Below are 57,202 nucleotides of genomic sequence, written 5' to 3' on the forward strand. Positions count from 1 at the left end.
GCTCTATGTGACGACAGCGGTCTGTCAGTCAGCTTGGTTGTAGCTGACCCGCCGACATCGCAGGCAAGCCAGCTCCCCCATTTGGATTGGGTTTCAGCCCCGGTTCAGCAGTGATTCGATTTCATCGAACCCCGGCCGCGCCAATACATCGGGCTGACAGCAGCTTATTTGCAGCGCGACCAGTCCATCACTCACCTGATCCTCCACCCGCTCCAACAACTCCCCCAGCAACACGCCGAACGCCCGCACTTCAATACGCTGCAACGCTTTGGTCTCCAGGGTTTCCGCCGTGGCATGGAACGACGCCGCGCCAAAATCCCCCAGCAGGCAGTCCCCCGCTTCATTCCAGAGGATATTGTGGCCATACAGGTCGCCATGGGTGATGCCATGCCGATGCAGATGCGCGCCTACCGACGCGACCCCGCGTGCCATGCGCAACGCCACTTCAAGGCTGAAGCAAGCGCCCGCTTCGTAGATGTCGCGTGTGCACGAGGCCAGGCTCGGCAAGGCCGCGAGGTTGCGGTAGCTCGGGTCGATCAGCTCCATCACCAGTGCGGCCTGGTCGTCAGGGTGGCCGACAACGCGGCCCTCGACCTTGATCAGGTTGGGGTGCAAGCCGGCGGCAATGCAGGCCTGCATTTCGTGCAGTGGCGAGCCGTCGCTGGTGATGCTGCCTTTATACAGTTTGACGGCAACGGCTTTGCCCGACGGTTTCCACAGCGCTTTACGGATGACGCCGGAAGCGCCTTCGCCGAGGACTTCGGCCAGTGCCAGGTCGGACCAGGGAATATTCGCGGTAGTCTCATCGCCCGCCACCTCGACGGCCATTTCCACCGGGTTACCGGCATAGGCCAGCCAGGTCAGGCTGGGCAGCGTCAGCAGCCACTGCGGTAGCCGGGTGAAGCGGTTGGAGGCAATGCGGAGCAATTCGAGGTTGTGGCAGTTGGCCAAGCTTTCCGGCAGGTGCGTCAGCTCGTTGCCGGCCAGCATCAGCTTTTGCAGGAGTGGCCGTTCGCCCAATTCACTCGGCAACTGGCTGATGCGGTTATCGGTCAGGATCAGCCAGCGCAGCAGGGGCGGCAATGCGGCGGCGGGCACGTGGCTGATCCGGTTGGCCTTGAAGCCGATCATGCTCAGCTTGGCGCACTGGCCCAGGCTGGCCGGCAGCTCGGTGAACAGGTTGTCCGAGCAGAACAGCACGCGCAGGTGCGGCAGGCGGTGCAGGTCGTCGGGCAGGCGGCTCAGGGCGTTACCGCTGAGGTTGAGGATTTCCAGGGAGTCGGCCAGTTCGAAGATTTCCCGGGGGAATTCGGTCAGCCCGCAGGACAGGTCCAGGCGCGTGATGCCGGCCAATTGGCCGGCCTTGAGTTGGGCGAGGGTATTCATGAACGGCGCGGTCACTCGGCAAGAAGGCGTAAATGGCGCTCATGATACCGGGTCGGGCACCGGTTGCGGGCAGGTCTGTTGCAACTGCCCGAGACGGCTGGCAGAACGGGCGAGGTCGATGGCGTGGCCGCCCAAGGCGATGTCGAGGGGCTGCTCACCGATAAGCACCAGGTGCTTGTCCCGGTCGTAGAGCACGTCCACCAAGTTGATAAAACGCTGTTGCACGGCAATCGGACACTCCGCCAGTTGAGGCAGGCCGTCGATGACCCAGTGATCGTAGTCCTGGCACAGCAGCAGGTAGTCCATGACCGCCGTGAGTTGTTCGCACAGGTCGTTGAACGTGAAGGCAACGCTGCGTCCCGCGTGGCGCCGGCACATCAGGGTCCGGTGGCCGACGGCCAAGGGCTGGGGCGGGCAGTCCGCAGCGGGCAGATCGAGTGCTGCACGCTGGCTTACGGTTCCCGGCCATACGTACTGACCGCTGGTAAAACGTTGTGCGCTCTGCGCCTGGGGCAGGCTGCGAAAGTCCTGCGGCGAGCTGACCTCCAGCACCTCCATGCGCGCGTCGATCAGGTCGATCACCGGCTTGAATCGCTCGTGGTACAGGGGGTTGGGCAGCAAGCCTCGCGGCGCATAGTTGGACGTCACCAGCACCAGCACACCGCGCTCGAACAAGGCCTTGAACAGCCGCGTGATCAGCATGGCATCGCCGATATCGTGGACGTGGAATTCGTCGAAACACAGCACCTGGCAATCTGCCAGCCGTTCATCGAGGGCCACGGCCAGGGCATCGTCCTGTTCACGGTGGGTGAACATGTCGCGATGCAGTTGGGCGAAAAAGTCATGGAAGTGCACGCGCTGCTTCTGCGCAATCGGCAACGCCTGGAAAAACCCGTCCAGCAGCCAGCTTTTGCCGCGCCCCACTGGTCCATGCAGGTACAGGCTGCGGGCGGGTTGGCCGGCGAGCAAGTGCTGGGTTTCCCGGGCCAATGCTGCAATGGCTCGGGTTTGACCAGTGCTGAGGGTGTAACCCTGTTGCTCGGCCTTTTGCTGAAAGAACGCGGGGAGGGGCGAGGCGTCGAGGGGGGCGGTGTGTTTACCGAGCAGGCGACGGATCAGGGAAAGCGCGGCCAATGCAAGTCACTCTATAGTTCAGTGGTTGCTCACTTTAGGGCGCTCGCCGCGTTTTGACCAATAGAGAAGGGCGTTGCCCGCTATCTCGAAAAAGCCTGTCACGAAGGTAATCCTGTCCAGACTGGCAGTTTCTCGCTGAGTGTCTAACCTCCTACAAAGGAGTAATCCCTGTACAAGGATTTGGGGCAGTGAAGGGACGAGCAGTATTGGCAGTCATGGGCGCGACGCTCTGCAGCACGGCTTACGGCGCACAACTCCAGGTGGAGGTGCGTATCGACGTGCAGCGGGGCTGTCAGTTGGTGGGTACCACCCGCGAGGCTGGCATCGAGCAACTGGGTATCTTGGATTTCGGCAGCGGCGCGCGTCTCAACGACCCGGCCGGGCCCTTGAGTGCGGCGTTGATCAGCCAGCGCCAGCCGCGCCTGGAGTGCAACCCCGACACGCCGTATCAAGTGCGCGTGGACGGTGGCCTGCATGGCGGCACCGGTGAGGTGCGCTACCTGAGCGCCACCCCTTCGACCCAACCCATTCCCTATCGCCTATATGCCGACGCCGCGCGGCGCGTGCCGTTGCCGGTGGACGTGCCGCTGAGCGGCCGGGTGCCGGACGCAGGCTTTGTTGACCTGCCGCTTTACGGCCGCATTGAGCCGCTCAAAGACATCCCCGCCGTCGGCCGCTACACCGACCTGCTCAAGGTGACGGTGACATGGTAAGCCGCTGCATGGCCCTGGTGGTCATGGGCGGCCTGCTGGTGCTGGCGGATGACGCGCAGGCGGCTGCCGCCACCGGGCTGATCCAGGCGCGGCTGGTGATCACCGCCAGTTGCGAAGTGAGCAAAGGGGTTGAAAGCGCGCCGGTCAACCCCACCGGCGGCACGGCGATGCTCGACTTCGGCAGCCAAGGACCGACCTGGAGCAACCCGCTGGGCGCTGGCGTCACCGCGGGCGACAAGGCGCCATTGGCGGTGTCGTGCAACCCCTCGGTCTCGAGCTTCACCGTGACCATCGACGGCGGTACCAACGGCGATGGCACCACCCGGCGCCTGAGCAATGGGCGCCAGATGATTCCTTATCGCCTGTCCGCCGACCCGCAGGGTCACAGCACCTACAGCATCGGGCAGCAACACAATTTTGTCGTGGCCAAGGGCACCCAGATACCGATCCCGGTGTTTGGCTCCGTGGTCGCAAATACCAGTGCCTTACCGGCAGGGATCTACACCGACACGTTGACGGTGACACTGGACTGGTAACTCAAGAGGATGGAAACCATGCATGTACTTGTTTCTCGATTAGGCGTTTGCGCGCTGGGCCTGGCGATGGCCTCCAGCCTCAACGCGGCAACCACGGTGACCGGGCAGATCACGTCCAGCCTGATATTGATCTCCAGCTGCCAGGTCAACGGCTCTGGAGCGGCCACCGGCCTGAACTTCGGTAGCTTGAACTTCGGCACCACCAACAGCCTGTTCACCAACGCCGATGCGCAGTTGCTCGGCGGTACCGGCACGGGTGGCGGATTGTCGATCCTGTGTTCCAGTGGCACCACGCCAGCCGTCAAGGTGCGCGCCGGTGCGCATGACGGCGCTTCCCCAGGCGGCAGCCGTGCGCTGGCCGACGGTGCGGGCAACTTCGTGCCCTACGACTTCTACACCGACAGCGGCCACTCCGCGTTGTTGGCGATCGACGGCGTGATCACCCTCGCCGCCAGTACCGGCGTGGCGCAGACCGTCAGCCTCTACGGTCGGGCGGTGGGCAAGGCGGGGCTGCCGGCAGGCACCTACACCGACACCGTGGCCGTGGAACTGACGTTCTAGCGATGTGGTTCAGAGCGTTGCTGGCCTGTGCGCTGGCGGTGCCGCTGCCGTTATCGGCGGTGACCAGCCAGAGCTTCCAGGTGAGCGCAACCATCACCCCTGGCTGCCTGATTGTGGGCGGGAGCTCCAATTACGGCGCGCTGACCTACGGCAGTCATTCGGCCCTGGCGACCAGCACCGTCACGGCGGCGCTGGCAGCGGGCGTCACGTTGCAATGCACGCCGGGGGTGGCCCTGAGCATGAGCGTCGACGGTGGGTTGCACGGCAGCACCGGGCGTAATTTGCAGCACAGCAGCGGCAGTGCGCGGGTGGCGTATCAGTTATTTCGGGATGCGGCGTTCAGCCAGAGCCTGGGGATCGGCCAGAGCGTCAACGTGGCTTACAGCGATGCGAACACCATCAGCCTGCCGATCTACGGGCGGGTGCAGTTGCCGGGCAATCAGCCTGGGGGGACGTACAGCGACACGCTGCAAGTGCAGCTGACGTGGTAAGGCTATTGGTATAAGGAGTGGGGTTATGCGTTCACCTTCCCGGCGGCTGTGGGCCGCGGGTCTTGCCTTGAGTGCCGCGTGCACGGCAGGGCTAGTGCAAGCGGCCAGCTCGGTGCTGATCTGGCCCATCGATCCGGTGCTGGAGGCCGATCAACAGGCCAGCGCACTGTGGCTGGAAAACCGTGGGACCGAAACCGCGAGCTTGCAGATTCGCGTCTTTGCCTGGAGCCAGAGCGGCTTCGACGAGCAATACCAAAACCAGCGCGAGGTGATTGGCAGCCCGCCCGTGGCGCGGATCGAGCCGGGGCAGAAACAACTGGTACGCCTGACCCGCACCCGTGAAGTGCCGCCGGGGCAAGAGTTGGCCTACCGCATCATCATCGATGAAATCCCTTCACCCTTGCAGGTGCCCACGCCGCCGGAAGGCAAGAACACGGCGGCGGCGATCCGCTTTCAGATGCGTTATTCAGTGCCGCTGTTTGCCTACGGCGCGGGCCTGTGGAGCAAGGAAGACAGCACGCGCCAGCGCGACCCCAAGGGCGCCGGCAAACCGGAGCTGAGCTGGCACAAGGTCACGGTGGCAGGGCGCAACTACATCGAAGTGCGCAACCAGGGCGCCGTGCATGCGCGCCTCACCGATGCGTCATTCAAGCAGGGTGGGCAGACGCGGCCGTTGGTGGACGGCCTGTTGGGCTACGTACTGCCGGGCGCAACCATGCGCTGGCCGGTGCCGGATACGTTGTCGGCCGACCAGCCGCTGCAGGTCAGGATCAACGGTGCGCCGCAGTTGGAGAACCTGGCGCCGAAGCGGTAACCGCAGGGTAGCGGGGCTGGGAAGCCCCGGGTTTTAAACGGATGGAGATGTCCATTGAAGGACACAACGCCATGATGAGTCGTGGTCTGGCTCGTGGTATATGGCTGTCGGTGGTAAGCGGGCTGGGCGGCGCAATGATTGCGCTTCCAGGCGTGGCTGGCGACCTGCCACCGCCCCCTAGCAGTATGGAGGCTGTCGCCGATGCACAGTTGTTTCTGGAGTTGGTGGTCAACCAGATGGACACCGGCCTTGTTATTGCGGTCGATCAACGGGCCGGGCAACTCTACGTGCCGGCCAGTGCGCTGCAGGATGTGGGCATGAAGCTGCCCGGTGAACCGAGTGGGAGTGTGGCGCTGGACCAGATCCCCGGCCTGCACAGCGAGTACGACAGCCATGGCCAGCGCCTGTTGCTGGATGTGCCACCGTCGTGGCTGCAGGCGCAATTCATCGGCAACCGCAACACCTATCCGCGTACCCAGGCGATGAGCAGCTTCGGCGCCTTGCTCAACTATGACCTGTATTTCAACGACACCGACGAAGGCGGCAGCTACCTCGCCGCCTGGAACGAAGTGCGCCTGTTCGACAACTGGGGCACCTTGTCCAATACCGGTCAGTACCGCCAGACCCTGGCCGATGGGGTCGGCAGCAGTACGCTGAACAACGGCTACCGGCGCTACGACACCACCTGGCGTTTCTCCGATGATGAGCAGCTGCTGACCTACGAGGCCGGTGACGTGATCAGCGGCGCCTTGCCCTGGAGCAGTTCGGTGCGCCTGGGCGGCGTGCAACTGTCGCGGGACTTTGCGGTGCGCCCGGACCTGGTGACCTATCCTTTGCCGCAATTTGCCGGTGAGGCTGCGGTGCCATCGTCGGTGGACCTGTTTATCAACGGCTACAAGTCCGACAGCGCACTGTTGCAACCAGGGCCTTACACGCTGACCAATGTGCCGTTTATCAACGGAGCGGGCGAAGCCGTGGTGGTGACCACCGACGCCCTGGGTCGCCAGGTCTCGACCACCGTGCCGTTCTATGTGACCAGCACGTTGCTGCAACAGGGCCTGACGGATTTCTCGGTGGCCGCCGGTACCTTGCGCCGGGAGTACGCCCTGAAGGATTTTGCCTATGGGTCGGGTGTGGCCAGCGGCACCTTTCGTTATGGGTATTCCGACAACCTGACCTTGGAAACCCATGCCGAAGCGTCCAGCGACCTGACCCTGGGCGGCCTGGGCGGCAACCTGCGGCTGGGCAACTTCGGCGTGCTCAACACGGCCGTCAGTCAAAGCCAGTTCGAAGGCCACACCGGCCAGCAACTGAGCCTGGGTTATCAGTACAACAGCACGCGCTACAGCCTGTCCTATCAGCGGGTGGAGCGACACGAAGCGTACGCCGACCTGACCCTGGTCGACACGCCTTACGCCAGCCTCAGCAAGCGCAGCGAGCAGGTAACCCTGAGCCTCAACCTTGAGCGTTTCGGCAGCCTGGGTGTGGGGTATTTCGACGTGCAGGCGGCGGACGATTCGCGCACGCGCCTGCTCAACCTGAGCTGGAGTAAACCGCTGTGGCGCAACACCAGTTTCTACCTGTCGGCCAACCGTGAGATCGGCGACAGCAACTGGGCGATGCAGGCGCAACTGGTGATTCCGTTTGATCTCAACGGCAGCCTGGCCCTGAGCACCGAGCGCAGCAAGGAGGGCGCCAGCCGCCAGCGCCTCAACTACAGCCACGCGGTGCCCAGCGAAGGCGGGGTAGGCTACAACCTCGGTTATGCCCAGGGCGCTGGCCCGGCGTACCGGCAGGCCGACCTGACGTGGCGCTTGCAATCGGTGCAGTTGCGGGCTGGCGTATACGGCAGCAGCGATGCCGAGACGCGTTGGGCGGATGCCAGCGGCTCGCTGGTGTGGATGGGCGGCGACGCCTTTGCCGCCAACCGCATCAACGATGCCTTTGTGGTGGTGAGTACCCAGGGATTCGCCGGGATTCCGGTGCGCTACGAGAACCAGTTGGTGGGTGAAACCGACCGCAACGGCCATCTTCTGGTGCCGTGGAGCAGCGCGTATTACCGCGCCAAGTATGAAATCGATCCGCTGAACCTGCCGCTCAACGTGCAGAGCCCGAATGTGGAACAGCGTGTGTCGGTGCGGCGTGGCAGCGGCTACCTGCTGGAGTTTCCATTGCGCCGGGTACTCGCGGCCAGCGTCACCCTGGTGGACACCCAGCATCAGGAGTTGCCCCTGGGCAGCCTGGTGGTGCACGAGCAAAGCAACCAGCAGGCGGTGGTTGGCTGGGATGGCCTGGTGTACCTGGAAAATCTCTCGGGGCATAACACCCTGCACGTCACGCTGGGCGAAGGGCGTACCTGCCAGGCGCGGTTTGATATCGATGAGCAACAACAGGATGTGCCGCTGATCGGGCCGTTGGTGTGCCAATGAGAGGAATGGGGTGGCTGTGTGTCGTGGGCGTAGTGTTTTCGGGCCAGGCCATGGCGCTGTGTTCGGTGGTGACCACGACGCCGGCGAGTTTCGGTTCGATCAGCTCGATGACGGTGCGCACGGCGGCGCAGGCCAGTTCGACGGCCAACGCAGGGTTGAGCTGCACCTCGGCGTTGATTTCGCTGCTGGTGTCCACCGACCACTTCTACGCGACGATCACCTCATCCAAGACCGGGATGGTCGGGCCAACCGGCGATGTCATCGGCTATACGATTTACGGCAGCAACAGCACCAGTTTCCCGATAACCAGAGGCACCCAATTTGAATTCGGTGGTGCCGGGGGGATTGCCCAAGGCATCGGTTTGATCGCGGGGCCTGGGACAAAAACCGTCCCGCTGTACGTGAGCAGCATCACCGGCAGCAACGTTGCTGCGGGGTTGTACACCGAGACCTTGAACATTGCCTGGAACTGGAACTACTGCTCGGGGATCGGCATTGGAGGTATCTGCCTGGGCCGCGACATCGGCAGCGGCACGGCAGCGTTGACCGTGAGCATGACCGTCACCAATGACTGCCAGATCACCGCGCCCAATATCAGCTTTGGCAGCGCGCCGGTTGTCAGTGGGTTCTCCACCGTGACCGGGCAGACCAGCATTTCCTGCACCAAAGGCAGCGCCTACAGCGTCGGCCTGAGTGACGGCCAGAACCCGCTCAGCGTGGGCGGGCGACGGCGCATGGTGTCCGGCGGCAACTACCTGGCCTACGATATATTCAAAAGCGCCGGGACCACCCGCTGGGGCAGCGTGGGCGCAGCGCGTCGCGACAGCTCCACCGCCGAAATCAACCCCGGCAACGGCCTGGGCACCGGTAGCCAGGTGTTCAACTACAACGCCAGGGTCTACACCGACCAGAACACCCCACCCGCCGGTACCTATCTCGACAACGTGGTACTCGACGTGGGCTTTTAGAACGTCTGCATCGGTGGTGTGGGCTGACCCACCGGGCTGACCACCGCATAGTTGTAGCCGGCGCCGGACCAGTATTGGGTCTGCAAGCCATCGGCACTGCGGCTGCCACGGGGCAGGAAGCCGTTTTCGGGACCGGGTGGACGGATGTAGAAACTGATGCGCCGCCCTTGCCGGTCTTCGTACAGCACCATGGCCGCCGCGCCTTGCTCGGTGGTGAGCAAGCGCCCGCTGACCGGCGTGAAGCCCGATGCGCTCAAGTCAGGCAGGCGGTGCGCCTGGTTGAAGTAGCGGTCGAGCCAGGCCTGCATCGTGCCGTCGCCCTGGACCTTGTAGTCGGCGGGCATGATGCCGTCCTGGGCAAACAAGCGGAACGCCTGCATCGCGTCGGCCATTGGCAGCAGGGGCGGTTGGGTGGCTTCACGGGCTTGCCAGCCGCCGAGGCCGCCGAGGCCGACGGCGATCAGCAGCACGGCTGCGGTGGCGACGTGGCGACGCGATTGGCGCTTGATGCGTTGGCGGATGAGCGCCGGGTCCAAGTCCGGGTTGGCCGGCTGTTGCAGCGCACCGCCCAATGCCGCGCGCAGCAACTGTGCATCGTGCTGCCAGGCGTGGACCTGGGCCGCAACGTCCGGGTGGGCGGCCAAATAGGTTTCCAGCACACGGCGATCACTCTCCAGCAGTTGATGATCGACGTAGGCATGCAAATCGCGTTCGCTGGGGGGCAGGCTGATCATTTGAGTCTCCGCAGGGAAGGGCTGGCAATTTCGCCATCACTGAGTTGACGCAGGGCTTGGCGTGCCCGCGACAGGCGCGACATCACGGTACCGATGGGCACCTCGAGGATCTCGGCGACCTCCTTGTAGCTCAAGCCTTCGACGGAGACCCACAGCAGCAGCGCGCGCTGCTCGGTGCTGAGTTGATCGAAGGCTTGCAGGGTCGACTGGGCGATCACCGTGCGTTCCACCGACGGTTGCACATCGTCGCGTCCGGTGAAGAACTCCAGCATGCGTGCGTAGCGCCGGGTGCGGCGGTGGGCATCGAGGAATTGTCGGTAGAGGATCGAGAACAGCCAGGCGCGCAAGTCGCCTTCGATGCGTTTATCGGCCCAACTGATGATCCCCCGCTCCAGGGTCGACTGCACCAGGTCGTCGGCGCTGCTGGCGTTACGGGTCAGGGACACGGCAAAGCGCCGTAGCCTGGGGATGAGTTCACGTAACTGTTCGTCGAGTTCATGCATGGGCGTCTGGCAGGTCACTACGCTGGGATTAGAGAGACGTGCGGCGTTGAAGGTTATTCCCTGTGTTGGGAAATAAATCCACGGCCCGGGAATAGAGCGGATCGGCGTTCGTCTTAATGCTCCGACCTTATGTTCACCCCTAAGGCCTTTGGCCCTGGAGTTTCTTCATGGTAGATCACTCATCACCGCCCCGTCCCCCGTTGAGCACTGCGAGCCTGATCGCGCGCCTGGCGGGTATCGGTGCCGTGGTTGCGGTTGTGGCGGGGGCATTTGCCTACGTCAATGGCACCCTCGACCCACAGCGCCTGCGCCCGAAAACCTTGGTCAACGCCCTGGAAACCAACAATGGCGTGCACCCCGGCTTCCGACGTAACCATGCCAAGGGCGTGTGCGTGGCGGGGTATTTCGAGAGCAGTGCCGAAGCCCGGGCCTACTCCAGCGCCGAGGTGTTCAGCGCGGCCAAGACCCCGCTGATCGGTCGGTTTGCGTTGCCCAGCGGCAACCCCTATGCGCCGGACAGCAGTGTACCGATCCGCAGTTTTGCCGTGCAATTCAGCCAGGCCAACGGCCAGCAGTGGCGCACCGGCATGAACAGCATGCCGGTGTTCCCGGTGGGCACGCCCGAGGCGTTCTACCAAATGCTCAAGGCCGGCGCACCGGAGCCCGCCACCGGCAAACCGAACCCGGCGAGTATGCCAGCGTTCTTTGCCGCCCATCCCGAGACCGCGTCGTTTCTGGCATGGGTCAAGACCGCCAAGCCTTCGGCCAGTTATGCGACCGAAACCTACAACGGTATCAACGCGTTTTACCTGGTGGGTGCCGATGGCAAGCGCCAGGCCGTGCGTTGGGGCGTCGTACCCCTGAGTCAAGACGCACCGGGCGATACCGCGCCAGCGGGGAGTGATTTCCTCGAGAAAGACTTGGTGCAACGCCTGTCTACCGGGCCGCTGCGTTGGCAGTTAAACATGACCCTGGCCAACCCCGGCGACCCGTTGGACGATGCGAGCAAGGCCTGGACCGGCGAGCATAAGGTCATCAACGCCGGCACCCTGGTGTTGCAAAGCAGCCAGCCGCAAGCGGACGGTGCTTGCCGTGATATCAACTTTGATCCGCTGATTTTGCCCAGTGGCATTGAAGCCTCCAATGACCCCCTGCTGGCGGCACGTTCAGCAGCGTACGCGAGCTCGTACCTGCGCCGTGCCGGTGAAGTCAGCCCGTTGCATAGCGCCCCTCAGGAGTCGAAGCCATGAATGCCCAACCCCGGTTTTTCGCCCCCTTGGCGCGTCTGTTGCACTGGCTGATGGCGCTGATGGTCATCGCCATGCTGTTTATCGGCGCGGGCCTGGCGGCTTCGGTGTCGGAGCGGCATGAGTGGTTGATCCACCTGCACAAGCCGCTGGGTATTGCGATTCTGGCGTTGGTGATCGTGCGGTTGGTGGTGCGTTTTTCCACCCGCCAACCGCCGTTGCCAGCCGACTTGCCGTTGTGGCAAATGCTGGCGGCCAAGGCGTCCCATCTGGTGCTGTATGCCTTGATGCTGGTGCTGCCGCTGCTGGGCTGGGCAATGATTTCGGCGGCCGGCGACCCGGTGATGCTCAGCAGTTCGGTGCAGTTGCCGGCGCTGGTGGGGGCGAATGCGCCGCTGTTCGCGGTGCTGCGCAAGGCCCACGGGTTTCTCGCCTACCTGTTGTTCCTGACGGTGCTCTTGCACCTGGCGGCGGCGCTGTTCCATGGGCTGGTCCGACGCGATGGCGTGCTGCAAAGCATGACCGGCTCCAAACACTCCCTGTAGTGAGCGAGCTTGCTCGCGCTGGGCTGCGAAGCAGCCCCAAAATAGGCCCAGCCGATGCCTCTGAAGCATCGCCGTGCCAGGATTGGGGCCGCTAAGCAGCCCCACGCAAGCAATCCACAACCTCAGCGCAGGACGTCGACGATATCAGCAACCGTACTCAACACGTCCTTGCCCAACTGCATCGAGCGTTTGCCTGACCAGCCGGTGTGCAGGTCGGGCGCGTCGTCGTTATCCTTGAATGGCATTTCCAGGGTCAGCGACAGGCAGTCGTATTGTTGGCCTACCGCATTGCACGCCAGGGTCATGTTGGCTTCGCCCGGCAGGTCGCGGGTGTAGCCGTAGGTGGTCTGGAAGTCGCGGGTCAGCGCGCTCAGGTGGCCACGGAAGTGTTTTTCCAACGCCTCGATGCGCGGGGTATAACCGGGGTTACCCTCGCAGCCCGCGGTGAACACGTAGGGAATTTCCTCGTCACCGTGGATATCGAGGAACAGGTCGACGCCGTACGTTTCCATTTGCTGCTGTACGAACAGCACTTCCGGGCTGATCTCCTGGCTGGCGCTCTGCCAGGCACGGTTAAGGTCCTGGCCCATGGCGTTGGTGCGCAGGTGACCGTGGAAGGCGCCGTCTGGGTTCATGTTGGGCACCAGGTACAGGTCGGCGACTTTCAGCAGTTTTTTCAGCTCGGCGTCACCGTCCTGCTGCAGGCGTTCGATGATGCCCTCCATAAACCATTCGGCCATGTGCTCGCCAGGATGCTGTTGGGCGATGATCCAGATCTTGCGGCGGCCTTCGCCGCCTTTGCCGCGACGTAACAGTTGGATATCACGGCCTTCGACACTTTTACCGGTGGCCAGCAGCTTCGTGCCGGCACGGCTCAGGGCCTTGTCGATCAATGCGTCGTGGCGCTCGCGGCTGTAGGGCTCGAAGTAGGCAAACCACGCGTGTTTCTCGCGGGTTTCGAGGCTGATGTGCAGGATTTCCCCATCAAAGCGCGAAGGCACCCGGAACCAGTTGATATGGTCATAAGAGGCCACGGCGTTGTAGCCGCTCCACGCGTGCGGGTAGGAAGACTTGCTCGCGTTGCTCAGGCGGAACGTGTGGGTGTGGCCCACGTGCATGCCTTCGGCCTTGAAGTGGAACCACTGGAAGTGTGGGCTGCGCGTGTCGGGTTTGATTGCCAGCAACAACTGATAGGCATCGTGGGCATCCAGTACCTGGATATTGCCACTGTCGAAGTCGGTGCTGATTTTGATGGAGGTCAAGGCCACGGTCATAGTCTGGGTGCCTGAATATGAGTGTTGTGGCGCCATATTACACAGGAGTCTGGTAAAGGCTGGACGCAAAATTGTTGCTGGGGGAGGGGGGGCGTCATCCGTGACGCCGCCGCAGCTTAGAATCTATGAGATTGATTCTCAAGCGCTATTTCGCAAAGATGTGAGCCAGAGCGCTCGACCGACTTTCTTTCGGCGATGGTCTTTTGCTACCATGCGCGCCATCGAGCAACACACAGTCTTCATTAGCCTGAAGCCATGCCGGGGAAACCGGCAAAAAAAAGACCCGGCCAAAGAGCCGGGTCAAAAACCGTGATTAGCCTGATGAGGAGATATTCCAAGAGTCCGACCTAAGGTCCCTTGGTCTATCGACTGATCTCGCGATCAGCTGAGCCCAATAATAATCATTATCATTTGCAAGTCAAATGTTTTTATCCGTGAGATAGAAATATTTTTCTTCCGCGCCGGTTACCCGTTTGCCTGAGCCACTGGCACCTGCAACGACCGCTCCACCATCGCCTTCGCCATATCAATCAAATACACCACTGAAAACGCCAGGTCACGATGATTGCCCTGATGGCTGCTTGCTGATTCATAGGCGGTGGCCGCGGCGCTGCGCAGCAGGTCTGAAGCGTGTATCAGGGCTTCCTCCTGGCTGATGCCTGGCTTGAGGGTGAATAGGGCTCCATCCGGAAATGATTCCGAACTATCTTCTTTCAAGTAAAAGTCCAGCGCGCGCTTGGCGGCACCGCTATGGCGCAGGTCGTGCAGTTCAGTGTCTTCAGCGGTTTCAGGCAGGAAGTTGGGGCTGGTCGTCATGGGGGGCGGTACTCCGGATGGGTGTCGAAAACCTTATGTCCGATGATAGTACGTATCGTATTTATGTCGTTTTATGGATTACTACAAACTGTTTATTGCCCTGAAAACTCCATGACGTATTGTCAGCCCCATGGATAACTGGATTGCGTTGGTCAGGACCAACATGGAAGACCGCAAGGTCACACAAGGGGAGTTGGCCGAGCGCTTGGGCATGTCCCAGGGCGGCGTTGGCCATTGGCTCAACAAACGGCGGGCGCCAAGCCTGGTGGACATGAACCGGGTCCTGGCGGCGCTGGGGCTGGGGTACCTTGAAGTCGCACTGGATATCCGCGAGCGGGCCGAGAAAGCCCCACCGGAGAAAAACTACAACCCGTATTACCGCTACCCGGTCAGCGATTGGAGAGGGGTGTGCGAGGTGCGCGAAGAACGGGCGCCTTATGGCGTGTCCCGCTTTGAACTGACGGATTATCACGCCCAGGGCGACGCCTTTTGGCTGCCGGTCACAGGCGATGCCATGACCGCCCCCAGCGGTCTGAGTGTCAGTGCGGGCATGATGATCCTGGTAGACCCGGCCATCGCGGCCGAGCCCGGCAAGCTGGTGGTCGCCCAATGGGCCGAGAGCCCACACGCGACCTTCCGCCAGTTGCTGGAAGAGAGCGGCCAGCTTTACCTGGTGCCGCTCAATCCCACCTACCCGAAACGGCTGTTCACTGACGAATGCCGCATCCTCGGCGTGGTGGTTCAAGCCACGGCGAAGTTCTAGCCAGCCGTTTCGAGCTCCACCAGCGCGCAACCTTCTGCAACCATTTCACCTTCCTGGCAGAACAGCGCCTTGACCACTCCAGCCTGGGGCGCGCGGATACTGTGTTCCATCTTCATGGCCTCCAGGACCACCAGTGGCGTGCCGGCCTCCACGTTTTGTCCCACCTCCACCAGCACCCGCACGATGCTGCCGTTCATCGGCGCGGTAAGACCGCCTTGTTGGGACTGGTTGGCCTCGACCGCTGCAATCGGGTCGAACAGCGTTACCGCCTGCATCTCGCCGTCCCAGCGCAGATACACCGTGTGGCCATGGCGCACCGCCAAATGGCTGCGACGCACGCCCTGTTGCTCGATCAGCAGCTGTTCGCCGCGTAACTGGGCGCCGTCCGCGGCCAGAGTAACCAGTCGATCCTGGCCGTTACAGCTCAAATGCAGTGAAACCTCGGCCGGCAACCCAGCACGAAACCCACGCTTATCCGCCCAAGGCCCTTCACCCGGCGGCAAACTCTGGATGTAGGCCGCGCCTGCGGCTTGCCAGAATTCATCGCCCAGTTCCCCGGGCGCCGGCAGCAACTCGTCCTGATAACGCGGAATAAACCCGGTATCCAACTCGGCCGCCGCGAACGCCGGATGCCCGATAATGCGCCGCAAAAAGCCCAGGTTGGTCTTCAGTCCGCCCACGGCAAACTCATCCAGCATGCCCAGCAACCGCAGCCGCGCCTGTTCACGGTCCTCGCCCCAGGCAATCAGCTTGCCGAGCATGGGGTCGTAGAAGGGCGACACGCTGTCGCCTTGCTCGACGCCACTGTCCACCCGGCAGCCCGGCCTCGGCGTGGATTCGCGGTACAGCGCGAGATGCCCGGTGGCCGGCAGGAAATCATTCGCGGGGTCCTCGGCATACAGTCGCACTTCGATTGCATGGCCGATCAGCGGCACCTGCTCCTGGGTGATCGGCAAGGCCTCGCCCTGGGCGACACGAATCTGCCAGGCCACCAAATCCAGTCCGGTGATCGCCTCGGTCACGGGATGCTCCACCTGCAGCCGCGTGTTCATCTCCATGAAGAAGAACTCGCCGCGCGCGTCCAGCAAAAACTCCACCGTACCGGCGCCGACATACCCAATGGCCTGTGCTGCACGCACGGCAGCGTCGCCCATGGCCTTGCGTTGTTCAACGCTCAACCCCGGCGCGGGTGCTTCCTCGACCACCTTCTGGTGGCGACGCTGGATCGAGCAGTCGCGTTCATTGAGGTACAGGCAATGCCCATGCTGGTCGGCAAACACCTGGATCTCCACATGACGCGGCTTGAGCAGGTATTTTTCCACCAGCATCTGCCCATTGCCGAAGGACGACAGCGCCTCACGCTGGGCCGACGCGAGCGCCTCGGCCAATTGGCTGACGTCCTCGACCACCTTCATGCCTTTGCCGCCGCCACCGGCTGTAGCCTTGAGCAGCACGGGGTAGCCGATGCGTTCGCAGGCGGCGCGGAAGGTGTCCAGGTCCTGGGCTTCGCCGTGGTAACCCGGCACCAGCGGCACACCGGCGGTTTCCATCATGGCCTTGGCCGCCGACTTGCTGCCCATGGCATCGATCGCCGAGGCGGGGGGGCCGAGGAAGATCAAGCCAGCGGCTTCAATGGCGCGGGCAAACCCGGCGTTCTCCGACAAAAAACCGTAACCCGGATGAATCGCCTGGGCGCCGCTGGCCTGGGCGGCGGCGATCAGTTTGTCGATTTGCAGGTAACTGTCAGTGGCCTTGCTGCCCCCCAGATCGACACGAATATCCGCCTCGCGACTGTGACGCGCGTCGCGGTCGATGGCGCTGTGCACCGCCACGGTGGTCAGGCCCATCGCCTTGGCGGTGCGCATCACCCGGCAGGCAATCTCGCCTCGGTTGGCCACCAGCACGGTCGTCAATGTTGTCATGACCGCGGCTCCTGAGGCTGCCAGCTCGGTGGACGTTTTTGCAGGAAGGCGCGCAAGCCTTCCTGGCCCTCGGCGCTCACGCGAATGCGCGCAATGGCGTTTTCGCAGTAGCGGCGCAAGGCCGGGGTGAGGGCGCCGTTGCCCACTTCGCGCAGCAAGTCCTTGCTGGCGCGCATCGCCGCCGGGCTGTTGTGCAGCAGGTTGGCGATCCACTGTTCGACCTGACGGTCCAGCTCGCCAATCGGGTAACTCTCTGCCAGCAAACCGATGTCCCGCGCGCGTTGGCCGCCAAAGCGCTCGGCGGTCAGGGCATAGCGCCGCGCCGCGCGTTCGCCGATGGCTTGCACCACGAACGGGCTGATCACGGCCGGCGCCAGGCCGATGCGTACTTCCGACAGGCAGAACTGCGCGTCATCCGCGCCAATTGCCATGTCACAGCAACTGATCAAGCCCAGCGCGCCACCGTAGGCTGCGCCTTGCACTACTGCGAGGGTCGGGATTTTCAGCTTGGCCAGGTTGTACATCAGCTCCGCCAGTTCGCGGGCATCGTCCAGGTTGGTGTGGTAGTCCAACTCGGCCGATTGCTGCATCCAGGCCAGGTCGGCACCGGCGCTGAAGTGTTTGCCGCGCCCGCGCAGCACCAGAAAACGCAGGGACGGATCGCCTTGCACCTGGTCGAGGGCGATGATCAGTTCGCGGATCATCTCGGCATTGAACGCGTTGTTCTTGGCTTCACGACTAAGCCACAGCGTGGCAAAACCACGGCTGTCGGTGATCAGTTCGAGGGTATTGAAATCGCTCATGGGGTACGGCTCCATTTACATGCGGAACACGCCGAAGCGGCTCGGCTCGATGGGGGCATTCAGCGAGGCGGACAAGGCCAGTGCCAGCACGTCACGGGTCTGCAACGGGTCAATTACGCCGTCGTCCCACAGGCGCGCGCTGGAATAGTAGGGGTGGCCCTGGGTGTCGTACTGGTCGAGGATCGGCTGCTTGATTGCCGCCTCTTCTTCGGCGCTGAATTCCACGCCCGCGCGTTCGGCTTGCTCGCGCTTGACCTGCACCAGCACACCGGCCGCCTGCTCGGCGCCCATCACGCCAATGCGTGCATTCGGCCACATCCACAGGAAACGTGGGTCGTAGGCGCGGCCACACATGCCGTAGTTACCCGCGCCAAAGCTGCCGCCGATGATCACCGTAAACTTCGGCACCTTGGCGCAGGCCACTGCGGTGACCAGCTTGGCGCCGTGCTTGGCGATGCCACCGGCTTCGTACTTCTGGCCGACCATGAAGCCGGTGATGTTCTGCAGGAACAACAGGGGAATGCCGCGCTGGCAGGCCAGCTCGATAAAGTGCGCGCCTTTTTGCGCGGCTTCGGCGAACAGAATCCCGTTGTTGGCCAGGACCGCAATCGGGTAGCCGTTCAAGTGCGCAAAACCGCACACCAGGGTGGTCCCAAACAGCGCCTTGAACTCATCGAACACTGAACCGTCGACCAGGCGTGCGATCACTTCGCGCACATCAAAGGGCTGCTTGGCGTCGGCCGGGATAACCCCGTAGAGCTCTTCGCTGCTGTACAACGGCGCCACGGGCGGGCGTTGCAGCAACTCGCCCTGTTTGCGCCAATTGAGGTTGGCCACGCTGCGGCGGGCCAGCGCCAATGCGTGTTCATCGCTGTCGGCATAGTGGTCGGCCACGCCGGAGACCTTGCAGTGCACATCGGCACCGCCGAGGTCTTCGGCGCTGACCACTTCACCGGTCGCGGCTTTCACCAGCGGCGGGCCCGCGAGGAAGATGGTGGCCTGGTTGCGCACCATGATCGCTTCGTCGGCCATCGCCGGCACATACGCGCCACCGGCAGTGCACGAGCCCATCACCACGGCGATCTGCGGAATGCCTTGGGCGCTCATGTTGGCTTGGTTGAAGAAGATCCGGCCGAAATGCTCGCGATCGGGAAACACTTCGTCCTGGCGCGGCAGATTGGCGCCGCCGGAGTCCACCAGGTAGATGCACGGCAGGCGGTTCTGCTCGGCAATGGTCTGCGCGCGCAGGTGTTTTTTGACCGTGAGCGGGTAGTAGGAACCGCCTTTCACCGTGGCGTCGTTGGCGACGATCATGCATTCGACGCCTTCCACGCAGCCGATCCCGGCGATCACCCCCGCCGCCGGTACGTCTTCGCCGTACACCTGATGGGCGGCCAGTTGGCTGAGTTCAAGAAACGGCGAGCCGGGGTCGAGCAAACGATTGATGCGCTCGCGAGGCAGCAGTTTGCCGCGCGAGGTGTGCCGCTCCTGGGCCTTGGCGCCGCCGCCTTGTTGCACGTGGGCGAGCAGGGTGTGCAGGGCGTCGACCTGTTGGCGCATCGCCGCGCTGTTGGCGGCAAACTCCGCCGAGCGTGGGTTGAGCTGGCTGTGCAAGGTGGCCATGGTGCGCTCCTTCAGCGGGTTTCGTTGAAGAGTTCGCGACCGATCAGCATCCGGCGGATCTCACTGGTGCCGGCGCCGATCTCATACAATTTGGCGTCACGCAGCAGGCGCCCGGCCGGGAATTCATTGATATAGCCATTGCCGCCCAGGATCTGGATGGCATCAAGGGCCATTTGCGTGGCGCGTTCGGCGCTGTAGAGGATCACCCCGGCCGCGTCCTTGCGCGTGGTCTCGCCACGCTCGCACGCCTGGGCCACCGCGTAGAGGTAGGCGCGGCTGGCGTTGAGTTGGGTGTACATGTCGGCGACCTTGCCCTGGATCAGCTGGAATTCGCCGATGCTCTGGCCGAACTGCTTGCGGTCGTGGATGTAGGGCACGATCAGGTCCATGCACGCCTGCATGATCCCGGTGGGGCCGCCGGACAGCACCACGCGCTCGTAGTCGAGGCCGCTCATCAGCACTTTGACGCCGCCATTGAGCACGCCGAGGATGTTTTCCTGCGGCACTTGCACGTCATCGAAAAACAGCTCGCAGGTGTTGGAGCCGCGCATGCCCAGTTTGTCGAACTTGTTGCTGCGGCTGAAGCCTTTCCAGTCGCGCTCGACAATGAACGCGGTGATGCCGTGAGGGCCCTTTTCCAGGTCGGTCTTGGCGTAGATCACATAGGTGCTGGCGTCGGGGCCGTTGGTGATCCAGGTTTTGCTGCCGTTGAGCACGTAATGATCGCCGCGTTTATCGGCGCGCAGTTTCATCGAAACCACATCGGAGCCGGCATTCGGCTCACTCATGGCCAGGGCGCCGACGTGTTCGCCGCTGATGAGTTTGGGCAGGTAGTTGAGTTTTTGTTCGTGGTTGCCGTTGCGGTTGATCTGGTTCACGCATAGGTTGGAATGCGCGCCGTAGGACAGCGCCACTGACGCCGAGCCCCGGCTGATCTCCTCCATCGCCACCACGTGGGCCAGGTAACCCAGGCCGGCGCCGCCGTACTCTTCCGGCACGGTGATGCCCAGCAGGCCCATGTCGCCGAACTTACGCCACAGGTCGGCGGGGAACAGGTTGTCGATGTCGATCTGGGCCGCGCGGGGCGCGATTTCCTTGCCCACGAAGGACTGCACCTGGTCGCGCAGCATGTCGATGGTTTCACCGAGGGCGAAGTTCAGGGACGGGTAACTCATGACAGGCACCTTAATGTGAGCATTGTTTTTGTGTGGAGGGCGCGCCAGGGGAGGGCGCTCACCTTTACGTTAACGTAAGCTTGCGTTGCGGCGCTGTCAATCGTAGTTTACGTTTACGTCAACCTACAAAAAAGACAACAGGGGTCGTTATGGATCAATCGAATCAGAGCTACAGTCGTGGCCCTCAGGACAAAGCCTTGCTGGCCATGACCATCGGCCAGGCCTTTGATAGCACGGTTGCGCAGCATCCTGACGGCGAGGCCCTGGTGGTGCGCCACCAGCAGCTTCGCTACACCTGGCGGCAGTTGGCCGAGGCGGTGGATGTACACGCCCGCGCTTTTCTTGCCTTGGGCATGCAGGCCGGCGATCGCCTGGGTATCTGGGCGCCCAATTGCGCCGAGTGGTGCATCAGCCAGATCGCCAGCGCCAAGCTCGGGGTCATCCTGGTCAATATCAACCCGGCCTACCGCAGCAGTGAACTGGACTACGTGCTCAAGCAGTCCGGCTGCCAGTGGCTGGTGTGTGCCGGGTCGTTCAAGACTTCCGATTACCACGCGATGCTGCAGGCGCTGAAGCCGGACCTGCGCGGCATGATCAGCCTCGACCCTAACCCGCCACCGGGATTCCTGCCCTGGTCGCAGCTGGCAGCGCGCGGTGCAGGCATCCCGTTCGAGCAACTGCATGCCCGCCAGGCCGCTCTGCATTTCGATCAACCGGTGAATATCCAGTACACCTCCGGCACCACTGGCTTTCCCAAAGGTGCCACCCTCAGCCACCACAACATCCTCAATAACGGCTACATGGTCGGCGAAAGCCTGGGCCTCACCGCGCAGGACCGCCTGGTGATCCCGGTGCCGTTGTATCACTGCTTCGGCATGGTCATGGGCAACCTCGGTTGCATCACCCACGGCACCACCATGATCTACCCGAATGACGGCTTCGACCCGCTGCTGACCCTCACCGCCGTCGCCGAGGAGCGCGCCACTGGCCTGTACGGCGTGCCCACCATGTTTATCGCCATGCTCGATCACCCACGCCTGCGCGACTTTGACCTGTCCACCCTGCGCACCGGCATCATGGCCGGCGCCACGTGCCCCATCGAAGTGATGCGCCGGGTCATCAGCGAGATGCACATGAGCGAGGTGCAGATTGCCTACGGCATGACTGAGACCAGCCCGGTGTCCTTGCAAACCGGAGCGGATGACGACCTGGAACGCCGCGTGACCACCGTCGGGCGCACCCAGCCGCAGTTGGAAAACAAGATCATCGACGCCGATGGCAATACGATTGCGCGTGGCGAGATCGGCGAGTTGTGCACCCGTGGTTACAGCGTGATGCTCGGCTACTGGACCAACCCCGACGCCACCCGCGAGGCCATCGACGACGCCGGCTGGATGCACACCGGTGACCTGGCGAGCATGGACGCCCACGGCTACGTGTGCATCGCCGGGCGCAACAAAGACATGATCATTCGCGGCGGCGAGAACGTGTACCCGCGTGAGCTGGAGGAGTTTTTCTTCACCCACCCGGCGGTGGCGGATGTGCAGGTCATCGGCATTCCGGATGAGCGCTACGGTGAAGCCATCGTCGCCTGGATCAAGTTCCATCCCGGCCATGTGGCCAATGAGCTTGAGCTGCAAACCTGGTGCAAGGGCCGCATTGCGCACTTCAAGACGCCCAAGCACTTCAAGTTCGTGGAGGCATTCCCCATGACGGTCACGGGCAAGATCCAGAAATTCCGCATGCGCGAAATCTCCATCGAAGAGCTGCGCACGCAGTCTCAGTAACACCACAGAACCCATGTGGGAGGGGGCTTGCTCCCTCACATGTTGGCTGCAGTGAATCAACACATGAACGAAACGCAGAAAGCACAAAGGGGACCCGAGGGTCCCCTTTAATTTGTCGTTGCGTGCTCTTTTTTTATTATTGAGGGGCGGTCTATTGTTGTTTTTGGCAACCGTTACCCTTTACCGCTGTTTTTGGCGACCCCCATTCGGGGTCAAGAGCAAACGTATTTTTTTGAGCGCTGATCTGCTTCTTCGTTATCGATCCAACCAGTGGGTAGCTACCTGAGGTAGTTTTATTTTTCTCTAACCGGTTGCGGGTTTCGGCACGCCGTACCCTGCGAAGCACATCTTCTCCAAAAAAATCTGTTAGCTGCGTCTCTGCCGTGTTGTTTTTGTTATGTCAGAGTCGTTTCGTCTTATTTTTATTAGGCTTGGTGCTTTTTATTCTTGTTATGCCATAGAGATAGCAGAAGCCGTGCCAACTTTTAAAAAGTCTTTAAAATCAAGGGTTTGATTTTTTGGTGGGAAATGTCCTGCGGCAAATACGACAAAATATGTTCCCGTGTTACTCGATGTGTAGGCGTGCGGTAACACATTGTCACGGCTACGCTACTCAACCGGTGTTACGCGCCTTGGCCACGCGCGACCCGGTGGGTCGGCCCAACACGTTGCTGATTTGCTGGCCCGCGCCAATCAATGCCTGCAGGTCGATACCGGTCTCGATGCCCAGGCCGTTGAGCAGGTACAGCACATCTTCGGTGGCGACGTTACCGCTGGCGCCCTTGGCGTAGGGGCAGCCGCCGAGGCCCGCGATAGAGCTGTCGAACACCGCGATGCCCTCCAGCAGGCTGGCGTAGATATTCGCGATAGCCTGGCCATACGTATCGTGGAAGTGCCCCGCCAGCTTGTCTCGTGGCACCTGCGCGCCGACCACCTCGAACAGCCGCCGCGTGGCGCCCGCCGTGCCGGTGCCGATGGTGTCGCCCAGGGACACCTCATAGCAGCCCATGGAATACAACTCCCGCGCGACCGCCGCCACTTGCGCCGGCGCAATCTCGCCTTCATACGGGCAGCCCAGCACGCACGACACATAACCACGCACGCTGATTCCGTGCTGCCTGGCCGCCGCCATGATCGGCGCAAAGCGTTCCAGGCTTTCGCTGATGGAACAATTGATATTGCGCTGGGAAAACGCCTCGGACGCAGCCGCAAACACCGCCACTTCCTTCACGCCGGCTGCCAATGCGTCCTCGAAACCGCGCAGGTTCGGCGCCAGGGCACCGTAGGTCACGCCGGGCCTGCGCTGGATCTGCGCGAATACCTCGGCCGAGCCGGCCATCTGCGGCACCCACTTGGGCGACACGAAACTGCCGACTTCGATATAGCTCAAGCCGGCAGCGCTGAGTGCGTCCACCAACCGGACTTTGTCCGCCACGCTGATAGGTTGGGCTTCGTTCTGCAGGCCGTCGCGCGGGCCGACTTCCACCAGGCGTACGTGTGAGGGGAGGGACATGGCAGTTACCTTCTGATCAATGGCCGGCCTGGCGCAGGGTGGTGGCCAGGGCTTGGGTGCAGCGCTCTTCGGCGGTGTCCAGTTCCAGCTTCATCTGTTCGATATCCAGCAGTTGCTGTTCCAACTGCTCACGGCGCTCGGCGATTTTTGCCAGCATGCTGTTGAGTTGCACGTGGTTGCCACTGGTGGGGTCGTAGAGTTCGATCAGCTCGCGGCATTCCGCCAGGGAAAAGCCGATGCGTTTGCCGCGCAGGATCAGCTTGAGGCTGACCTTGTCGCGGGCCGAGTAGATACGCTCCTGGCCCCGGCGTTCCGGGGCCAGCAGCCCTTGTTCCTCATAGAAGCGAATGGCGCGCGTGGTGATGTCGAGCTCGCGGGCGAGGTCGGAGATGCTGTAGGTCGTGCTCATGGTAGTGCCCGAGAAGATGTCTTGGGCGCTAAGCTAATGGCTGCTTGACGTTAACGTCAAGGGTCGCGCTCTTGTAGTGAGTGGGCTTGCCCCGCGCTGGGCGGCGAAGCCGCCCCAAACCAGGCGACCTGGGTTTATCTGGGACTCGGTGGTGTCTTTTCTAGGGCGGCTTCGCCACCCAGCGCGGGGCAAGCCCGCTCACTACAAGTTAGGGTTGTTTGCCATCCAGTTTCTTTTCGTGGGCCGTGACCTGCTGGCACAACTCGATCATCTGCTCGCGCATCCAGCGGTTGGCCGGGTCCTGGTCAGTGCTTTCGTGCCAGTACAGGTGGGTTTCCACCGGTGGCACATCGTTGACCGGCAGGTTGAACCAGTGCAGTTCGTGGCGGCGGGCGAAGCGTTCGGGCACGGTCATGACCATGTCGGTCTGCTGCAACACTTGTGAAGCCATCAGGTAATGCTGGGAGCGCAGGGCGATCTTGCGCTGGATGCCCATCTTGCCCAAGGCCAGGTCGACGTGGCCCAAGCCGTTGCGGCGGCTGGAAATATGGATATGGGTCAGCGACAGGTAGTCATCCAGGGTCAGTTTGTCCTTGCCGGCCATGGGATGGCCCTTGCGCATGGCGCACACGTAGCGGTCTTCCATCAGCTTGACGTGACGTACCTGCGGATCGGTGTTCAACGGCGCATCCACGGCGAAGTCCAGGCGCCCGGCGGCGAGCTCCTTGGTGGTCTCGCGGCGTTTGGACAGGAAACTCTCGATCACCACGGTGGGCGCCAGGCGGCGCAGGCGCTGGAACAGCAGCGGCAGGATCACCGCCTCGGTGAGGTCGGTCATGCTGATGCGGTAGGTCTTGGCCGCCTGCTGTGGGTTGAAAATGCGGCTTTCCTGCACCGACACCCGCAGCAACGACAACGCATTGCGCACCGGGCCGATGATGTTCTGCGCCATCGGCGTGGGCACCATGCCTTGGGCGGTACGCACGAACAGCGGATCGTTGAAGGTCTCACGCAGACGGGCTAGCGCGTTGGACACCGCCGGCTGGGTGATGCCGACAATCTGCCCGGCGCGGGTCAGGTTGGCTTCGGTGTAGATCGCGTCAAAGACGATAAACAGGTTGAGGTCGACCTTGCTCAGATTCATTGCGTAGCGCTCTTATTGTTAGGTGGCCATACGTCGATCATATATCGGTGATGAATGTTAATACACGCCGAGAATAGGCTAGGTAAATTATCAACGCTGTTCTAGCATCGATTGCATGACCTAAACAACCTCTCAGAGAAGGGAGCTGCTCATGGATTTCGCCTATTCGCCCAAGGTTCAGGAACTGCGTGAACGCGTCACTGCGTTCATGGATGCTTACGTTTACCCGGCCGAGCCGGTGTTCGAGCGCCAAGTCAGCGAAGGCGATCGCTGGCAGCCCACCGCAATCATGGAAGAGCTGAAAGCCAAGGCCAAAGCCGAAGGCCTGTGGAACCTGTTCCTGCCGGAATCCGAATTGGGCGCCGGGCTGACCAACCTTGAATATGCGCCACTCGCCGAAATCATGGGCCGCTCCCTGCTGGGCCCGGAGCCGTTCAACTGCTCCGCCCCCGACACCGGCAACATGGAAGTGCTGGTGCGCTACGCCAACGAAGAGCAGAAACAACGCTGGCTGGAACCGCTGCTGCGCGGCGAGATCCGCTCGGCGTTCGCCATGACCGAGCCGGACGTGGCGTCCTCGGACGCAACCAACATGGCCGCCCGCGCCGAACGCCAGGGCGACGAGTGGGTGATCAACGGCAAAAAATGGTGGACCTCCGGCGCCTGCGACCCGCGCTGCAAGATCCTGATCTTCATGGGCCTGAGCAACCCCGATGCACCGCGCCACCAGCAGCATTCGATGATCCTGGTGCCAGTGGACACTCCTGGCGTGAAAATCGTGCGCCCCCTGCCGGTGTTCGGTTACGACGATGCCCCCCACGGCCACGCCGAAGTGCTGTTCTACAACGTACGCGTACCTTATGAGAACGTTCTGCTCGGCGAAGGCCGCGGCTTTGAAATCGCCCAAGGCCGCCTGGGCCCTGGCCGTATCCACCACTGCATGCGCTCCATCGGCATGGCCGAGCGCGCACTGGAATTGATGTGCAAGCGTTCTGTCAGCCGTACCGCGTTTGGCAAACCGCTGGCCCGCCTGGGCGGCAATATCGACAAGATCGCCGACTCACGGATGGAGATCGACATGGCGCGCCTGCTGACTCTGAAGGCGGCGTACATGATGGACACCGTGGGTAACAAAGTGGCGAAAAGTGAAATCGCTCAGATCAAGGTGGTGGCGCCGAACGTAGCGTTGAAGGTGATCGACCGCGCGATCCAGATCCATGGCGGTGCCGGGGTTTCCAACGACTTCCCGCTGGCCTACATGTATGCCATGCAACGCACCCTGCGCCTGGCCGATGGTCCGGACGAAGTGCATCGGGCGGCGATCGGCAAGTTCGAAATTGGCAAGTACGTGCCTAAAGAGCTGATGCGCGGCGGGCAGTAACAGCGCGTCGCCTGCATCGGGGGCAAGTCCCCTCCCACACTTGGATGTGTTCACAGATCAAAATGTGGGAGGGGGCTTGCCCCCGATGAGGCCGGATCAGGCAATGAAGATCCATCAGTCCTCAGTAAACCCACACCTCCACCCGCCGGTTCTTGATCCGGCCCTCATCCGCCGTATTCGCCGCCACTGGCATCTGCGCGCCAAACCCGCGAATCTCCCTCAGTACCACACCGCTCTTGACCAGCTCTCGGCGCACCGCCATCGCCCTGAGCTTGGACAGCAACGCGGCGCGCTGCGGGTCATTCTTCGCGTCACCAAACCCCACCAGCGTCACCTGCTTATCCAGCTTGTCGTGGCTTTTTATATAAGCCACCACCCGCTGCAGATCCTGGCGTGCTTTGTTGTCGAGGCTGGCGCTGCCTTCTTCGAAACGAAAATTCACCGTCAGGCGCTGTGCCTCGCGGGCGATGGTTTGATAGTCCTCGGGCATCGAGGCGCGCGGTTCGACGTCCATCGCCTGCACCTGTTGGGCGATAAACCCGCTCGCCGCGACAATCGCCTGGCCCTTGCTGCTCTGGGTAAAGTCCACCAGCGCCTTGGCCCACGGGTTGTGCCCCGACGGCGGCAGGTAAAAGAACAGCCGACGGGACAACGGGTAATCCTCGGTGGCGATCAGGCTATTGAGCGGCAACATCGGTTGTGAGTCGCCGTCCACAATTGCCACTGCCTTGGCCTGGCGCACGTAGGGCAAGCCGATAAAGCCGATGCCCTGCGGATCCTGACTGACCGCATCGGACAACTGCTCACTGGACTCGAAACGCTTGGCGGAGGGCACGAGCGGTTTGCCGCGCAGGCGCAGTACCAGGTCTTTGAACGTGTCGTAGGTGCCGGACTGATCATCGCGCGCGTACACATGAATCGGCCCGCCGACGCCGCCCACGGCCTCCCAGGTGCTGATCTCACCATTGAAGAGCTGCGCCAGTTGCTCGGTATTCAGGGTGTTCAACGGGTTTTGCGGGTTGAGGATGATGGCCAAGCCGTCGATGGCGATCACCTGTTCGGCTTCAGGGCTTTTCAGGTCGCCGAGGGGTTCCAGATCGACCAGTTCACTGTCCTTGATCGGACGGGAGGAGGCCGCCAGGTCGGCAGTGGACTTTTTAAGCGCAGTGAAACCGGTGCTGGAACCGTGTGCGGCGACCTCAATGGTCACGGTCTTGCCCTGACGCGTCTTGCCGATCACGCGCTGTTCATTGGCACCTTCGGCCGGTTCAGTGTGCACTGCCTGCAGGCCCTGATGCTCCATCAAGCCCTTGACCAGCGCCGGGCCCAACGCAGCGCCAATGGTATTGGAACCCTGGATGCGCAGTGCAGGGCCTTGGTCGGGGACGGGAAGGGGAGCGCAAACAGCGAAGACGGGAAACAGGGTCAGCAGGAACAGAACGCGCAGCCTCATGCCGGCACCTTCTCAAGCCAAAGGGAGTGCCGCGAGAATAAGTCAGGTAGGTTGCATAAATATGACTGGCGCGCTGCAAGGCTAAACGTGGGAAGGGGCAATCCCCTCCCACATTTTGACCGGGTACGGTCCTGAAATCAGCTCAGTTCCAGCCAGATCGGCGCATGGTCCGACGGCTTTTCCAGCCCGCGCAGGTCGTAGTCCACCCCGGCGTCCTTGACCCGCGGCAGCAGGCCATTGGACGCCATGATCACGTCAATCCGCAGGCCGCGCTTGGGCTCATCTTCGAACCCACGGCTACGGTAGTCGAACCAGCTGAAGCGGTCCGCCACGTCCGGATTCAAGTGGCGGAAGCTGTCCACCAGGCCCCAGTTTTTCAGGCGCGCGATCCATTCGCGTTCTTCCGGCAGGAAGCTGCACTTGCCGGTTTTCAGCCAACGCTTGGCGTTGTCGGCGCCGATGCCGATGTCGCAGTCTTCCGGGGAAATGTTCACGTCGCCCATCACCACCAGCGCCTGGTCATTGCTGAACTGGCTTTCCAGCAACTGTTGCAGGTCTTCGTAAAAGCGCTGCTTAGCCGGGAATTTGGTGGGGTGGTCGCGGCTTTCGCCTTGTGGGAAATAGCCGTTCATGATGGTCACTGGCTGGCCATGTTCGTCGGCGAAAGTGCCCCAGATAAACCGGCGCTGGGCGTCTTCTTCGTCACTGGCAAAGCCTTTGTGCAGGCTTAGCGCCGGCTGGCGCGAGAGCAGGGCCACACCGTAGTGGCCTTTCTGCCCGTGGTAGTACACGTGATAGCCCAGGGCTTGTACTTCGGCGAGGGGGAATTGGTCATCGTGGACCTTGGTTTCCTGCAGGCCGATCACGTCGGGCTGGTGCTTTTCAATCAGCGCCGCCAGCTGATGAGGGCGGGCGCGCAGCCCGTTGATATTGAAGGAGACGATTTTCATGGTCGGCAGTCCAGTCTGGCAAAAGGGCGATGCTAGCGGACAAGTCGGACGGGGGCCAGCGTGGCGGTAGGGCAGATGCGCTGCTAATGTCTGGGAACGACTCGTGCTGCGTGGGTTCGTACCCATAAGAACGCCGCCTCCTGAGCGGCGCCCAGGGAGATTGATTGTATGCCGGACACTTCGACTGCCATTGCTGAAATTCGCCTGCTCAACAGCGGCTATTCCCGCGAGGCCCGTTCCCTGCTGTATCAGGCCTATCGTCATGAGCCGACCTTTGCCTATATCTTCGAAGCCGAGCGTCCGGGCTACGAGCAGCGCGTACGGGCCACCGTGCGCGAGTTGGTCAAACAGCATTTCTTTCAGAAACTGCCGGCGATTGGCCTGTTCGTCAACGACCGGCTGATCGGCATCGCCCTGATCGCGCCACCGCAACGGCGCCTGGGCATCACCGAGAGCTGGGCCTGGCAATTGCGCATGTGGTTGAGCACGGGTGTGCGCGGTACCCGGCGTTATCTCGACTACCACCACGCCGTGCTGGCGTGCCTGCCCAATGAGTCGGTGCACGTGTTGCCGCTGCTGGGGATCCACCCGCAATTCCAGGGCAAACATTATGGCGAGCAGTTGCTGGAGGCCGTGCACAACTGGTGCGCCGAAGACCCGCATTCGTCCGGTGTGGTGCTCGACACGGGCAATTCACGCTACCTGGATTTCTATAAGCGTCAGGGCTATGAGGAAATTGGTGAGGTCGCTGTAGGACCGATCCTGGAGCACGTTTTTTTCCATCCCAACCCCCAGGCCTTACAGGCCGTAACGGTTTAGCACAGAATTTTTCAGAATTGTCTGAGTTCTAAGTTTCTCCCCAGCTCGTGTAGCATCCGCGCCTATGAAGTTTCCAGGAAGATTTACCAGCGGCTTGGTTCTGCTGTTCACAAGCTGCGGCGCCTTGGCGCAGAGCGAATTGGACGTGCGGATCAAGCCCTCAAACGACGCGTTGAAAGCCAACATCGAAGGCTATATCGGCGGGGTGGGCGATCGTGATGAAGAGGCCTTGCTGCGGTTCAGCCGCGGCGCCGAGGAGCAGGCGCGCAAGGCCGCCCAGGCGCTGGGTTTCTATCAGCCACAGATCGAAAGCGATGTGAAGGGCGGCAAGAATCCGCGCCTGATCCTCACCATCGACCCCGGCGAGCCGGTGCATCTGCGTAACGTGACCATTCGGGTCGACGGTCCTGCCGCCGACCTCAAGGCCTTTCGCGTGCCCGTCAGCGACGACCTCACCTCCGGCGCCGTGCTCAACCACGGCCATTACGAAGACGCCAAGCGTCTGATCCAGAACCAGGCGTCGCGCTACGGCTTTTTCAGCGGGCGCTTCACCCAACAGCAACTGGCGGTGGACCCGAAGGCGGGTGTCGCCGATATCGAACTCGTTTACGACAGCGGCCCGCGCTACACCCTGGGCAAGGTCAGCTTCGCCGGCGATACGCCGTTTGACGAAGAGCTGCTGCAACGCATGGTGCCGTTCAAAAGTGGCACGCCCTACGATTCCGAACTGATCGCCGAACTCAACCAGAACCTGCAAGCCAGCGGTTTTTTCGAAGGCGTGCGCGTGGACGCCGCCCCGGCCGCCTCGGCCAACGACATCATCCCGGTCGCCGTGCGCCTGGAGACCCGCAAGCCGCGCACCATGGGCTTGGGCCTGGGGTTCTCCACCGACGTCGGTCCACGCGGCAAAGCCAACTGGACCCGGCACTGGGTCAACCCCCAGGGCCATAGCTATGGCTGGGAAGCCGAGCTGTCGGCGCCACGCCAGAACGTCGGCCTGTGGTATGACATCCCGCTCGACCCACCGCTCACCGACAAGCTGCGTTTCGCCGGTGGCTATCAGAATGAAGAAATCGCCAACACCGACACCCTGAGTAAATTGCTCACCCTCGGCCCCGAGTGGCACAGCAAATTGCCCAGCGGTTGGACCCGAGTGATCTCGCTCAAGTACCAGCGCGAAGAATATCGCCTGGGTAATGACTCCGGCCTGAGCAACCTGGTGATGCCGGGGATCAGCTATTCCTACCTGCGCAGTGACAACCGCATCGACCCGCACCACGGCTATCGCCTGCAATTCGATACCAAGGTGGCGAAAGAGGGCTTGGGCTCCGACACCAACCTGCTCTACGGCACGGCCATGGTCAAAGGCCTGACCACCTTGTGGGACAACCATCGCTTCCTGGCGCGTGCCCAGGTAGGCGGCAGTGCCACCAATGGCTACCAGTCGGTGCCGCCGTCGCTGCGCTTCTTTGCCGGTGGCGACCAGAGCGTGCGCGGCTACGAGTACCAGACGCTGTCACCGGAGAACGACCGTGGCGACCGCATCGGTGGCCGCTACATGGTGGCCCTGAGCGCCGAGTACCAGTATTCCATCGCCGAGAAATGGCGGATCGCGACCTTTATCGACCAGGGCAATTCCTTCAATTCCCTGGAAATGCCCAGCCTCAAGACCGGCGTGGGCGTGGGTATCCGCTGGGTTTCGCCGGTCGGCCCGATCCGCCTAGACCTGGCCCATGCCCTCGAAGATCCGGGCGGCGTTCGATTGCACTTTTCCATGGGGCCTGAGCTGTGATGCGTGGTGTGAAAATAGCAGGGTTGGCCGTGGTGGCCCTCCTTGGGGTGCTGTTGCTGGCACTGTGGGCGGTACTGGGCACTCAGGCGGGCAGCCGCTGGGCGTTGGGGCGTGTACCGGGGTTGAGCGTAGAGCATTTCCAGGGGCATCTGGGCGGCCAATGGAGCGCCGACCATGTGTTGTGGCAGCAGGGCAGCAGTCGCGTCGAACTCCAGGCCCCCCAATGGGATTGGTCGCCGGCGTGCCTGTTGCGCATGACCTTGTGTATCGACCGCTTGGACGTGGAACAGGTCAGCCTGCAATTCCCGCCAAGCACCGAGGAAAGCAGCGGGCCGATCGCACTGCCTGACTTGAAACTGCCGCTGGCCATCCAGCTGGGCGACGTTCGCGTCGGTAGCCTGTTGTTCAACGGCAGCGAAGAATTCAAAGGCTTGCAACTGGCGGCGCATTGGACCGCCGCCGGCCTGCAGATCGACTCGGTGCATGTGCAGCGCGATGGCCTGGTGCTGGACCTCGCCGGCCTGCTGCAACCCATTGGCGACTGGCCGTTGAGCGCCAGCGGTAACCTGAGCCTGCCCTACGCGCCGGGCGGCGCACCGTGGCAGGTCGCCCTCAACGTCGACGGCGATTTGCTCAAGACCCTCAAGCTCAATGCGGACAGCAGTGGCTACCTGCCGGCCAAGCTCACCGGCGAGCTGCAACCGCTGGTGGAAAACCTCCCGGCCCAATTGCACATCACTGCCGACGGCTTCAAGCCCAGCGCCGATCTGCCCGACACCTTGCAACTCAATCAACTCGACCTCACCGCCAAAGGCGACTTGAACAGCGGCTACCAATTACTGGGCAAGGCCGTGCTGCCGGCGGAAAAGGGCCCGGTGGACTTGCTGCTGCAAGGCAAGGTCGACGCCAAGGGCGCGCAGATTGCCGGCCTGGACCTGAATGCCGGTGACAAGCAAAGCCTCAAGCTGACCGCCCAACTCGATTGGCAGCAAGGCTTCAGCGCCGAGGCCAAGATCGATTGGCTGGATTTCCCCTGGCATCGCCTCTATCCGGTGATCGACGAGCCGCAAGTCGCGCTGCGTACGTTCAATGGTGAGATCTCCTACAAGGACGGCAACTACCTGGGCAACCTCAAGGCGGACCTCGATGGCCCGGCGGGCAAGTTCAATGTGGTCACGCCGTTCAGTGGCGACCTTAAACAAATCTTCCTGCCTGAACTGAAACTCACCGCTGGCCAAGGCAAGGCTGAAGGCCACCTGAACCTGCAATTCGCCGACGGCATTGTCTGGGACACGGCCCTCGACCTGTCGGCGCTGAACCCGGCTTACTGGGTGGCTGAATTGCCCGGCACCCTGGCCGGGCCGTTGCGCAGTAAAGGCGAGTTCAAGAACGAGCAACTCAAGCTGAATGCCGACCTCGACCTCAAGGGCCGCCTGCGCGGTCAAACCGCGGTGCTGGCGGCCAAGGCCGACGGGGCGGGCGAGCAATGGACGTTGGCTAACCTGGATATCCGCCTCGGCGACAACCGCATCAACGGCAGTGGCAGCCTGCAACAACGCCTGGCCGGGCAGATTGATATCAAGCTGGCGCGCCTGGCCCAGTTGTGGCCGCAACTGCGCGGGCAGGTCAACGGCCGGCTCGACGTGGCCGGCAGTCTCAAGGCGCCCCAAGGCAAACTGGGCCTCAAGGGCCAGCAACTGGCGTTTGCCGACAATCGCCTGCAAAGCCTCACCCTCGATGCCAGCCTGGACAATGCCCAGCGCGCCAAGATCGATCTCAAGGGCAGTGGCATCCAGTCCGGCGACACCCAGGTCGGTACCCTGACCGCCAGCGCCCAAGGCGATATCCAGCATCAGAAGGTCCAGCTGGATTTGGTCGGCCCGCTGGTCAAGCTGGCCCTGGCCTTGGATGGCACTCTCGATAAAGGCAACTGGCGCGGGCGCTTGGCCAGCGGTGATGTACAAGCCGGCGGGCAGGACTGGAAGCTGCAGGCGCCGGCGAAGATCGAGCGCCTGGCCGATGGCAAGCTCACTTTTGCCGCGCACTGCTGGGTGTCCGGGCCCGCCAGCCTGTGCGGCGAAGACCAGCGCCTGATGCCGGAACCGAAGCTGCGCTACCACCTCAAGCAATTCCCCATCGACAGCCTGGCGGCGTTCTTGCCCAAGGATTTTGCCTGGCAGGGCAAGCTCAACGCCGACCTGCAACTGGACCTGCCGGACAGCGGCCCTAAAGGCCTGGTCTCGGTGGACGCCAGTGGTGGCATCCTGCGCGTCAAGGACAAGGACCAGTGGCTGGATTTCCCTTACGACACCCTGAAGCTGGAAACCACCCTCAACCCTAAACGCATCGACACGCAGCTGAACTTCCGTGGCGGCAAGCTCGGTGAGTTGATGCTGCAGGCGCAGATCAACCCGTTGCCGAAAAACAAACCGATCACCGGCAACTTCAGCCTCGTCGGGCTGGACTTGGCGGTGGCGCGGCCGTTTGTACCGATGGTGGAAACCCTCAGCGGCAAGCTCAATGGCAATGGTCGTATTTCCGGTGGCTTGCTGGCACCGCAGGTCAACGGCAACGTGAACCTGGTGGGTGGCGAGATTGCCGGGCCGGAACTGCCCATCAGCCTCGAAGGCTTGAATGTGCAAGCGCTGATCGCAGGCGAAAGCGTGCAGCTCAACGGTGGCTGGCGCAGCGGCAAGGCGGGGCAGGGCAGCCTCAAGGGCCAGATCGACTGGGGCCAGGCGCTGGTGGTGGACCTCAGCCTGCAAGGCTCGCAACTGCCGGTCACGGTTGAACCGTACGCCGTGCTGGAGGTGGCCCCCGACCTGAAAATCAGCCTGAAGAACGACAAGCTGGCGGTGGCCGGTAAAGTGCACATCCCGCGTGGCGATATCACCGTGCGTGAGCTGCCGCCGTCCACCGTCAAAGTCTCGGATGACACGGTGATCATCGGCAGCCAGACCGAGGAGGGCAAGCCGCCGATGGCGATGGCCATGGATATCGACGTGGTGGTGGGTGAAGACACGCTCAACTTCTCGGGCTTCGGCCTCACTGCCAAGGTGCAGGGCCAGGTGCATATCGGCGACAACCTCGACACCCGTGGCGAGCTGTGGCTCAACGATGGCCGCTACCGTGCCTACGGGCAGCGGCTGGATGTGCGACGAGCGCGCTTGCTGTTCGCCGGGCCCCTGGACCAGCCGTACCTGGACATCGAAGCGATCCGCAAGACCGATGATGTGGTCGCCGGTATCCGCCTGAGCGGCAGTGCCGAGCAGCCCACCACGCAAATCTTCTCGGAACCGGCCATGAGCCAGGAACAGGCGCTGTCGTATCTGGTGCTGGGGCGTCCGTTGAGCAGCACCGGCGAAGATAACAATATGCTCGCGCAAGCCGCATTGGGCCTGGGGTTGATGGGCAGCGCCGGGGTCACCTCGGACCTTGCCAACAAGTTGGGTATCCAGGACTTCGACCTCGACACCCAGGGCAGTGGCAACAACACCGCCGTGGTGGCCAGCGGCAAGATCACCGAGAAACTCAGCCTGCGTTACGGCGTGGGCGTGTTCGAGCCCGCCAGCACGATTGCCTTGCGCTATCTGTTGAGCAAGAAGGTGTATCTGGAAGTGGCAAGCGGCGTGGCAAGCTCCCTGGATATCTTCTACAAGCGCGATTTCTAACGTTTACGCGATTAAAGATGTGGGAGGGGCTTGCTCCCGATGGCGGTGGGTCAGTCATGTTGCAGTCGACTTAAACACCGCCATCGGGGGCAAGCCCCCTCCCACATTAGCAAGCAAGCTAATTATTCCATTTGACATTCGCTGCCTAAGCAGTAACATCTCGTCACACATTCACTGCCTAGGCAGTAATAAGGTGACTTCCGATGCCCCACTTCACCCCTGACAGCTTTCGCAACTGCCACCTCGGCCTGCTCCTGGGCCGGGCGGCGCTGCTCAAGGACCGCATCATCGACACCCATATGGAGCCGCACGGCGTGACCGCTGCGCAGTTCAAGGTGTTGATCATCATTGCCCAATTCGACGTCGATACCCCGGCGGAACTGTGCCGCAACCTGTCCCTGGACAGCGGCTCCATGACCCGCATGCTCGACCGCCTGGAGCAAAAAGGCCTGCTGGCGCGTCAGCGTTCCGACCAGGACCGGCGCCAGGTGCGGCTGGTGCTCACGGCAGACGGCCAGCGCCTGGCCGACATGCTGCCGCACATCGGCGCCCAGTCGATGAACGAATTGGCCGGCGCCCTGGAGCCCGGCGAGTTGGAAACCCTGGAACGAATCCTCAAGAAAATCCTGGTAGCTGCGGGTGACGCCATTGTCATCCAGCGGGTAGGTGACCAATGAACACACGCGTACTCAGCCTGGTGCTGGTGGCCATGAGCATGGCCGGTTGCGCCAACTACAGCGGTCTCGACACCCAAGGCAAACGCCTCGACGCGAGCACCCTGCAAAGCGGAAAAACCCTGAGCGGTGCGACCTTGTCGAGCGCCGCCTGGCCCAGCGCCGACTGGTGGAAAAGCCTCGGCGACCCACAACTCGACGGCCTGATCCAGGAAGCCCTGCAAAACAGCCCCGACATGCAAGTCGCCAGCGCTCGTGCCCACCAGGCCGAAGCCGCCGCCTACGCCGCCAACGCCGAGCGCATGCCGACCCTGGATGCCAGCGCCGGCGTGAGCCGTTCGCGCCTGGCCAAAGACCAGGACCCACGCGGCGAGGGTGATGCCTATTCGACCGTGCGCAACATCGGCGCCAGCTTCAATTACAACTTCGACCTCTGGGGCGGCCAGCGCGCTGCCTGGGAAGCCGCGTTGGGCGAGGCGCGTGCCGCCCAAGTCGACCAGCAGGCGGCGCGCCTGACGCTGGCCGCCAATGTGGCCAAGTCTTACAGCGACTTGGGGCAAGCCCATATCGTGCGGGACCTGGCCAATGACGACCTCAAGCGCACCCGGCAGATGCTCGACCTGGGCAAGCGCCGCCTGAACTCGGGCATCGACAGCCAGTACCAGTACCAGCAGACCGAAAGCCTCGAAGCCAGCGCCCAGTCGCAGCTGATCGACGCGGAAAAACAACTGCAGAGCGCCAAGATTGCGTTGGCGGTGTTGCTCGGCAAAGGCCCTGACCGTGGCAGTGAACTGGCCCGGCCCGCCGTGCTGAAACCCAGCGCCGTTGCCGTGCCATCGGTGCTGCCGGCCGAGCTGTTGGGCCGTCGCCCGGACCTGATCGCCGCGCGCTGGCGCGTCGAGGCGGCGGGCAAGAACATCGATGCGAGCAAGACCCGCTTCTACCCCAACCTCAACCTGAGCGCGAGCGCCGGGGCCGAGTCGTTGCTGGGCGATGCGATGTTCGGTTCGGCCAGCCGCTTCTTCAATATTGCACCGACGGTCTCGCTGCCGATCTTCGACGGCGGCCGCCTGCGCGCCGACCTCGATGCCCGCGACGCCGACTACGACCTGGCGGTGGCGCAGTACAACAAGACCCTGGTGCAAGCCCTGGGTGATATCGGTAACACCCTTTCGCAACTGCGCGACACCGGCCGGCAGATCCAGGCCCAGCGACACGCTGCGGACATTGCCCAGCAGTCCTACGACACCGGCGTGCAGCGCTATAGCTCCGGGATCGGTAACTACCTGGATGTACTCAGCATCGAACAGCAATTGCTGCAGGCCCAGCGCCAGTTGGCAACGCTGAATGCCGCGCAGATCGATCTGTCGATTCAATTGATGCAGGCCCTGGGCGGCGGCTACAGCGCCGACAACGTGGCTGCGACCACCCCAGCCACCCGCACGGAATAATTTGAGGTATTTGTTATGGCCACTGCCGAAAACACCCCTGCAAGCGAACAACCCAAGCAAGACAACAACCCCCGCAAACGCAAAGTGATGCTGATCGGCCTGACGCTGATCGTCATCCTCGCCGTGGTCGGCGTGTGGGGCTGGTATGAGCTTTACGGCCGCTTCAGCGAAAGCACCGACGACGCCTACGTGAACGGCAACGTGGTGGAAATCACCCCGCTGGTCACCGGCACCGTGGTCAGCATCGGCGCCGACGACGGTGACCTGGTCCACGAAGGCCAGGTGCTGATCAACTTCGACCCGAACGACGCCGCCGTCGGCCTGCAAAGTGCCCAGGCCAACCTGGCCCGTACCGTGCGCCAGGTGCGCGGCTTGTACAGCAACGTCGACGGCATGAAGGCCCAGGTCAATGCGCAGAAAGCCGATGTGCAAACGGCCCAGGACAACTTCAACCGCCGTAAAACCCTGGCCCAGGGCGGGGCGATTTCCCAGGAAGAGCTGTCCCACGCCCGTGACAGCCTGACCGCCGCCAAGAACGCGTTGACCAACCTTGAACAGCAACTGAAAACCAGCAACGCGTTGGTGGACGACACGGTGATCAGCTCCCATCCGGATGTGCAGGCCGCCGCCGCGCAATTGCGCCAGGCCTACCTGGCCAATGCGCGCAGCACCCTGATCGCACCGGTCACCGGCTACGTCGCCAAGCGCACCGTGCAACTGGGCCAGCGCGTCCAGCCCGGCACAGCGTTGATGGCGGTGATCCCGCTGAACCAGCTGTGGATCGACGCCAACTTCAAGGAAACCCAATTGCGCGATATGCGCATTGGCCAACCGGTGGACATTGAGTCGGACATCTACGGCAGCGACGTGAAGTACAGCGGCACTGTGGACAGCTTGGGCGCCGGTACCGGCAGCGCATTTGCCCTGTTGCCGGCGCAGAACGCCACCGGCAACTGGATCAAGATCGTGCAACGGGTGCCGGTGCGCATCCATATCAACGCCGAGGAGCTGGCCAAGCACCCACTGCGCGTGGGCTTGAGCACCGTGGTCAATGTGGACCTGCACGACCAAAGCGGCCCGGTGCTGGCGCAACAGGCGCCGCAAAAGGCCTCGTTCACCACCAACGTGTATGACCGCCAATTGGCCGAAGCTGACGCCATGATCACCCAGTTGATCCATGACAACAGCCTCGCCGCTCCCAAGGCTGCGCAACGCTGATGAGCAATAACGCCTCCTTCACGCCACCCAGCCTGTTGATGGCCACTATTGGCCTGTCGCTGGCGACCTTTATGCAGGTGCTCGACACCACCATCGCCAACGTGGCGTTGCCGACCATTTCCGGCAACCTCGGCGTGAGTTCGGAGCAGGGCACCTGGGTGATCACCTCGTTTGCGGTGAGCAACGCCATCGCGTTGCCACTCACCGGTTGGCTGAGCCGCCGGTTTGGCGAGGTGAAGCTGTTTTTGTGGGCGACGATGCTGTTTGTGCTGGCGTCGTTCCTCTGTGGTATTTCCACGTCGATGCCTGAACTGATCGCCTTTCGGGTCGTGCAAGGCCTGGTGGCCGGGCCGCTGTACCCGATGACGCAGACGCTGCTGATTGCGGTCTACCCGCCGGCGAAGCGGGGCATGGCCCTGGCGCTGCTGGCGATGGTCACGGTGGTGGCGCCGATTGCGGGGCCGATCCTCGGCGGTTGGATCACCGACAGCTACAGCTGGCCGTGGATCTTCTTCATCAACGTGCCCATCGGCATCTTTGCGGTGATGGTGGTGCGTTCGCAACTGAAGAAACGCCCGGTGGAGACCAGCTACCAACCTATGGACTACGTGGGGCTGCTGAGCTTGATCGTGGGGGTTGGCGCCTTGCAGATCATCCTCGACAAGGGCAATGACCTGGATTGGTTTGAGTCCAACTTCATCATCATCGGCGCCGCGATTTCGGTGATTGCCCTGGCGGTGTTCATCATCTGGGAGATGACCGACAAGCACCCGGTGGTGAATCTGCGGCTGTTCGCCTACCGCAACTTCCGCATCGGCACCATCGTGTTGATCCTGGGTTACGCAGGCTTCTTCGGCATCAACCTGATCCTGCCGCAATGGTTGCAGACCCAGATGGGCTACACGGCCACGTGGGCGGGCCTGGCGGTGGCGCCGATCGGCATCCTGCCGGTGCTGATGTCGCCGTTCGTGGGCAAATACGCGCACAAGTTCGACCTGCGCCTGTTGGCAGGCCTGGCGTTCCTGGCGATTGGCTTGAGCTGCTTTATGCGTGCGGGCTTCACCAATGAGGTGGACTTCACGCACATCGCGATGGTGCAGCTGTTCATGGGGATCGGCGTGGCACTGTTCTTTATGCCGACCTTGAGCATCTTGATGTCCGACCTGCCGCCGCACCAGATTGCCGACGGCGCAGGTCTGGCGACGTTCCTGCGGACCTTGGGCGGTAGCTTTGCCGCTTCGCTGACCACCTGGATCTGGATCCGCCGCGCGGACCAGCACCATGCGTACATGAGCGAGAACATGACCACCTACGACTCCGCGACCCGCGATGCCTTGCAGGCGCTCGGCGGGGCAGGGCAGAAGGCCTACACGCAGTTGGACCAGATCCTCACCAGCCAGGCGTACATGATGTCCACCGTGGATTACTTCACGTTGCTGGGGTGGATGTTCATGGCGTTGATGTTGCTGGTGTGGTTGGCCAAGCCGCCGTTTGGCGCCAAGGCCGGGCCGGAAGCCTCAGGCCACTGATTCCGAAAACGTACAACATCCAAATGTGGGAGGGGGTTTGCCCCCTCCCACATTTGGATCTTTGTTCATATTGGATTTGTGGTGTCTGAGGTTCAGGCGCCGGGCAACGCCAATTGCGGGTTCACAAAATCAAACGCCGTCAATTGGAACCCTTGCTCATCCACCTGCAATGCCCAGCCTTGCTTATCCCAATCCCCCAGCACAATGCGCTTGGCCGCCTGGTCGCCAATCTGCAGCTTATGGATGGCAGGCCGGTGCGTGTGGCCGTGGACCAGGGTGCGCACGCCAAATTGCTGCATCACCCGTGGGACTTCCTCGGGTGTCACATCGACAATGTCGTTGGCCTTCATGCGCGTCTGCGCACGGCTTTCGCTGCGCAGCTTGCGCGCCAGCGTGTGCCGCGTGGGCAGCGGCAGATGCCGCAGGATAAACAACACAATCGGGTTGCGCAGGATGCGCCGCAGCTTCATATAGCCGACGTCGCGGGTGCAGAGGCTATCGCCGTGCATCAACAGCACGGGCTCGCCATGGAGCTGCACGACACTCGGGTCCTTGAGCAAGGTGGCACCTGCGGCTTTGCAGAACGCCTTGCCGATGAGGAAATCGCGGTTGCCGTGCATGATGAAAATCGGGGTGCCGCTGTCGCTCAGCTCGCGCAGGGCTGCGCAAATCGAATGCTGGAAGGGGGTCATCCCATCGTCGCCAATCCAGGCTTCAAAGAAGTCCCCCAGAATGTACAACGCCTGGGCGCCACGGGCGCGGTGGTGGAGCAGATCCAGAAACGCCCGGGTGATGTCCGGGCGCTCCTCTTCCAGATGCAAATCTGAAATCAGCAATATCACCCAACGATCTCGGCTTTCTCGACGATAACGTCTTCTACCGGAACGTCCTGGTGGCCGGCTTTACCGGTGGTTTGCACGCCTTTGATCTTGTCGACGACGTCCTGGCCTTCGGTCACTTTACCGAATACCGCGTAGCCCCAGCCCTGCACGTTCTTGCCGCTGTGGTTGAGGAAGGCGTTGTCGGCGACGTTGATGAAGAACTGCGCGGAGGCTGAATGCGGCTCCATGGTACGGGCCATCGCAACGGTGTACTTGTCGTTGGAAAGACCATTGTCCGCTTCGTTCTGGATGCTTGGACGCTTGTCTTTCTTTTCTTTCATGCCAGGCTCGAAACCGCCGCCCTGGACCATGAAGTTGCCGATGACACGGTGGAAAACGGTGTTTTCGTAGTGGCCGGCTTTAACGTACTCGATGAAGTTGGCGACGGTGATCGGCGCTTTCTCGGCGTTCAGCTCGATGACGATGTCACCGTGGTTGGTGGTCAGTTTGACTTGAGTCATGTTCACTACTCTTTTCAGGGAATTCGTGGGTTTGGACGCCTGGGCGCCTCGACCGGTCTGGCTAAACAGAGGCCAAGGGGCGCAGTTTAGCGTGACCTGCAGGAATTTCGAGGTGGTTTTTTACCGCCTATGCAATAAATGCTGCAGTTTTCGGTGCTGGCCTGTCAGGTGCTTGACAGCATCGGCTATGATATCGCCTTTGTTTTATCTGGCCTCACCCGGCCACGAACCTGTCTGTTCAAGGATCCTATGAGCAAGCCCACTGTCGACCCTACCTCGAATGCCAAGGCCGGACCTGCCGTCCCGGTCAATTTCCTGCGCCCGATCATCCAGGCGGACCTGGATTCGGGCAAGCACACGCAGATCGTCACCCGCTTCCCGCCAGAGCCCAACGGCTACCTGCACATCGGTCACGCCAAGTCGATCTGTGTGAACTTCGGCCTGGCCCAGGAGTTCGGTGGCGTCACGCACCTGCGTTTCGACGACACCAACCCGGCCAAGGAAGACCAGGAATACATCGACGCCATCGAAAGCGACATCAAGTGGCTGGGCTTCGAATGGTCCGGTGAAGTGCGCTATGCCTCGAAGTATTTCGACCAATTGTTCGACTGGGCCGTCGAGCTGATCAAGGCCGGCAAGGCCTACGTCGACGACCTGACGCCTGAGCAAGCCAAGGAATACCGTGGCACCCTGACCGAGCCGGGTAAGAACAGCCCCTTCCGCGACCGTTCGGTGGAAGAGAACCTGGACCTGTTCAACCGCATGCGCGACGGTGAGTTCCCGGACGGCGCCCGCGTGCTGCGCGCCAAGATCGACATGGCCTCGCCGAACATGAACCTGCGCGACCCGATCATGTACCGCATCCGTCATGCCCATCACCACCAGACCGGTGACAAGTGGTGCATCTACCCCAACTACGACTTCACCCACGGTCAGTCGGACGCCATCGAAGGCATCACCCACTCCATCTGCACCCTGGAGTTCGAAAGCCATCGCCCGCTGTACGAATGGTTCCTCGACAGCCTGCCGGTACCGGCGCACCCGCGTCAGTACGAATTCAGCCGCCTGAACCTGAACTACACCATCACCAGCAAGCGCAAGCTCAAGCAACTGGTGGATGAAAAGCACGTGCACGGCTGGGACGACCCACGCATGTCGACGCTGTCGGGCTTCCGCCGTCGCGGCTACACCCCGGCATCGATCCGCAACTTCTGCGACATGGTCGGCACCAACCGTTCCGACGGCGTGGTCGACTTCGGCATGCTCGAATTCAGCATCCGCCAGGACCTCGACGCCAACGCGCCGCGTGCCATGTGCGTGCTGCGTCCGTTGAAAGTCGTGATCACCAACTACCCGGAAGACAAGGTCGACCACCTCGAGCTGCCGCGTCACCCGCAGAACGAAGCGCTCGGCGTGCGCAAGCTGCCGTTCGCGCGTGAAATCTACATCGACCGTGATGACTACATGGAAGAACCGCCGAAGGGCTACAAGCGCCTGGAGCCGAACGGCGAAGTGCGCCTGCGTGGCAGCTACGTGATCCGTGCCGACGAAGCGATCAAGGACGCCGATGGCAACATCGTCGAACTGCGTTGCTCCTACGACCCGGAAACCCTGGGCAAGAACCCTGAAGGCCGCAAGGTCAAAGGCGTGATCCACTGGGTGCCGGCCGCTGCCAGCGTCGAGTGCGAAGTGCGCCTGTACGATCGCCTGTTCCGCTCGCCGAACCCTGAAAAGGCTGAAGACAGCGCCAGTTTCCTCGACAACATCAACCCTGACTCCCTGCAAGTGCTCACCGGTTGTCGTGCCGAGCCATCGCTTGGCGACGCACAGCCGGAAGACCGTTTCCAGTTCGAGCGCGAAGGTTACTTCTGCGCGGATATCAAGGACTCGAAACCCGGTCATCCGGTATTCAACCGTACCGTGACCTTGCGTGATTCGTGGGGCCAGTGATTTAAGGGAAATGTCGTGTTAACGATCTACAACACACTCAGCAAGACCAAAGAAGTCTTCAAGCCGCTGGATGGCAACAAGGTGCGCATGTACGTGTGCGGCATGACCGTGTACGACTACTGCCACATCGGCCACGGCCGCAGCATGGTTGCCTTCGACCTGGTGACCCGCTGGTTGCGTTTCAGCGGCTATGACTTGACCTATGTGCGCAACATCACCGACATCGACGACAAGATCATCAACCGCGCCAATGAAAACGGCGAGTCGTTCGACGCGCTGACCGAACGCATGATTGCCGCGATGCACGAGGACGAGGCGCGCCTCAACATCCTCAAACCGGACATGGAGCCACGTGCCACGGACCACATCCCTGGCATGCACGCGATGATCCAGACCCTGATCGACAAGGGTTACGCCTACGCCCCAGGCAATGGCGACGTGTACTACCGCGTCGCCAAGTTCATGGGCTACGGCAAGCTGTCGCGCAAGAAAATCGAAGACCTGCGCATCGGCGCACGGATCGAAGTCGACGAAGCCAAGCAAGACCCGCTCGACTTCGTGCTGTGGAAAGGCACCAAGCCTGGCGAGCCGAGCTGGGAGTCGCCGTGGGGCGCCGGGCGTCCGGGCTGGCACATCGAATGCTCGGTGATGTCCACCTGCTGCCTGGGCGACACCTTCGACATTCATGGCGGCGGCAGCGACCTTGAGTTCCCGCACCACGAAAACGAAATCGCCCAGAGCGAAGCCGCCACGGGCAAGACCTACGCCAACGCCTGGATGCACTGCGGCATGATCCGCATCAATGGCGAGAAGATGTCCAAGTCCTTGAACAACTTCTTCACCATTCGCGACGTGCTGGAAAAGTACCACCCGGAGGTCGTGCGTTACTTGCTGGTGTCGAGCCACTACCGCAGCGCCATCAACTACTCGGAAGACAACCTCAAGGACGCCAAGGGCGCCCTGGAACGTTTCTACCACGCGTTGAAAGGCCTGCCATCCGTGGCGCCTGCCGGCGGCGAAGCGTTCGTGGCACGCTTCACCGAAGTCATGAACGACGACTTCGGCACCCCGGAAGCCTGTGCCGTACTGTTCGAGATGGTGCGTGAGATCAACCGCTTGCGCGAGAGCGATCTCGACGCGGCGGCCGGCCTGGCGGCACGCTTGAAAGAGCTGGCCAGCGTGCTGGGGGTTCTGCAAATGAAGCCTGAGGATTTCCTGCAAGCCGGCGCGGAAGGGCGTGTGGATGCGGCTGAAGTGGATGCGCTGATCCAGGCGCGTTTGGCTGCGCGGGCCAATAAGGACTGGGCGGAATCCGACCGTATCCGTGACCAACTGACCGCGATGGGTGTGGTGTTGGAAGACGGGAAGGGTGGGACGACGTGGCGGTTGGCTGATCAGGCTTGATCGGTAAACGCTGAATGAAAAACGCCCCGACTGGTTCGGGGCGTTTTTTTGCACACCGTTTTAGTGAGCGGCTCACCTGATCCAGTGTGGGAGGGGGCTTGCCCCCGATGACGGTGGTTCAGTCAACATATCTGCCAACAATGCCGCCGCCTTCGAAGCCTCGCTGAAGCTCGACATCTCCCACAGGGGATTAGCGATATCCATGAGATTTACAGCCGGGCTGTTTTCTCCGTGCCAACAGCGATCCAGTGTGGGAGGGGGCTTGCCCCCGATGACGGTGGTTCAGTCAACATATCTGCCAACAGTGCCGCCGCCTTCGAAGCCTCGCTAAAGCTCGACATCTCCCACATTTGGATCGTGCCTGCTTCATTCCCTCACTGCGCCGCGCCGAACGTAATCGACCCATTCATACGCTAGGCCCTCATGCTCCCTGACACCATGATGGCAGACCTCGATGAATTCATCCTCGAAGCTGGGAAACCGGGCTTCCCCTTCGTGATCGTCGTTGAACAGGGTAAGGTAAAGCCTGTCCACCCGATCTATCACCTGGTCATATAGCTCCGGGCCGCCACCGATATGAATTTCCTCGGGATGGTAGGAAGCCGCGCATTCCAGCGCTGATGCCAGCGAGCGGCAGACCACAGCCTGCTCGTGTTCAAAGGCCGGGTTGCGCGACAGCACGATATTGGGACGATCCGCCAGTGGTCGTCCACTGAGTGCGATCACCGATTCAAAGGTCTTGCGGCCCATGATCACGGGCTTTCCGATGGTTTTGGCGGCGAAGCGGCGCATGTCGTCCGGGACCATCCGTAAGAGCCCGCCCGCTTTGCCGATAGAGCGGTTACGGCGGCCCATTCCTGCCACGACTGCGATGGGTATAGCCATGATCGGTTCCTTCAGCGAAATGGCGGTGGCGTAGATGCCCTTCCACATTTTTGACCGTGCTCATTCAAGTAATCAGCGTCTGCTGCTGACCTCGGCGGGGACGTCATCACCGGCCATGCGCTTGCGGAACAGCGCAGTGCGAGCCAACAGCAATGTGGTCACCGGCACCGTGATCGACAATAAAATCGGAATCAGCCACCCGTGCAACACCGGCCCGGATTTGAGCACCGAAAAGTAGATAATCGACGCCAACGCGACACACCAGGCCCCTAACGTTGAAGCCAGTGCCGGTGGGTGCATGCGTTGAAAAAAGTCCTTCATCCGCAGTAATCCGATCGCGCCAATCAGCGCAAACACACTGCTCAACACCAGCAGCACCGCCACGACGATTTCCATCCATAACGGCATCATTCAATCACCTCCCCACGCAGCAGGAATTTCGCCAGGGCAAACGAGCCGACGAAGCCAAACAGCGCAATCAGCAGCGCCGCTTCAAAGTAGGTGTCACTGGCATACCGAATGCCCAGCACCAGCATCATCAGCATCGCCAGGATGTACAGGTAGTCCAGCGCCAGTACGCGGTCTTGTGCCGACGGGCCTTTGAACAGGCGGATCAGGGTCAGCACCATGGCCAGCGAGAACAGGAACAGGCTGAACAGGATCGCATTGGAGAGCAGTGTGCTCATTCGAAGATCTCCATCAGGGGCCGCTCGTAGGTGGTCTTGAAGTGCTCGATAAACGGCGCTTCATCCTCCAGGTCGAACACGTGCAAGAGCAGGATGCTGCGGTCCAGTGCCAGTTCCGACCAGATGGTGCCGGGCACCACGGTGGTGATCATCGACAGCGCGGCCAGGCCGTTGGCGTCGCGCAGGTCCAGGGGGATCTTGACGAAGCGCGAGCGCGGCGGGCGCGAGCCGCACGTCAGCACACCCCAGGCCACTTGCAGGTTGGAGACGATTACATCGCGTCCCACCAGGAAAAACAGGCGGATGATCACGCCTGGGCGGCGGATGCGGATCGGCAATGGGCGCAGCGGTGCCATCAGCAGCGGCGCAAGAAAGCCCAGCAGGGCGCCCAGCAGCAGGTTGCCGGGGCTGACCGACAGGTTCAGCACCAGCCACAGCACCCACAACGCCAGCGACAGCCACGGGGCAGGGAACAGGCGCTTCATGGTTGCACCTCCAGCGCGGCGGTCTTGGCTTCAGGGCTGGGTACGGGACGCGTTGCCATCACCGCCATCACGTAGTTTTCCGGGTTGTTCAGGCTCTGGGCGGTGCCCAGGGTGTAGCGCATCAGCGGCTCTGCCTTGAAGGTCAGCAGAATGCTCAGGCCCAGCAGGAAGAAGATCGGCACACACTCATAGCGGCGCAGCAACGGCGACGGGCGCTCTTCCGGGGTCCAGAAGCGCTGGATGCCCAAGCGCGCAAAGGCGATCAGCGAGGCCAGGCCGGAGAGGATCAGCAGTGCGACCAGGCCCCAGGCAGCCGGACGGATCGGCTCCTCGACACTGACCCCCAGGCCCAGCGGGTTGACCAGCGCGCTCAACAGGCTGAGCTTGCCGATAAAACCGGACAACGGCGGCATGCCGATAATCAGCAGGGCGCAGGCGACAAAACTCAAGCCCAGGAAGGCCATGGTCCAGGGAATCACCTGGCCGACCACGGCTTTCTGTTCGTCATCGAGGTTGACGCCAGGGCGCGGATGCAGGGACTCCATGGCCTTGGGCAGTGCATCGATCTCTTCATCCAGCGGCAGGTCGTTGGCCGAGCGCGAACGCTCGATCAATTCGGCCAGCAGGAACAGCGCGCTCAAGGCCAAGGTGGAACTGACCAGATAGAACAGCGCGCCAGCGGTGAGACTCGGCTGGGCGAAGCCCACCGACGACAGCAGGATCCCGGCCGAGACCAGGATGCTCAAGCTGGCCATGCGCTCCAGGCGCTGCGCCGCCACCATCGCCAGACCGGCGCAGACAATGGTGGCCATGCCGCCATACACCAGCCAATCGCCGCCAAACAGTGCCGACGCACCGGCCTGGCCGGAGAACAACAGGGTCCACAGGCGCAGCACGGTGTACACGCCGACCTTGGTCATGATCGCAAACATCGCCGCCACCGGCGCGCTGGCCGATGAGTAGGCGGGGGCCAGCCAGAAGTTCAGCGGCCACATGCCGGCTTTCGCCAGGAACGCCGTCGCAAGGATCGCCGCACCCGCGTGCAGCAGGCCGCGATCGGCTTCCGGCACCAGCGGGATCTTCAGCGCCAGGTCGGCAAAGTTCAGCGTGCCGGTGACGCCATAGATCATCGCCGCACCAATCAGGAACAGTGACGAGGCCAGCAGGTTGATCGCGATGTAATGCAGCCCCGACGACACCCGCGCACGGCCGGAACCGTGCAGCATCAAGCCATAGGACGCCGCCAGCAGCACCTCGAAGAACACAAACAGGTTAAACAGGTCGGCCGTGAGGAAGGCGCCGTAGAGGCCCATCATCTGGATCTGGAACAGCGCATGGAAGCTGGTGCCGGCACGGTCCCAGCGGGCCATGGCGAACAGCAGCGCGCTCACGCCGATGATCCCGGTGAGCACCAGCATCAAGGCCGACAATTGGTCCACCACCAGCACAATGCCGAACGGCACCTGCCAGTTGCCCGGCAGGTACACGCCGATCGAGCCGGGGCCGCCTTTTTGCGTCCAGTACAGCAGCAGAATGGCGATGCCCAGGCCGATCATGCTCGAGAACAGGTTGATACGCGCTTTCAGGGGACGATGCTTCTCGCCGAGCATCAGCATCAAGGCGGCGGTGAGCAACGGCAGCAGGATCGGCGCGACGATCAGTTGATTCATCCACGTCATTCCTTGGGCTCCCGGCCGTCCACATGGTCAGTGCCGGTCAGGCCCCGTGAGGCCAGCAACACCACCAGGAACAAGGCGGTCATGGCGAAGCTGATCACGATGGCCGTGAGCACCAGCGCCTGGGGCAGCGGGTCGGTGTAGTGGAGCAGGTCTTGCGGCACACCGTCCTTGATGATCGGCTCCTTGCCGATAAACAGGCTGCCCATGCTGAAAATGAACAGGTTGACCCCGTACGACAGCAGGCACAGGCCCATCACCACCTGGAACGTCCGTGGCCGCAGGATCAGCCAGACCCCGGAGGCGGCCAGGACGCCAATGGCAATTGCAATGACTTCTTCCATCAGGCGGCTCCTTCCGTAGCGGCAACCACTTTGGCCTGGTTGCTCGGTTTATGGGCCCGCACGGACTGGTGACCGAGGGCGGTGAGCATCAGCAGCGTCGAGCCGACGACCATGGCGTACACGCCGACGTCGAAGAACAGCGCGCTGGCGACATGAATGTCGCCGAGCACCGGCAGGCTGACATGCCAGGTGTGGGTGGTGAGGAACGGGTAGCCGGCAAACAAGGCGCCAAGCCCGGTCAGGGTCGCGGAGAACAGCCCGAAGCCCATCCAGCGCATCGGCCGCAGGCTCATCTGTGCCTCGACCCATTGGGTGCCGGCGACCATGTATTGCAGGATAAACGCGACCGACATCACCAGCCCGGCGACAAACCCGCCGCCCGGTTGGTTGTGGCCGCGCATGAACAGGTAGAACGACACCACCAGCGCAATCGGCAGCAGCAGGCGCACCAGCACCGCCGGCACCATCATGAAGCCCAGCGCGGTGTCGCTGGCCTGGCGTGGGTTGACCAGGTCGGTGGCCACGTCCGGCGCCAACTGGCGCTGTTGCGCGGGCAGTTGCATGCTTTCCTTGGAAGGGCGGAAGCGGCGCAGCAGGGCGTACACCGTCAGCGCCACGGCGCCGAGCACGGTGATTTCGCCGAGGGTATCAAAGCCCCGGAAGTCGACGAGCATCACGTTCACCACATTGCTGCCGCCGCCTTCGGGCAGGGCACGGCTGAGGTAGAACGAAGAGATATCGTTGGGGGTCTGGCGCGTCAACATCGCGTAGGACAACAGCGCCATGCCGCCGCCGACCACGGTGGACAGCAGGAAGTCGCGCACCCGGCGAATCCGCGCCTTGCGCAAGGTGTTCGGCAGCGGCGAGACCTCTTCGATCCGTCGCGGCAGCCAGCGCAGGCCCAGCAGGATCAGCACGGTGGTCACCACTTCGACCACCAACTGCGTCAACGCCAGGTCCGGCGCCGAGAACCACACAAAGGTGATGCAGGTCATCAGGCCGCACACGCTGACCATGGTCAGGGCCGCCAGCCGGTGGTACTTGGCTTGCCAGGCGGCGCCAAGGGCGCAGGCGATCGCCAGCACCCACAGGGTGACGAACACGATGGACCCCGGGATTTTCGGGCGGTCGCCCCAGCTCAAGCCACTGTTGAGCATCGGGATCATGCCGCCGATCACCGCCACCAGCACCAGCAGGAATAACTGAGTCTGCAGGCGCTTGGTACTGATGCGTTTCTCGATCCTGCGCACGCCGCGCATCATCACCACCAGGCTGCGCTCGAAACCACGCTTGCCGTTGAAATAGCTGATGATCGGCGGGTACTTGAAGCGCCCCAGCTTGAGTTGCTTGCGCAGCAGCAGGTACAGCACCACGCCGCCGGACATGGCCACCAGGCTCATGATCATCGGCGCGTTCCAGCCGTGCCAGATCGCCAGGCTGTACTCCGGCAGTACGCCGCCCACCACCGGCAGCGCAGCGGCGGCAAGGATCGAGCCGACCACCTGGGCCGGGAAAATCCCTACCAGCAGGCACGTGAACACCAGCAACTCAACCGGTGCGCGCATCCAGCGCGGTGGTTCGTGGGGCGTGTGCGGCAGGTTGGTCGCCGGCGGGCCGAAGAACACGTCCACGGTGAAACGTAGCGCATAGGCCACGCTGAATGTCCCGGCAATGGTCGCGATCAACGGCAGGGCGAACTCCACCCAGGCCGTCGAGGTGATGAACACGGTCTCGGCAAAGAACATCTCTTTGGACAGGAAGCCGTTGAGCAACGGCACGCCCGCCATGGACGCACTGGCCACCATCGCCAGGGTCGCGGTAAACGGGATCAGCTTGACCAGCCCGCTGAGCTTGCGGATGTCCCGCGTGCCGCTTTCGTGGTCGATGATGCCCGCGGCCATGAACAGCGAGGCTTTGAAGGTGGCGTGGTTGAGGATATGGAACACCGCCGCGACGGCGGCCAGCGGGCTGTTGAGGCCCAGCAGCAAGGTGATCAGCCCGAGGTGGCTGATGGTGGAATAGGCCAGCAGGCCCTTCAGATCATTTTGGAACATGGCGCAGTACGCGCCGAGGAGTAGGGTGAGGGCGCCGGCGCCGCCGACGATCCAGAACCATTCTTCGCTGCCCGACAGCGACGGCCACAGGCGGGCCAGCAGGAACACGCCGGCTTTCACCATCGTTGCCGAATGCAGGTACGCCGACACCGGCGTGGGGGCCGCCATCGCATGGGGTAGCCAGAAGTGGAAGGGGAATTGCGCGCTTTTGCTCAAGGCGCCTATCAGCACCAGGGCCAGCATGACCGGGTACAGCGAGTGCGCGCGAATCTGATCGCCCGCCGCCAGCACCTGGTCGAGGTCATAGCTGCCGACGATGTGCCCCAGCAGCATCACGCCCGCCAGCAGGCACAAGCCGCCGGCGCCGGTGACCATCAACGCCATGTACGCACCGCGGCGCGCGTCGGCGCGGTGGTGCCAATAGCCGATCAGCAGGAACGAGAACAGGCTGGTCAGTTCCCAGAAGAACACGATCTGGATGAGGTTGCCGGAGATCACCAGGCCGAGCATGGCGCCCATAAAGGCCAGGAAAAACGCGAAGAATCGCGGCACCGGATCATCCGGAGACATGTAGTAACGCGCATACAACGCCACCAGTGAACCGATGCCGAGCACCAGCATCGAGAACAGCCAGGCAAACCCGTCCATGCGCAACACGAAGTTCAGCCCGAGGCTGGGCAACCACATGAATTCTTCGCGGATCACGCCACCGTGGGCGATCTGGGGGTAGAGCAGGGCGACTTGAATAGTGCCGACCAGGGCCACAAGGCCGGCCAGCAGGGATTCGGTGTTACGTGCATTGTGCGGCAGCAAGGCCGCCAGACAGCTGCCAATGAAAGGCAGAAGCAGTAGAACTATCAGGGACATAGGCTTCTAATCTGCGGGAGTTTGGGATGCATCATACGTGCCGCTTTCACGATCACCAAACGGCAAGATGTGGCAGGATCCTACAAGATAGGTCGAATAATCCCATTTGGCAGTGTTTAGGACCCTGTGGCGAGGGAGCTTGCTCCCGCTGGGCTGCGCAGCCGCCCCACAACAGGCACCTCAGTTCTGACGCTCTTGCTCCAGCTCTTCTTCCAACGCCAGCGCTTTCTGCCCCTTAGTCTTCATTTCACTGACAATCACCGCCACCACAATCAACGCCGCCCCCACCATCGCAATCGGCGGGAAGCGCTCCCCGGCGATCCGCCCCACCACGCCTGCCCATACCGGCTCACCGGCATAGATCAACGTGGCCCGGGTCGGCGAAACACTTTGCTGCGCCCAGTTCATCGCCACCTGGATCACCGCACTGGTCAAGCCCAGGCCCACCGCACTGAACAGCAGCAGCCACGAAAACCCCGGCAACGCCTCGCCCATCGGCACCACCATCAGGAACGACAACAGCGACGCCGTGGCCAGTTGCACCACGGTCACCCGGCGCACATCCACCTGCCCGGCAAACGCGCTGATCAGGATGATCTCCGCCGCAATCGCCACCGCGCCAATCAACGTGGCGATTTCGCCGGCGCTGAAGTTCAGCGAAGCGCCCGCCGGCCCGGTCAGCAGCATCAACCCGGCAAACGCCAGCATGATGCCAATGCTCGGCATCAAGCCCGGACGACGCCCAAGCACCAGCCATTGCAGTAGCGGCACGAACGGCACATATAAAGCCGTGATAAACGCCGACTGGCTGCTCAAGATCGTCTGCAAGCCAATGGTCTGCAAACCGTAGCCAAACATGATTGCCACACCGATAAACACCCCGGCCTTCAACTCGAACAGGGTCAGGTCGCGCAGGGTGCGCAGGGAAAAGAACCCCACCACGATCGCCGCCGCCGCAAAGCGCAGGCCGACGAAAAACATCGGCCCACTGACGGTCATCGCGTGCTGCACCAGCAAAAACGTGCCGCCCCAGATCATGGTAATCACCACCAGGATGCATTCGGCTTTGCTGAAACGGTTGAAACGAGGGGAGGCGTTTGGGGTGGTCATGGCGGCTCGGTCTTGCAAGGGAAAGGCACGGACCGCACAATGCGCCGCACGCTGGGCAGTATACTGCGCACACCCACCCATTGAGCAATATAGTGCACAAAGAAAATCCACATCGGGCTTCGGTCCTGCAGCACGTCAGCCAGAACGTCCGTCGCCTGCGCCACGCCGCCGACCTGAGCCAGACCGCGCTCTCGGAAAAGTCCGGGGTCAGCCGGCGCATGCTGGTGGCCATCGAAGCGGGCGAAAAGAACGTCAGCCTGTCCACCCTCGACCGGGTGGCCGAAGCGTTAAACGTGGCCTTCAGCGACCTCATCCAGGCGCCGGACGCCCCCGACCACAGCCGCATCAATGAGCTGGCGTGGGCCGGTGAGATTCCGGGCAGCAAGGCGGTGCTACTGGCCAAAGCCAATGCCCGGCAAGAAGTGGAATTGTGGGAGATGCGCCTGGAACCCGGTGATCGCTACAGCCCCGAGCCCGATCCGGATGGCTGGAGCGTGCAGCTGTTCGTGTATGAGGGCGCACTGACCCTGATCCTCGATGACGAAGAAAAACACGTCGTGGCGGGTGAGTTCTATATGTTCGCCAGCCGCCAATCCCACGGCTATCGCAATGAGGGTGACGTGGCGGTGTGCTTCGTACGGACCGTGGTGATCTAACTGTTCGCCCGGCAACAGTGGATGGACACTTTGCTGGTTTGAAACGCGCTCTATTGCGCTGAATTGACAGCAACCCGCTGATTTTATTGGCGATTACTTTCAGGCACGACTCCTGCAATCACTCCAGCATCCCCTCGGAGCCTGGAGTCGGCCCATGTCAGCCCACCCTCAACACCCTGCCCATATCATCCGCTCGGACGCGGAAGCCATCGAGGTCGCCACGCGCCTGGCCGCACGTTTTGCCGTCGACGCCAGCGCGCGCGATCGTGATCGGATCCTGCCTTTCGCCGAACTCGAAGCGTTCTCTGCCAGCGGCCTGTGGGGCATCACCATTCCCAAAGAGTACGGCGGCGCTGGAGTGTCCTATGTGACGGTCGCTGAGGTGATCAAGCTGATCTCCGCCGCCGACCCGTCCCTGGGGCAGATCCCGCAGAACCACCTGGGCGTGGTGGACATTCTGCTGCAAACCGCGACCGAGGAACAAAAACGTCATTACTTCGGCAAGGTGCTGGCCGGTTACCGTTTCGGCAATGCCTTCTCCGAAGCCAAGAGCAAGAATGCCGGCACCTTCGATACCCAGATTCGCGTCCACGGCGACACCGCGCACATCAACGGCGAGAAGTTCTACTGCACCGGCGCGCTGTTCGCCCACATCGTGCCTACGGTCGGCAACAACGAACACGGCCAGGCGTTTATCGCCTTTGTCGAACGCGATGCGCCGGGCCTTAGCGTGATCGACAGTTGGGACGGCTTCGGCCAGCGCACCACCGCCAGCGGCGGCGTGACCCTCGACGGGGTAACGGTGCCCCTGACAGCGGTGATCCCCGCCCATCAAGCCTTCGACCAACCCACCGCCAACGGCCCGATCTCGCAGATCATCCAGGCCGCCGTCGACACTGGTATCGCCCTCGGTGCCCTCGAACAGGCGAAGATCTACGCCCGCCAGGCGCGACCATGGATCGACAGCCAGCAGGAGCACGGCTGGCAAGACCCCTTCACCATCGCCGCCATCGGCGACCTGGAATGGCGCGTCCACGGCACCGAAGCCATCCTCGCCAAAGCAGGTTTGGCGGTTGATCGCGCCCTCGCCGAGCCCAGCGAAGACACCGTCGCCCACGCCTCGCTGGTGGTTGCCCAAGCCAAAGTCCTCTCGGCTGAAACCGCCTTGCTCGCCAGCAGCAAACTCTTCGAACTGGCCGGCACGCGCTCGGTCACCGGCAAACATAACCTTGATCGCTTCTGGCGCAACGCGCGCACCCACACCCTGCACGACCCGGCCCGCTGGAAATACCACCTGATCGGCAACTTCGTGCTTAACGGCGTGAAGCCCGCGCGCCACGCCTGGAACTGAGGAGCCTGATTCCATGACCACACTGAAGCTTGCGCGCCAACTGTTGGACAGCACCCGCCGCCATGTCGAGAAAAGCGATGACCCCTATGTGATCAGCCGCTTCGGCGATCTGCAGATCCGCGTCGACGTGGCCGCCGCCTTGCTTGAGCGCGCCGAAACCCATCCCAGCCCGGTCGCTGCGACCGAAGCGCAGATCGCGGCCGCCGAAGCCTTGATCGCTGCCAGCAACGCCGAATTCGAACTCACCGGCCAACGCACCGCACTGCCGCCGACCCTCGATGACCCCCTGCGCTGGAAATACCAGGTTGTCGGTAACTACCACCTCAACGGAGTGCTTTGATGTCCCGTGAAATCCGCTTGAACGCCTTCGACATGAACTGTGTCGGCCACCAATCCCCGGGCCTGTGGGCGCATCCGCGTGACCGTTCGTGGCAGTACAAGGACCTGGAATACTGGACCGACCTCGCCAGGATACTTGAGCGCGGCAAGTTCGATGGCCTGTTTATCGCCGATGTGCTGGGCATCTATGACGTCTACAACGGCAATGGCGAGGCGGCAATTCGCCAGGCGACCCAAGTGCCGGTCAATGACCCGCTTTCGTTGATCGCGCCGATGGCCTTGGTCACCGAGCACCTGGGTTTTGGCCTGACGGCGTCGTTGTCCTTCGAACATCCGTACCCGTTCGCCCGCCGACTCTCCACCCTCGACCACCTGACCAAGGGCCGCATCGGCTGGAACATCGTCACCTCCTACCTGGAAAGCGGCGCCAAGAACCTTGGCCAGAAAGCCCAGACCGAACACGACGCGCGCTACGACTACGCCGAGGAATACCTGGAGGTCTGCTACAAACTCTGGGAGGGCAGTTGGGAGGAGGGTGCGGTGTTGCGCGACCGCGAGCGCCGGATTTTCAGCGACCCGAGCAAGATCCACGAGATCCGCCATGTCGGCAAACACTTCCAGGTGCCTGGCATTCATCTGTGCGAGCCGTCGCCGCAGCGCACGCCGGTGCTCTACCAGGCCGGTGCGTCCAGCCGTGGCAAGCAGTTTGCGGCTGAACAGGCCGAGTGCGTATTCGTTGCCGCGCCGTCCAAGGTGCTGCTGAAAAAGACCGTCGCCGACATCCGCCGCCGTGCCGCCGAAGCCGGGCGCGATCCGAAGAAGATCCTGATCTTCAACTTGCAGACGGTGATCGTCGGCGAGACCGATGCCAAGGCCAAAGCCAAGTTTGACGAATACAAATCCTACGTCAGCTACGAAGGCGCAATGGCGCTGATCTCCGGCTGGACCGGCATCGATTTCAGCCAGTTCAAACCGGATGAACCGCTCAAGCACGTGCACACCAACGCCATCCAGTCGGCGGTGGAAGCCTTCTCCACGGCGGACCCGAACAAGGTCTGGACCCCAAACGAACTGGCCGATTGGGTCGGCATCGGCGGCTTTGGCCCCTTGTTTGTCGGCGGCCCGGAAACCGTGGCGGACCTGTTGCAGGAGTGGGTTGAAGAGACCGATGTCGACGGCTTCAACCTGGCCTACGCGCTGACCCATGAAACCTTCATCGACGCCGTGGACCTGTTGGTGCCGGAGTTGCGGAAGCGCGGCGTGTACAAGACTGAGTACGCCCAGGGTACGTTGCGCGAGAAGTTGTTTGGCGACGGCGCAAGGTTGGCCTCCAACCACCCTGGTGCCGGTTACCGCAATTTATCCGACGCGCACATAACCAATGTGGGAGGGGGCTTGCCCCCGATAGCGGCAGTCCAGTCAAGGCACTTGTGACTGACACACCGCCATCGGGGGCAAGCCCCCTCCCACAGTAGATCGGTGTTGATCCAAATAATCCAGCCAGCGGACCACCGCACGCACACACCCCAATAGGAGCACTACCCCTATGAGCGTGCACGAACTCAAACGCCCACTGACCGCGGAGTGGCCTGCCGAACTGCTCGGCAACCTGCCCAAGGCCCTGGAACAACTGCACCACTGGGCGCAGATCACGCCGCTGCACACCGCCCTGCGCCACAAGCGCCAGGGCCAGTGGTACGCGTGGCGCTGGATCGACGCCTTGCGTGACGTGGAACGCCTGGCCGACGGGTTGCGCCATCAGGGTTTCAGCGAGCAGTCGCGGCTGGCCCTCAGCGGTGCGTTCGAACCGAACCTGTTGCTGCTG

General features: G+C 62.4%; 51 protein-coding genes (1 of these 51 cut by a window edge). 26 read left to right on the forward strand and 25 right to left on the reverse strand.

The features are described 5' to 3' along the window. Window positions 1-93 precede the first annotated feature (93 nt). Together AO064_RS28385 and zapE are read right to left on the reverse strand one after the other, a co-directional pair. Window positions 94-1,386 (reverse strand): protein kinase, encoded by a 1,293-nt coding sequence (locus tag AO064_RS28385; protein WP_064055428.1) that lies wholly within the window; start codon window positions 1,384-1,386, stop codon window positions 94-96. Between the two features lie 39 nt (window positions 1,387-1,425). Then, window positions 1,426-2,520 carry a cell division protein ZapE gene (gene zapE, locus AO064_RS28390; RefSeq protein ID WP_064055332.1) on the reverse strand — a complete coding sequence of 365 codons (1,095 nt, stop codon included), beginning with the start codon at window positions 2,518-2,520 and terminating at the stop codon, window positions 1,426-1,428. Window positions 2,521-2,735: 215 nt separating this feature from the next. On the opposite strand from zapE, the gene AO064_RS28395 reads away from it, so the two are divergent. From AO064_RS28395 to AO064_RS28425, 7 genes are all read left to right on the forward strand, one after another. Further along, the gene (locus tag AO064_RS28395; protein WP_064055333.1) at window positions 2,736-3,233 is read left to right on the forward strand and encodes a Csu type fimbrial protein; all 498 of its coding nucleotides are present in this window, start codon (window positions 2,736-2,738) and stop codon (window positions 3,231-3,233) included. Next, window positions 3,227-3,769 (forward strand): Csu type fimbrial protein, encoded by a 543-nt coding sequence (locus AO064_RS28400; RefSeq protein WP_015884701.1) that lies wholly within the window; start codon window positions 3,227-3,229, stop codon window positions 3,767-3,769. The genes AO064_RS28395 and AO064_RS28400 overlap by 7 nt, the downstream gene beginning before the upstream one ends. Window positions 3,770-3,787: 18 nt before the next feature. Beyond that, the gene (locus AO064_RS28405) at window positions 3,788-4,330 is read left to right on the forward strand and encodes a Csu type fimbrial protein (RefSeq protein ID WP_064055429.1); all 543 of its coding nucleotides are present in this window, start codon (window positions 3,788-3,790) and stop codon (window positions 4,328-4,330) included. A gap of 2 nt (window positions 4,331-4,332) precedes the next feature. Further along, window positions 4,333-4,821, forward strand: a complete 489-nt coding sequence (locus AO064_RS28410) for a Csu type fimbrial protein (protein ID WP_064055334.1) — start codon at window positions 4,333-4,335, stop codon at window positions 4,819-4,821. Between the two features lie 25 nt (window positions 4,822-4,846). After that, complete coding sequence (locus AO064_RS28415; protein WP_064055335.1) at window positions 4,847-5,635, forward strand: fimbrial biogenesis chaperone; 789 nt, start codon at window positions 4,847-4,849, stop codon at window positions 5,633-5,635. 71 nt (window positions 5,636-5,706) lie between these two features. Continuing rightward, a complete protein-coding gene (locus tag AO064_RS28420) occupies window positions 5,707-8,064 on the forward strand; it encodes a fimbria/pilus outer membrane usher protein (RefSeq protein WP_082893999.1) in 2,358 nt (785 codons plus the stop codon). A gap of 5 nt (window positions 8,065-8,069) precedes the next feature. Then, complete coding sequence (locus AO064_RS28425) at window positions 8,070-9,032, forward strand: Csu type fimbrial protein (RefSeq protein ID WP_064055336.1); 963 nt, start codon at window positions 8,070-8,072, stop codon at window positions 9,030-9,032. Here AO064_RS28425 and AO064_RS28430 read toward each other — a convergent pair. Next, window positions 9,029-9,766 (reverse strand): anti-sigma factor family protein, encoded by a 738-nt coding sequence (locus AO064_RS28430; RefSeq protein ID WP_064055337.1) that lies wholly within the window; start codon window positions 9,764-9,766, stop codon window positions 9,029-9,031. The genes AO064_RS28425 and AO064_RS28430 overlap by 4 nt on opposite strands. Continuing rightward, window positions 9,763-10,269 (reverse strand): sigma-70 family RNA polymerase sigma factor, encoded by a 507-nt coding sequence (locus AO064_RS28435; RefSeq protein WP_043205560.1) that lies wholly within the window; start codon window positions 10,267-10,269, stop codon window positions 9,763-9,765. Before AO064_RS28435 ends, AO064_RS28430 begins: the two co-directional genes overlap by 4 nt. Window positions 10,270-10,436: 167 nt before the next feature. On the opposite strand from AO064_RS28435, the gene AO064_RS28440 reads away from it, so the two are divergent. After that, entirely contained in the window at window positions 10,437-11,519 is a 1,083-nt protein-coding gene (locus tag AO064_RS28440) for a catalase family peroxidase (RefSeq protein ID WP_064055338.1), read from the forward strand. Continuing rightward, the gene (locus tag AO064_RS28445) at window positions 11,516-12,061 is read left to right on the forward strand and encodes a cytochrome b (RefSeq protein ID WP_064055339.1); all 546 of its coding nucleotides are present in this window, start codon (window positions 11,516-11,518) and stop codon (window positions 12,059-12,061) included. Before AO064_RS28440 ends, AO064_RS28445 begins: the two co-directional genes overlap by 4 nt. A 122-nt stretch (window positions 12,062-12,183) precedes the next feature. Here AO064_RS28445 and AO064_RS28450 read toward each other — a convergent pair whose 3' ends face one another. After that, entirely contained in the window at window positions 12,184-13,335 is a 1,152-nt protein-coding gene (locus AO064_RS28450; protein WP_043205559.1) for a M14 family metallopeptidase, read from the reverse strand. 465 nt (window positions 13,336-13,800) lie between these two features. Next, on the reverse strand, window positions 13,801-14,151 hold the full coding sequence (locus AO064_RS28455) for a DUF6124 family protein (protein ID WP_046035556.1): 351 nt from the start codon (window positions 14,149-14,151) through the stop codon (window positions 13,801-13,803). A gap of 130 nt (window positions 14,152-14,281) precedes the next feature. Between AO064_RS28455 and AO064_RS28460 the strand changes: the two genes are divergently transcribed. Continuing rightward, window positions 14,282-14,914: a LexA family protein gene (locus tag AO064_RS28460; protein ID WP_064055340.1), complete on the forward strand. Its 633-nt coding sequence runs from the start codon at window positions 14,282-14,284 to the stop codon at window positions 14,912-14,914. Here the strand turns inward: AO064_RS28460 and AO064_RS28465 are convergent. The 4 genes from AO064_RS28465 to AO064_RS28480 are packed head-to-tail and all read right to left on the reverse strand — an operon-like array spanning window position 14,911 to window position 20,437. Then, window positions 14,911-16,836 carry an acetyl/propionyl/methylcrotonyl-CoA carboxylase subunit alpha gene (locus AO064_RS28465; RefSeq protein ID WP_064055341.1) on the reverse strand — a complete coding sequence of 642 codons (1,926 nt, stop codon included), beginning with the start codon at window positions 16,834-16,836 and terminating at the stop codon, window positions 14,911-14,913. The two genes, AO064_RS28460 and AO064_RS28465, sit on opposite strands and share 4 nt — an antisense overlap. Next, window positions 16,833-17,639: a gamma-carboxygeranoyl-CoA hydratase gene (locus AO064_RS28470; RefSeq protein WP_046035554.1), complete on the reverse strand. Its 807-nt coding sequence runs from the start codon at window positions 17,637-17,639 to the stop codon at window positions 16,833-16,835. Before AO064_RS28470 ends, AO064_RS28465 begins: the two co-directional genes overlap by 4 nt. A 15-nt stretch (window positions 17,640-17,654) precedes the next feature. Then, complete coding sequence (locus tag AO064_RS28475) at window positions 17,655-19,262, reverse strand: carboxyl transferase domain-containing protein (RefSeq protein ID WP_064055342.1); 1,608 nt, start codon at window positions 19,260-19,262, stop codon at window positions 17,655-17,657. A gap of 11 nt (window positions 19,263-19,273) precedes the next feature. Then, the gene (locus AO064_RS28480; protein ID WP_043205557.1) at window positions 19,274-20,437 is read right to left on the reverse strand and encodes an isovaleryl-CoA dehydrogenase; all 1,164 of its coding nucleotides are present in this window, start codon (window positions 20,435-20,437) and stop codon (window positions 19,274-19,276) included. Window positions 20,438-20,586: 149 nt separating this feature from the next. On the opposite strand from AO064_RS28480, the gene AO064_RS28485 reads away from it, so the two are divergent. Then, entirely contained in the window at window positions 20,587-22,224 is a 1,638-nt protein-coding gene (locus tag AO064_RS28485; RefSeq protein WP_064055343.1) for an AMP-binding protein, read from the forward strand. Between the two features lie 613 nt (window positions 22,225-22,837). Here the strand turns inward: AO064_RS28485 and AO064_RS28490 are convergent. The 3 genes from AO064_RS28490 to AO064_RS28500 all read right to left on the reverse strand — a co-directional run bounded on the left by AO064_RS28490 (window position 22,838) and on the right by AO064_RS28500 (window position 25,290). Further along, on the reverse strand, window positions 22,838-23,737 hold the full coding sequence (locus AO064_RS28490) for a hydroxymethylglutaryl-CoA lyase (protein WP_064055344.1): 900 nt from the start codon (window positions 23,735-23,737) through the stop codon (window positions 22,838-22,840). Between the two features lie 16 nt (window positions 23,738-23,753). Then, window positions 23,754-24,146 carry a MerR family transcriptional regulator gene (locus AO064_RS28495; protein ID WP_064055345.1) on the reverse strand — a complete coding sequence of 131 codons (393 nt, stop codon included), beginning with the start codon at window positions 24,144-24,146 and terminating at the stop codon, window positions 23,754-23,756. A gap of 208 nt (window positions 24,147-24,354) precedes the next feature. After that, window positions 24,355-25,290, reverse strand: coding sequence for a LysR family transcriptional regulator (locus AO064_RS28500; protein WP_012725006.1), 936 nt, complete (start codon window positions 25,288-25,290; stop codon window positions 24,355-24,357). A gap of 151 nt (window positions 25,291-25,441) precedes the next feature. Between AO064_RS28500 and AO064_RS28505 the strand changes: the two genes are divergently transcribed. Next, window positions 25,442-26,671 (forward strand): acyl-CoA dehydrogenase, encoded by a 1,230-nt coding sequence (locus tag AO064_RS28505; protein WP_064055346.1) that lies wholly within the window; start codon window positions 25,442-25,444, stop codon window positions 26,669-26,671. Window positions 26,672-26,792: 121 nt separating this feature from the next. Here the strand turns inward: AO064_RS28505 and AO064_RS28510 are convergent, their stop codons facing one another. Both AO064_RS28510 and xthA read right to left on the reverse strand, forming a co-directional pair. Continuing rightward, complete coding sequence (locus tag AO064_RS28510; protein ID WP_064055347.1) at window positions 26,793-28,124, reverse strand: substrate-binding domain-containing protein; 1,332 nt, start codon at window positions 28,122-28,124, stop codon at window positions 26,793-26,795. A 137-nt stretch (window positions 28,125-28,261) separates the two neighbouring features. Then, entirely contained in the window at window positions 28,262-29,074 is an 813-nt protein-coding gene (gene xthA / locus AO064_RS28515; RefSeq protein ID WP_064055348.1) for an exodeoxyribonuclease III, read from the reverse strand. A gap of 168 nt (window positions 29,075-29,242) precedes the next feature. Between xthA and AO064_RS28520 the strand changes: the two genes are divergently transcribed. The 7 genes from AO064_RS28520 to AO064_RS28550 all read left to right on the forward strand — a co-directional run bounded on the left by AO064_RS28520 (window position 29,243) and on the right by AO064_RS28550 (window position 40,228). Further along, window positions 29,243-29,893 carry a GNAT family N-acetyltransferase gene (locus AO064_RS28520; RefSeq protein WP_046035548.1) on the forward strand — a complete coding sequence of 217 codons (651 nt, stop codon included), beginning with the start codon at window positions 29,243-29,245 and terminating at the stop codon, window positions 29,891-29,893. 64 nt (window positions 29,894-29,957) lie between these two features. Then, complete coding sequence (locus AO064_RS28525) at window positions 29,958-31,685, forward strand: autotransporter assembly complex protein TamA (RefSeq protein ID WP_064055349.1); 1,728 nt, start codon at window positions 29,958-29,960, stop codon at window positions 31,683-31,685. Beyond that, window positions 31,685-35,356 carry a translocation/assembly module TamB domain-containing protein gene (locus tag AO064_RS28530; protein WP_082894000.1) on the forward strand — a complete coding sequence of 1,224 codons (3,672 nt, stop codon included), beginning with the start codon at window positions 31,685-31,687 and terminating at the stop codon, window positions 35,354-35,356. Before AO064_RS28525 ends, AO064_RS28530 begins: the two co-directional genes overlap by 1 nt. 203 nt (window positions 35,357-35,559) lie before the next feature. After that, on the forward strand, window positions 35,560-36,033 hold the full coding sequence (locus tag AO064_RS28535) for a MarR family winged helix-turn-helix transcriptional regulator (protein WP_064055351.1): 474 nt from the start codon (window positions 35,560-35,562) through the stop codon (window positions 36,031-36,033). Next, the gene (locus AO064_RS28540) at window positions 36,030-37,481 is read left to right on the forward strand and encodes an efflux transporter outer membrane subunit (protein WP_064055352.1); all 1,452 of its coding nucleotides are present in this window, start codon (window positions 36,030-36,032) and stop codon (window positions 37,479-37,481) included. Before AO064_RS28535 ends, AO064_RS28540 begins: the two co-directional genes overlap by 4 nt. 15 nt (window positions 37,482-37,496) lie before the next feature. Further along, window positions 37,497-38,699 carry an HlyD/EmrA/EmrK family protein gene (locus tag AO064_RS28545; RefSeq protein WP_012724997.1) on the forward strand — a complete coding sequence of 401 codons (1,203 nt, stop codon included), beginning with the start codon at window positions 37,497-37,499 and terminating at the stop codon, window positions 38,697-38,699. Next, window positions 38,699-40,228, forward strand: coding sequence for a DHA2 family efflux MFS transporter permease subunit (locus AO064_RS28550; RefSeq protein ID WP_064055353.1), 1,530 nt, complete (start codon window positions 38,699-38,701; stop codon window positions 40,226-40,228). The genes AO064_RS28545 and AO064_RS28550 overlap by 1 nt, the downstream gene beginning before the upstream one ends. Window positions 40,229-40,320: 92 nt before the next feature. Here AO064_RS28550 and lpxH read toward each other — a convergent pair whose 3' ends face one another. Beyond that, window positions 40,321-41,070, reverse strand: a complete 750-nt coding sequence (gene lpxH, locus AO064_RS28555; protein WP_064055354.1) for a UDP-2,3-diacylglucosamine diphosphatase — start codon at window positions 41,068-41,070, stop codon at window positions 40,321-40,323. After that, on the reverse strand, window positions 41,067-41,570 hold the full coding sequence (locus tag AO064_RS28560) for a peptidylprolyl isomerase (protein WP_043205556.1): 504 nt from the start codon (window positions 41,568-41,570) through the stop codon (window positions 41,067-41,069). Before AO064_RS28560 ends, lpxH begins: the two co-directional genes overlap by 4 nt. A 249-nt stretch (window positions 41,571-41,819) precedes the next feature. On the opposite strand from AO064_RS28560, the gene AO064_RS28565 reads away from it, so the two are divergent. Continuing rightward, window positions 41,820-43,520: a glutamine--tRNA ligase/YqeY domain fusion protein gene (locus AO064_RS28565; protein ID WP_012724993.1), complete on the forward strand. Its 1,701-nt coding sequence runs from the start codon at window positions 41,820-41,822 to the stop codon at window positions 43,518-43,520. A 15-nt stretch (window positions 43,521-43,535) separates the two neighbouring features. Next, the gene (gene cysS, locus AO064_RS28570) at window positions 43,536-44,924 is read left to right on the forward strand and encodes a cysteine--tRNA ligase (protein ID WP_012724992.1); all 1,389 of its coding nucleotides are present in this window, start codon (window positions 43,536-43,538) and stop codon (window positions 44,922-44,924) included. Between the two features lie 366 nt (window positions 44,925-45,290). Here the strand turns inward: cysS and AO064_RS28575 are convergent, their stop codons facing one another. The 8 genes from AO064_RS28575 to AO064_RS28610 all read right to left on the reverse strand — a co-directional run bounded on the left by AO064_RS28575 (window position 45,291) and on the right by AO064_RS28610 (window position 53,031). Further along, window positions 45,291-45,857: a dihydrofolate reductase gene (locus AO064_RS28575; protein WP_082894001.1), complete on the reverse strand. Its 567-nt coding sequence runs from the start codon at window positions 45,855-45,857 to the stop codon at window positions 45,291-45,293. A 24-nt stretch (window positions 45,858-45,881) separates the two neighbouring features. Further along, the gene (locus AO064_RS28580; protein ID WP_028616866.1) at window positions 45,882-46,220 is read right to left on the reverse strand and encodes a Na+/H+ antiporter subunit G; all 339 of its coding nucleotides are present in this window, start codon (window positions 46,218-46,220) and stop codon (window positions 45,882-45,884) included. Beyond that, complete coding sequence (locus tag AO064_RS28585) at window positions 46,217-46,495, reverse strand: K+/H+ antiporter subunit F (protein WP_064055355.1); 279 nt, start codon at window positions 46,493-46,495, stop codon at window positions 46,217-46,219. The genes AO064_RS28580 and AO064_RS28585 overlap by 4 nt, the downstream gene beginning before the upstream one ends. Continuing rightward, window positions 46,492-46,980 (reverse strand): Na+/H+ antiporter subunit E, encoded by a 489-nt coding sequence (locus AO064_RS28590; RefSeq protein WP_064055356.1) that lies wholly within the window; start codon window positions 46,978-46,980, stop codon window positions 46,492-46,494. Before AO064_RS28590 ends, AO064_RS28585 begins: the two co-directional genes overlap by 4 nt. Then, complete coding sequence (locus tag AO064_RS28595; RefSeq protein ID WP_064055357.1) at window positions 46,977-48,659, reverse strand: monovalent cation/H+ antiporter subunit D; 1,683 nt, start codon at window positions 48,657-48,659, stop codon at window positions 46,977-46,979. The genes AO064_RS28590 and AO064_RS28595 overlap by 4 nt, the downstream gene beginning before the upstream one ends. Beyond that, on the reverse strand, window positions 48,656-49,000 hold the full coding sequence (locus AO064_RS28600) for a Na+/H+ antiporter subunit C (protein WP_007986256.1): 345 nt from the start codon (window positions 48,998-49,000) through the stop codon (window positions 48,656-48,658). The genes AO064_RS28595 and AO064_RS28600 overlap by 4 nt, the downstream gene beginning before the upstream one ends. Then, on the reverse strand, window positions 49,000-51,921 hold the full coding sequence (locus tag AO064_RS28605) for a monovalent cation/H+ antiporter subunit A (protein WP_064055358.1): 2,922 nt from the start codon (window positions 51,919-51,921) through the stop codon (window positions 49,000-49,002). The genes AO064_RS28600 and AO064_RS28605 overlap by 1 nt, the downstream gene beginning before the upstream one ends. A 180-nt stretch (window positions 51,922-52,101) precedes the next feature. After that, on the reverse strand, window positions 52,102-53,031 hold the full coding sequence (locus AO064_RS28610) for a DMT family transporter (protein WP_064055359.1): 930 nt from the start codon (window positions 53,029-53,031) through the stop codon (window positions 52,102-52,104). A gap of 92 nt (window positions 53,032-53,123) precedes the next feature. On the opposite strand from AO064_RS28610, the gene AO064_RS28615 reads away from it, so the two are divergent. From AO064_RS28615 to AO064_RS28635, 5 genes are all read left to right on the forward strand, one after another. Next, on the forward strand, window positions 53,124-53,687 hold the full coding sequence (locus tag AO064_RS28615; RefSeq protein WP_064055360.1) for a helix-turn-helix domain-containing protein: 564 nt from the start codon (window positions 53,124-53,126) through the stop codon (window positions 53,685-53,687). Window positions 53,688-53,841: 154 nt separating this feature from the next. Continuing rightward, window positions 53,842-55,038, forward strand: a complete 1,197-nt coding sequence (locus AO064_RS28620; protein WP_064055361.1) for an SfnB family sulfur acquisition oxidoreductase — start codon at window positions 53,842-53,844, stop codon at window positions 55,036-55,038. A gap of 13 nt (window positions 55,039-55,051) precedes the next feature. Beyond that, window positions 55,052-55,378 (forward strand): acyl-CoA dehydrogenase, encoded by a 327-nt coding sequence (locus AO064_RS28625; protein WP_012724984.1) that lies wholly within the window; start codon window positions 55,052-55,054, stop codon window positions 55,376-55,378. Further along, on the forward strand, window positions 55,378-56,811 hold the full coding sequence (locus AO064_RS28630) for an LLM class flavin-dependent oxidoreductase (RefSeq protein ID WP_064055362.1): 1,434 nt from the start codon (window positions 55,378-55,380) through the stop codon (window positions 56,809-56,811). The genes AO064_RS28625 and AO064_RS28630 overlap by 1 nt, the downstream gene beginning before the upstream one ends. A 112-nt stretch (window positions 56,812-56,923) precedes the next feature. Next, a protein-coding gene (locus AO064_RS28635) for an AMP-binding protein (RefSeq protein WP_064055363.1) crosses the window boundary here: on the forward strand, window positions 56,924-57,202 show its 5' end (the start). 624 nt of this gene lie beyond the right edge of the window; 279 of the gene's 903 nt are visible here — the first part of the coding sequence; its start codon is at window positions 56,924-56,926; its stop codon lies off the right edge, out of view.

Source organism: Pseudomonas marginalis, from assembly GCF_001645105.1.
Classification (GTDB): Bacteria; Pseudomonadota; Gammaproteobacteria; order Pseudomonadales; family Pseudomonadaceae; genus Aquipseudomonas; species Aquipseudomonas petroselini.

Bases quoted from the DNA above. Each gene is read 5' to 3' on its own strand.
- AO064_RS28385 (WP_064055428.1), bottom strand. From the start codon at position 1,386: ATGAATACCCTCGCCCAACTCAAGGCCGGCCAATTGGCCGGCATCACG.
- AO064_RS28395 (WP_064055333.1), top strand. From the start codon at position 2,736: ATGGGCGCGACGCTCTGCAGCACGGCTTACGGCGCACAACTCCAGGTG.
- AO064_RS28400 (WP_015884701.1), top strand. From the start codon at position 3,227: ATGGTAAGCCGCTGCATGGCCCTGGTGGTCATGGGCGGCCTGCTGGTG.
- AO064_RS28405 (WP_064055429.1), top strand. From the start codon at position 3,788: ATGCATGTACTTGTTTCTCGATTAGGCGTTTGCGCGCTGGGCCTGGCG.
- AO064_RS28410 (WP_064055334.1), top strand. From the start codon at position 4,333: ATGTGGTTCAGAGCGTTGCTGGCCTGTGCGCTGGCGGTGCCGCTGCCG.
- AO064_RS28415 (WP_064055335.1), top strand. From the start codon at position 4,847: ATGCGTTCACCTTCCCGGCGGCTGTGGGCCGCGGGTCTTGCCTTGAGT.
- AO064_RS28420 (WP_082893999.1), top strand. From the start codon at position 5,707: ATGATGAGTCGTGGTCTGGCTCGTGGTATATGGCTGTCGGTGGTAAGC.
- AO064_RS28425 (WP_064055336.1), top strand. From the start codon at position 8,070: ATGGGGTGGCTGTGTGTCGTGGGCGTAGTGTTTTCGGGCCAGGCCATG.
- AO064_RS28430 (WP_064055337.1), bottom strand. From the start codon at position 9,766: ATGATCAGCCTGCCCCCCAGCGAACGCGATTTGCATGCCTACGTCGAT.
- AO064_RS28435 (WP_043205560.1), bottom strand. From the start codon at position 10,269: ATGCATGAACTCGACGAACAGTTACGTGAACTCATCCCCAGGCTACGG.
- AO064_RS28440 (WP_064055338.1), top strand. From the start codon at position 10,437: ATGGTAGATCACTCATCACCGCCCCGTCCCCCGTTGAGCACTGCGAGC.
- AO064_RS28445 (WP_064055339.1), top strand. From the start codon at position 11,516: ATGAATGCCCAACCCCGGTTTTTCGCCCCCTTGGCGCGTCTGTTGCAC.
- AO064_RS28450 (WP_043205559.1), bottom strand. From the start codon at position 13,335: ATGACCGTGGCCTTGACCTCCATCAAAATCAGCACCGACTTCGACAGT.
- AO064_RS28455 (WP_046035556.1), bottom strand. From the start codon at position 14,151: ATGACGACCAGCCCCAACTTCCTGCCTGAAACCGCTGAAGACACTGAA.
- AO064_RS28460 (WP_064055340.1), top strand. From the start codon at position 14,282: ATGGATAACTGGATTGCGTTGGTCAGGACCAACATGGAAGACCGCAAG.
- AO064_RS28465 (WP_064055341.1), bottom strand. From the start codon at position 16,836: ATGACAACATTGACGACCGTGCTGGTGGCCAACCGAGGCGAGATTGCC.
- AO064_RS28470 (WP_046035554.1), bottom strand. From the start codon at position 17,639: ATGAGCGATTTCAATACCCTCGAACTGATCACCGACAGCCGTGGTTTT.
- AO064_RS28475 (WP_064055342.1), bottom strand. From the start codon at position 19,262: ATGGCCACCTTGCACAGCCAGCTCAACCCACGCTCGGCGGAGTTTGCC.
- AO064_RS28480 (WP_043205557.1), bottom strand. From the start codon at position 20,437: ATGAGTTACCCGTCCCTGAACTTCGCCCTCGGTGAAACCATCGACATG.
- AO064_RS28485 (WP_064055343.1), top strand. From the start codon at position 20,587: ATGGATCAATCGAATCAGAGCTACAGTCGTGGCCCTCAGGACAAAGCC.
- AO064_RS28490 (WP_064055344.1), bottom strand. From the start codon at position 23,737: ATGTCCCTCCCCTCACACGTACGCCTGGTGGAAGTCGGCCCGCGCGAC.
- AO064_RS28495 (WP_064055345.1), bottom strand. From the start codon at position 24,146: ATGAGCACGACCTACAGCATCTCCGACCTCGCCCGCGAGCTCGACATC.
- AO064_RS28500 (WP_012725006.1), bottom strand. From the start codon at position 25,290: ATGAATCTGAGCAAGGTCGACCTCAACCTGTTTATCGTCTTTGACGCG.
- AO064_RS28505 (WP_064055346.1), top strand. From the start codon at position 25,442: ATGGATTTCGCCTATTCGCCCAAGGTTCAGGAACTGCGTGAACGCGTC.
- AO064_RS28510 (WP_064055347.1), bottom strand. From the start codon at position 28,124: ATGAGGCTGCGCGTTCTGTTCCTGCTGACCCTGTTTCCCGTCTTCGCT.
- xthA (WP_064055348.1), bottom strand. From the start codon at position 29,074: ATGAAAATCGTCTCCTTCAATATCAACGGGCTGCGCGCCCGCCCTCAT.
- AO064_RS28520 (WP_046035548.1), top strand. From the start codon at position 29,243: ATGCCGGACACTTCGACTGCCATTGCTGAAATTCGCCTGCTCAACAGC.
- AO064_RS28525 (WP_064055349.1), top strand. From the start codon at position 29,958: ATGAAGTTTCCAGGAAGATTTACCAGCGGCTTGGTTCTGCTGTTCACA.
- AO064_RS28530 (WP_082894000.1), top strand. From the start codon at position 31,685: ATGCGTGGTGTGAAAATAGCAGGGTTGGCCGTGGTGGCCCTCCTTGGG.
- AO064_RS28535 (WP_064055351.1), top strand. From the start codon at position 35,560: ATGCCCCACTTCACCCCTGACAGCTTTCGCAACTGCCACCTCGGCCTG.
- AO064_RS28540 (WP_064055352.1), top strand. From the start codon at position 36,030: ATGAACACACGCGTACTCAGCCTGGTGCTGGTGGCCATGAGCATGGCC.
- AO064_RS28545 (WP_012724997.1), top strand. From the start codon at position 37,497: ATGGCCACTGCCGAAAACACCCCTGCAAGCGAACAACCCAAGCAAGAC.
- AO064_RS28550 (WP_064055353.1), top strand. From the start codon at position 38,699: ATGAGCAATAACGCCTCCTTCACGCCACCCAGCCTGTTGATGGCCACT.
- AO064_RS28560 (WP_043205556.1), bottom strand. From the start codon at position 41,570: ATGACTCAAGTCAAACTGACCACCAACCACGGTGACATCGTCATCGAG.
- AO064_RS28565 (WP_012724993.1), top strand. From the start codon at position 41,820: ATGAGCAAGCCCACTGTCGACCCTACCTCGAATGCCAAGGCCGGACCT.
- AO064_RS28575 (WP_082894001.1), bottom strand. From the start codon at position 45,857: ATGTGGAAGGGCATCTACGCCACCGCCATTTCGCTGAAGGAACCGATC.
- AO064_RS28580 (WP_028616866.1), bottom strand. From the start codon at position 46,220: ATGATGCCGTTATGGATGGAAATCGTCGTGGCGGTGCTGCTGGTGTTG.
- AO064_RS28585 (WP_064055355.1), bottom strand. From the start codon at position 46,495: ATGAGCACACTGCTCTCCAATGCGATCCTGTTCAGCCTGTTCCTGTTC.
- AO064_RS28590 (WP_064055356.1), bottom strand. From the start codon at position 46,980: ATGAAGCGCCTGTTCCCTGCCCCGTGGCTGTCGCTGGCGTTGTGGGTG.
- AO064_RS28595 (WP_064055357.1), bottom strand. From the start codon at position 48,659: ATGACGTGGATGAATCAACTGATCGTCGCGCCGATCCTGCTGCCGTTG.
- AO064_RS28600 (WP_007986256.1), bottom strand. From the start codon at position 49,000: ATGGAAGAAGTCATTGCAATTGCCATTGGCGTCCTGGCCGCCTCCGGG.
- AO064_RS28605 (WP_064055358.1), bottom strand. From the start codon at position 51,921: ATGTCCCTGATAGTTCTACTGCTTCTGCCTTTCATTGGCAGCTGTCTG.
- AO064_RS28610 (WP_064055359.1), bottom strand. From the start codon at position 53,031: ATGACCACCCCAAACGCCTCCCCTCGTTTCAACCGTTTCAGCAAAGCC.
- AO064_RS28620 (WP_064055361.1), top strand. From the start codon at position 53,842: ATGTCAGCCCACCCTCAACACCCTGCCCATATCATCCGCTCGGACGCG.
- AO064_RS28625 (WP_012724984.1), top strand. From the start codon at position 55,052: ATGACCACACTGAAGCTTGCGCGCCAACTGTTGGACAGCACCCGCCGC.
- AO064_RS28630 (WP_064055362.1), top strand. From the start codon at position 55,378: ATGTCCCGTGAAATCCGCTTGAACGCCTTCGACATGAACTGTGTCGGC.